The organism is Mucilaginibacter sp., assembly GCF_025362475.1.
In the GTDB taxonomy this organism is placed as follows: Bacteria; Bacteroidota; Bacteroidia; order Sphingobacteriales; family Sphingobacteriaceae; genus Mucilaginibacter.
Window position 1 is genome coordinate 1 of record NZ_JANYGH010000058.1, and the last position, 57,671, is coordinate 57,671.

Annotated in this window: 40 protein-coding genes (1 of these 40 running past the window's edge); 19 read left to right on the forward strand and 21 right to left on the reverse strand. The window is 41.8% G+C overall.

Annotation, left to right across the window (positions count from 1 at the left end; all coding sequences use genetic code 11):
* Window positions 1-349 precede the first annotated feature (349 nt).
* Window positions 350-2,719, forward strand: coding sequence for a glycoside hydrolase family 127 protein (locus Q0R88_RS18835; protein ID WP_295719119.1), 2,370 nt, complete (start codon window positions 350-352; stop codon window positions 2,717-2,719).
* 22 nt (window positions 2,720-2,741) lie between these two features.
* Window positions 2,742-5,144, forward strand: coding sequence for a beta-L-arabinofuranosidase domain-containing protein (locus Q0R88_RS18840; RefSeq protein WP_295719122.1), 2,403 nt, complete (start codon window positions 2,742-2,744; stop codon window positions 5,142-5,144).
* Between the two features lie 106 nt (window positions 5,145-5,250).
* On the opposite strand, the gene Q0R88_RS18845 is transcribed toward Q0R88_RS18840, so the two are convergent.
* Window positions 5,251-6,669, reverse strand: a complete 1,419-nt coding sequence (locus tag Q0R88_RS18845) for a DUF6055 domain-containing protein (RefSeq protein ID WP_295719124.1) — start codon at window positions 6,667-6,669, stop codon at window positions 5,251-5,253.
* A gap of 327 nt (window positions 6,670-6,996) precedes the next feature.
* Between Q0R88_RS18845 and Q0R88_RS18850 the strand changes: the two genes are divergently transcribed.
* Window positions 6,997-10,020: a SusC/RagA family TonB-linked outer membrane protein gene (locus Q0R88_RS18850; RefSeq protein WP_295719125.1), complete on the forward strand. Its 3,024-nt coding sequence runs from the start codon at window positions 6,997-6,999 to the stop codon at window positions 10,018-10,020.
* A 30-nt stretch (window positions 10,021-10,050) separates the two neighbouring features.
* Window positions 10,051-11,433: a SusD/RagB family nutrient-binding outer membrane lipoprotein gene (locus Q0R88_RS18855; RefSeq protein WP_295719127.1), complete on the forward strand. Its 1,383-nt coding sequence runs from the start codon at window positions 10,051-10,053 to the stop codon at window positions 11,431-11,433.
* A gap of 139 nt (window positions 11,434-11,572) precedes the next feature.
* Here Q0R88_RS18855 and Q0R88_RS18860 read toward each other — a convergent pair whose 3' ends face one another.
* From Q0R88_RS18860 to Q0R88_RS18885, 6 genes are all read right to left on the reverse strand, one after another.
* Window positions 11,573-12,181 carry a hypothetical protein gene (locus tag Q0R88_RS18860; protein WP_295719128.1) on the reverse strand — a complete coding sequence of 203 codons (609 nt, stop codon included), beginning with the start codon at window positions 12,179-12,181 and terminating at the stop codon, window positions 11,573-11,575.
* 319 nt (window positions 12,182-12,500) lie between these two features.
* The gene (locus tag Q0R88_RS18865) at window positions 12,501-13,193 is read right to left on the reverse strand and encodes a DUF1080 domain-containing protein (RefSeq protein WP_295719129.1); all 693 of its coding nucleotides are present in this window, start codon (window positions 13,191-13,193) and stop codon (window positions 12,501-12,503) included.
* Window positions 13,194-13,198: 5 nt separating this feature from the next.
* On the reverse strand, window positions 13,199-14,083 hold the full coding sequence (locus Q0R88_RS18870; RefSeq protein ID WP_295719131.1) for a TIM barrel protein: 885 nt from the start codon (window positions 14,081-14,083) through the stop codon (window positions 13,199-13,201).
* A 39-nt stretch (window positions 14,084-14,122) separates the two neighbouring features.
* Window positions 14,123-14,575 carry a VOC family protein gene (locus Q0R88_RS18875; RefSeq protein ID WP_295719132.1) on the reverse strand — a complete coding sequence of 151 codons (453 nt, stop codon included), beginning with the start codon at window positions 14,573-14,575 and terminating at the stop codon, window positions 14,123-14,125.
* A 118-nt stretch (window positions 14,576-14,693) separates the two neighbouring features.
* Complete coding sequence (locus Q0R88_RS18880; RefSeq protein ID WP_295719135.1) at window positions 14,694-15,554, reverse strand: TIM barrel protein; 861 nt, start codon at window positions 15,552-15,554, stop codon at window positions 14,694-14,696.
* A 10-nt stretch (window positions 15,555-15,564) separates the two neighbouring features.
* Complete coding sequence (locus tag Q0R88_RS18885; protein WP_295719137.1) at window positions 15,565-17,091, reverse strand: hypothetical protein; 1,527 nt, start codon at window positions 17,089-17,091, stop codon at window positions 15,565-15,567.
* Between the two features lie 260 nt (window positions 17,092-17,351).
* Here Q0R88_RS18885 and Q0R88_RS18890 point away from each other — a divergent pair, with 260 nt between their 5' ends.
* A complete protein-coding gene (locus Q0R88_RS18890; protein ID WP_295719139.1) occupies window positions 17,352-20,261 on the forward strand; it encodes a triple tyrosine motif-containing protein in 2,910 nt (969 codons plus the stop codon).
* Between the two features lie 140 nt (window positions 20,262-20,401).
* The gene (locus tag Q0R88_RS18895) at window positions 20,402-21,535 is read left to right on the forward strand and encodes a redoxin family protein (protein WP_295719142.1); all 1,134 of its coding nucleotides are present in this window, start codon (window positions 20,402-20,404) and stop codon (window positions 21,533-21,535) included.
* Window positions 21,536-21,613: 78 nt separating this feature from the next.
* Here the strand turns inward: Q0R88_RS18895 and Q0R88_RS18900 are convergent, their stop codons facing one another.
* The 12 genes from Q0R88_RS18900 to Q0R88_RS18955 form a co-directional block, all read right to left on the reverse strand.
* Window positions 21,614-22,783, reverse strand: coding sequence for a RagB/SusD family nutrient uptake outer membrane protein (locus tag Q0R88_RS18900; RefSeq protein WP_295719816.1), 1,170 nt, complete (start codon window positions 22,781-22,783; stop codon window positions 21,614-21,616).
* A gap of 36 nt (window positions 22,784-22,819) precedes the next feature.
* Window positions 22,820-23,437, reverse strand: a complete 618-nt coding sequence (locus tag Q0R88_RS18905; RefSeq protein ID WP_295719144.1) for a RagB/SusD family nutrient uptake outer membrane protein — start codon at window positions 23,435-23,437, stop codon at window positions 22,820-22,822.
* Window positions 23,438-23,466: 29 nt separating this feature from the next.
* Window positions 23,467-26,691 carry a TonB-dependent receptor gene (locus tag Q0R88_RS18910; RefSeq protein ID WP_295719146.1) on the reverse strand — a complete coding sequence of 1,075 codons (3,225 nt, stop codon included), beginning with the start codon at window positions 26,689-26,691 and terminating at the stop codon, window positions 23,467-23,469.
* A 51-nt stretch (window positions 26,692-26,742) separates the two neighbouring features.
* Window positions 26,743-27,456, reverse strand: a complete 714-nt coding sequence (locus tag Q0R88_RS18915) for a hypothetical protein (RefSeq protein WP_295719148.1) — start codon at window positions 27,454-27,456, stop codon at window positions 26,743-26,745.
* A 309-nt stretch (window positions 27,457-27,765) separates the two neighbouring features.
* Window positions 27,766-28,620 carry an ROK family protein gene (locus tag Q0R88_RS18920; RefSeq protein WP_295719150.1) on the reverse strand — a complete coding sequence of 285 codons (855 nt, stop codon included), beginning with the start codon at window positions 28,618-28,620 and terminating at the stop codon, window positions 27,766-27,768.
* A gap of 2 nt (window positions 28,621-28,622) precedes the next feature.
* Window positions 28,623-29,870, reverse strand: a complete 1,248-nt coding sequence (locus Q0R88_RS18925; RefSeq protein ID WP_295719152.1) for an MFS transporter — start codon at window positions 29,868-29,870, stop codon at window positions 28,623-28,625.
* Between the two features lie 123 nt (window positions 29,871-29,993).
* On the reverse strand, window positions 29,994-30,719 hold the full coding sequence (locus tag Q0R88_RS18930) for a glucosamine-6-phosphate deaminase (protein WP_295719155.1): 726 nt from the start codon (window positions 30,717-30,719) through the stop codon (window positions 29,994-29,996).
* A gap of 121 nt (window positions 30,720-30,840) precedes the next feature.
* Window positions 30,841-33,678 (reverse strand): sugar-binding domain-containing protein, encoded by a 2,838-nt coding sequence (locus Q0R88_RS18935; protein ID WP_295719157.1) that lies wholly within the window; start codon window positions 33,676-33,678, stop codon window positions 30,841-30,843.
* A 309-nt stretch (window positions 33,679-33,987) separates the two neighbouring features.
* Window positions 33,988-34,221 (reverse strand): hypothetical protein, encoded by a 234-nt coding sequence (locus tag Q0R88_RS18940; protein WP_295719159.1) that lies wholly within the window; start codon window positions 34,219-34,221, stop codon window positions 33,988-33,990.
* 519 nt (window positions 34,222-34,740) lie between these two features.
* A complete protein-coding gene (locus Q0R88_RS18945) occupies window positions 34,741-35,721 on the reverse strand; it encodes an aldo/keto reductase (RefSeq protein ID WP_295719161.1) in 981 nt (326 codons plus the stop codon).
* Between the two features lie 209 nt (window positions 35,722-35,930).
* Complete coding sequence (locus tag Q0R88_RS18950) at window positions 35,931-37,871, reverse strand: tetratricopeptide repeat protein (RefSeq protein ID WP_295719164.1); 1,941 nt, start codon at window positions 37,869-37,871, stop codon at window positions 35,931-35,933.
* Window positions 37,872-38,046: 175 nt separating this feature from the next.
* Entirely contained in the window at window positions 38,047-40,026 is a 1,980-nt protein-coding gene (locus Q0R88_RS18955; RefSeq protein ID WP_295719165.1) for an FUSC family membrane protein, read from the reverse strand.
* A gap of 1,268 nt (window positions 40,027-41,294) precedes the next feature.
* Between Q0R88_RS18955 and Q0R88_RS18960 the strand changes: the two genes are divergently transcribed.
* Window positions 41,295-41,573, forward strand: coding sequence for a hypothetical protein (locus Q0R88_RS18960; RefSeq protein ID WP_295719167.1), 279 nt, complete (start codon window positions 41,295-41,297; stop codon window positions 41,571-41,573).
* 18 nt (window positions 41,574-41,591) lie between these two features.
* Here Q0R88_RS18960 and Q0R88_RS18965 read toward each other — a convergent pair whose 3' ends face one another.
* Window positions 41,592-42,014 (reverse strand): hypothetical protein, encoded by a 423-nt coding sequence (locus Q0R88_RS18965; RefSeq protein ID WP_295719169.1) that lies wholly within the window; start codon window positions 42,012-42,014, stop codon window positions 41,592-41,594.
* Window positions 42,015-42,122: 108 nt separating this feature from the next.
* Complete coding sequence (locus tag Q0R88_RS18970) at window positions 42,123-42,659, reverse strand: UpxY family transcription antiterminator (RefSeq protein ID WP_295719171.1); 537 nt, start codon at window positions 42,657-42,659, stop codon at window positions 42,123-42,125.
* A gap of 957 nt (window positions 42,660-43,616) precedes the next feature.
* Between Q0R88_RS18970 and Q0R88_RS18975 the strand changes: the two genes are divergently transcribed.
* From Q0R88_RS18975 to Q0R88_RS19030, 12 genes are all read left to right on the forward strand, one after another.
* A complete protein-coding gene (locus tag Q0R88_RS18975; protein ID WP_295719173.1) occupies window positions 43,617-44,321 on the forward strand; it encodes a polysaccharide biosynthesis/export family protein in 705 nt (234 codons plus the stop codon).
* 3 nt (window positions 44,322-44,324) lie between these two features.
* Window positions 44,325-46,655 (forward strand): polysaccharide biosynthesis tyrosine autokinase, encoded by a 2,331-nt coding sequence (locus tag Q0R88_RS18980; RefSeq protein ID WP_295719175.1) that lies wholly within the window; start codon window positions 44,325-44,327, stop codon window positions 46,653-46,655.
* A gap of 97 nt (window positions 46,656-46,752) precedes the next feature.
* A complete protein-coding gene (locus tag Q0R88_RS18985) occupies window positions 46,753-48,069 on the forward strand; it encodes a polysaccharide biosynthesis protein (RefSeq protein WP_295719176.1) in 1,317 nt (438 codons plus the stop codon).
* Complete coding sequence (locus Q0R88_RS18990; protein ID WP_295719179.1) at window positions 48,032-49,045, forward strand: glycosyltransferase family 2 protein; 1,014 nt, start codon at window positions 48,032-48,034, stop codon at window positions 49,043-49,045. The genes Q0R88_RS18985 and Q0R88_RS18990 overlap by 38 nt, the downstream gene beginning before the upstream one ends.
* A 36-nt stretch (window positions 49,046-49,081) precedes the next feature.
* Window positions 49,082-50,215, forward strand: coding sequence for a hypothetical protein (locus Q0R88_RS18995; RefSeq protein WP_295719181.1), 1,134 nt, complete (start codon window positions 49,082-49,084; stop codon window positions 50,213-50,215).
* Between the two features lie 98 nt (window positions 50,216-50,313).
* A complete protein-coding gene (locus Q0R88_RS19000; protein ID WP_295719184.1) occupies window positions 50,314-51,426 on the forward strand; it encodes a glycosyltransferase in 1,113 nt (370 codons plus the stop codon).
* A gap of 165 nt (window positions 51,427-51,591) precedes the next feature.
* The gene (locus Q0R88_RS19005) at window positions 51,592-52,761 is read left to right on the forward strand and encodes an acyltransferase (protein WP_295719187.1); all 1,170 of its coding nucleotides are present in this window, start codon (window positions 51,592-51,594) and stop codon (window positions 52,759-52,761) included.
* Window positions 52,762-52,789: 28 nt separating this feature from the next.
* Window positions 52,790-53,899, forward strand: a complete 1,110-nt coding sequence (locus Q0R88_RS19010) for a hypothetical protein (RefSeq protein ID WP_295719189.1) — start codon at window positions 52,790-52,792, stop codon at window positions 53,897-53,899.
* Window positions 53,900-53,942: 43 nt separating this feature from the next.
* The gene (locus tag Q0R88_RS19015) at window positions 53,943-55,196 is read left to right on the forward strand and encodes a glycosyltransferase (RefSeq protein WP_295719191.1); all 1,254 of its coding nucleotides are present in this window, start codon (window positions 53,943-53,945) and stop codon (window positions 55,194-55,196) included.
* 22 nt (window positions 55,197-55,218) lie between these two features.
* Window positions 55,219-56,610: a hypothetical protein gene (locus Q0R88_RS19020; RefSeq protein ID WP_295719194.1), complete on the forward strand. Its 1,392-nt coding sequence runs from the start codon at window positions 55,219-55,221 to the stop codon at window positions 56,608-56,610.
* A gap of 61 nt (window positions 56,611-56,671) precedes the next feature.
* Window positions 56,672-57,268 (forward strand): SIS domain-containing protein, encoded by a 597-nt coding sequence (locus tag Q0R88_RS19025; RefSeq protein WP_295719195.1) that lies wholly within the window; start codon window positions 56,672-56,674, stop codon window positions 57,266-57,268.
* 2 nt (window positions 57,269-57,270) lie between these two features.
* Window positions 57,271-57,671, forward strand: the start of a protein-coding gene (locus tag Q0R88_RS19030; protein ID WP_295719197.1) for a bifunctional ADP-heptose synthase. 607 nt of this gene lie beyond the right edge of the window; only the first 401 of its 1,008 coding nucleotides appear in the window; it begins with the start codon at window positions 57,271-57,273; the stop codon falls past the right edge of the window.

The following is a 57,671-nucleotide window of genomic DNA, read 5'->3' on the forward strand; positions in this document are numbered from 1 at the left end:
ACCGGCTTCAAGCTGTGCATTTAAGTTGATGTCAAAAGCATCAAAATCAATTTCGTCACTATCGGTGAACTTGGTTGTTACCGCAGGGAATACGCCTTTCCAGTCAAAAGTTATCATTCTTAAATATTTTTATCAAAAGTATCAGCGTTTTACAGGGTATTTATTTATTAATTTAACACAACATTACCATATATTAACATAATACATCAGCCGGGTAATGATTTAATTTAAGGCTGTAAAATAAACAAGCTAAAATCCTGCTATTTATAGCAAATAATGATTAAAAATAGCTCGTTCCTCCGTAGTAATTTAGATTTTTCAAAAAATGATCTAACAAACCGATAATGCTATGGTAAATAAAAAATGGTTTATGTTAAATGTGGTTGTTGTGTCGGGCTTTTTTACCGCCAACATAACTTATGCACAATCATACGTACCCGAGTGGAACGAGACCCGTTTAAAAGTAAAACCTCAAACCGAGATCAAGGCCTACACCTTTGATTTAAAAGATGTACAATTACTAAACAGCCCTTTTAAACAGGCTATGCAAGTTGATGCAGCATACCTGTTATCCGTTGAGCCGGACAGGTTATTATCTGGCTTCCGCGCTCACTCTGGGTTGAAACCAAAAGGAAAAATGTATGAAGGCTGGGAGTCATCCGGGTTAGCGGGCCATACGCTTGGTCACTACCTATCGGCCATATCCATGCACTATGCATCAACCCGCCAACCGGAATTTTTAAAACGGGTAAACTATATAGTTAAAGAATTAGGAGAATGCCAGGTTGCACGTAAAACAGGTTATGTAGGCGCTATACCAAAAGAAGATACCGTTTGGGCCGAAGTGGCAAAAGGCGATATCCGTTCACGCGGTTTCGACTTGAACGGAGGCTGGTCGCCATGGTACACTGTACATAAGGTAATGGCGGGCTTATTAGATGCCTATTTATATTGTAACAATACCCAGGCGCTAAAAATATGCAAAGGCATGGCCGACTGGACTGGCGAAACCATCAAAAATCTTGATGATGAAAAGCTACAGAAAATGTTGCTTTGTGAGTATGGAGGCATGGCAGAAACCCTGGTTAATTTATATTCCATCACCGGCGACAAAAAATATCTTGACCTTTCTTATAAATTTTATGATAAACGCATCCTGGATCCGCTTGCTGAAAAAAAGGATATTTTGCCTGGCAAACATTCCAACACGCAGATTCCTAAAATAATTGCCAGCGCCAGGCGTTACGAGCTAAACGGCGATAAAAAAGACAAGGCTATTGCCGATTTCTTTTGGGAAACCATTGTAAATAATCACTCTTATGCCACCGGCGGTAACAGCAATTACGAGTATTTAAGCGAGCCCAACAAACTAAACGATAAGCTTACAGAAAATACGACTGAAACCTGTAATACCTATAATATGCTTAAACTCACCCGGCATTTATTTGCGCTTGAGCCATCGGCAAAGTTAATGGACTATTACGAAAAGGCTTTATATAACCACATCCTGGCATCGCAAAACCATGAAACAGGTATGATGTGTTACTTTGTACCCCTGAGGATGGGCGGAAAAAAGGATTATAGCAGCCCCTTTGACACCTTTACCTGCTGCGTAGGCTCGGGCATGGAAAACCATGTTAAGTATAACGAAAGCATATATTTCAGAGGTGCAGATGGCAGCTTATATGTTAATTTGTTTATCCCATCGGTACTAAGCTGGAAAGATAAAGGTTTATCAGTAAAACAGGAAAGCAACCTGCCCGAAAGTGACAGAACCACACTTACCGTGACAACCGTAAAACCTGTTCAGATGGCAATCCGGGTACGTAAACCCAAATGGGCCGGCAATACCAGTATCAGCATAAACGGTAAAAAACAACAGCTTACTGCAGATGCACAGGGTTACCTGGTTTTAAACCGCAAATGGAAAAACAATGATAAAATTGAATTTACCATGCCGGAGAATGTTTACACTGAAGCCATGCCGGATAACGCCAACAGGCGCGCGGTATTTTACGGACCAGTTTTATTGGCAGGCATTTTAGGCAATACCGAACCCGACCCGCTTAAAGGTGTACCTGTATTTGTAACCAGCGAAACCGACCCCAACAAGTGGCTGCAGATGGTTGATAAAAAGCAATTAAGCTTCAATGCCTCCAACATTGCCCAACCAACCGAGGTTAAGCTGATCCCTTTTAATCAAACCAAAAACGAATACTATTCTGTTTATTGGGATGTGTTTACGCCAGAATCATGGGCTGTACAGCAAAAGGCGTACGATGAGCAAAGGAAGAAACAACAGGAACTGGAAGCGCGCACCACAGATATTTTGCGCATAGGCGAAATGCAACCCGAACGCGACCACAATTTTGGCGGAGAAAACGCGATCACAGGGGAAGATCATCAGAAAAAATGGAGATCTACCGAAAACGGGGGTTACCTGCAATATGAAATGAAGGTTGATGCCAACAGTCAAAACACGCTCATTAATACCTACTGGGGTATGGATAACCGGGGCCGTACGTTTGATATTATGATAGACGGCATCAAGCTATCTACCGAAGATTTGAACCAATATAAGGAAAGCCGCTTTTATGATATCAGCTATGTTATCCCTATAGAACTAACTAAAGGTAAACAAAAGGTAACCGTTAAATTATTACCCAAAAAAGACAACAGTGCGGGCCCGGTTTATGGCAGCCGCATGGTAAAAAACTAAATAAAACAATTCAAGAAACTATATGATGATAAGAAAAGGAAAAGCAGCTTGTTTGCTATTATCGATGATAGGAATAAGCAGCGTGGTGTTTGGGCAGCAAAAGGATTACCCTATACAACCTGTAGCATTCACCAGCGTACATGTGAACGATAAATTTTGGGAACCCAAAATGGAGGTTAACGCCAATGTAACCATCCCCTACGTGCTTGCGCAATGCAAAAAAAATGGCCGCATGGATAACTTTTTACGTGCAGGCAAGCAGCTGGATGGCGATAAGCTAAGCGAGTTTCCGTTTGATGATACGGATGTTTATAAGGCAATTGAAGGTGCTTCTTATTCCATGCAAAATAAAAAGAACCCAACGCTTGACAGGTATATAGATACACTTATTAATATTATTGGCGCTGCGCAGGAGCCTGATGGCTACCTATACACCTTCCGTACGGTGCATGCTAAAAAACCGCACGAATGGATTGGTGATAAGCGGTGGGTAAATGAAGAGATTTTAAGTCACGAGTTGTATGATTGCGGGCATTTATACGAAGCCGCCGTTGCCCATTATCAGGCCACAGGCAAACGCACCCTGCTTAACATCGCCATAAAAAACGCCGATCTGCTGGTAAAAACCTTTGGGCCAGGCAAGATCGAAGAATATCCTGGTCACCAGATAGTGGAGATTGGTTTATCAAAAATGTACAGGGTTACGGGCAACAAGCAATATCTTGATCTGGCTAAATTCTTTTTAGATGTACGCGGACCAAAAGGAGATGCTTATAACCAGGCCAATAAAAAAGTGGTTGATCAGCATGAAGCCGAAGGCCACGCTGTGCGTGCCGCCTACATGTATACCGGCATGGCTGATATTGCCGCGTTAACCGGCGACACCAAATATTTAAACGCCATTGATGATATCTGGGGCGATGTGGTTAACAAAAAGTTATATATCACCGGTGGCATAGGCGCTACCGGTGCGGGCGAGGCTTTTGGTGATGCTTACCAGCTACCCAATATGTCGGCTTATGCAGAAACCTGCGCGGCCATTGGCAATGTTTACTGGAACAACCGCATGTTTTTACTGCATGGCGATTCAAAATACATTGACGTACTGGAAAGAACACTTTATAATGGTCTGCTATCGGGCGTATCATTAAGCGGTGATCGTTTCTTTTACCCCAACCCCTTAGCTTCCACGTTTCAGCACCAACGCAGTGCCTGGATCAGCTGTGCCTGCTGCATCAGTAACATGACAAGGTTTTTACCATCGTTACCAGGTTACGTTTACGCCAAAAACAAAAATGATCTTTACGTAAACCTGTTTATGAGCAACTCCAGCAATATTAAACTTACTTCGGGCAACGTAAACATTGTTCAACAAACAGATTATCCGTGGAAAGGGCAGGTTGATATTACTGTTAATCCAGTAAAAACAACAGCCTTTACCCTAAGGATACGTATACCGGGCTGGGCCAAACTGCAACCCGTTCCAGGCAACCTGTATTCATTTATGAATAAGACTCCGCTGCCTGTTGTTATCTATGTAAACGGCAAAGCAACCTCGTTTGTAACCGAAAAAGGTTATGCTGTTTTAAACCGTAACTGGAAAAAAGGCGATAAAATTTCCCTGGCATTACCTTTAGAAACTGAAAAGGTGTTGGCTAACGAGAAAGTAAAAGACGACAGAGGGCGTTTTGCATTCGAGCGCGGACCGATAGTATATTGCCTTGAAGGACCAGATAACCGCGATAGCCTTGTTCAGAACATATTAATTGATAAAAATGCCATTGCCGAAGCAAATTACAAAGCCGATTTGTTAAATGGTGTGGACGTTATTAGTATTGGCGGAAAAAGTACCAAAAGACAGTTAAACAGCGATAGCCTGATAGAAACAGACCAAAAAGTAAAAGCCATCCCCTATTATGCCTGGGCCAACCGCGGGCCAAGTGAAATGACGGTATGGATACCTTATGAAGCATCGGCCGCAAGCCCGAAACCGGCACCAACCATCGCCAGCACAAGTACAGTATCCTCGTCATTAAAAAACAAAAGAATGTACATGGCTATTAAAGACCAGTACGAACCAACCAGTTCTGGCGATACCAACTATCCTTACCTGCACTGGTGGCCGGCCCATAACACCAGCGAATACGTGCAGTATGACTTTAATACCGAACATACCGTTAGTGAATCGAAAGTATACTGGTATGACGATGGACCATGGGGAGGCTGCCGTATACCAGTTTCTTACCAGCTATTTTATAAAAAAGACGGAGAATGGGTACCTGTAAAAAATACAACTCCCTATACCGTAAGTAAGGATAGTTACAATAAGGTAACGTTTGAACCGGTTAACACCACTGCTTTAAAAATGGTGATCCAGCTCCCGGCCGACAATTCTACCGGCATTCATGAATGGACGGTAAAATAAAAACATAACACCCTGCCAATAAAAAGGCCTGAATCGCGGTTTAATCCCCGCAGTTCAGGCCTTTTTTATGTCTTGCCATTTCTGGACAAGAATATCGCGATTTCAATTATTTAATAACAGAACTATGCAGTGTAGTACCTGATAGTTTGATCTGGTACGGCCATTCTTCGTCATTATTTACATTCCCATCGCTCACGTGTTCCCAATGCTGGGTTGGTGAGCCGCTTACTACCAGCCATAAATAAGCGGTATTTGCCGGTACGGTAAAATTGGCGGTACCATTTGCATTTGAATAAACATTGCCATAAACCCTGCTGCCATCCTCTTTTACAGCCAAAAAGCCATATCGCCAGCCGGCCTTGTTAATATTTATTGCGCGATAGCCGGCTGTGCCGGCAATTCCTTTAAAATTCAGGGTAACCTTTGTCCCCGCAGCCGGTACATTTAGTTTAATACCATTATAGCCATAATTTTGAGGGCAATTACTTTCGGCAATACGGTACCAACCATCACCGATACTGTTTAAGGTACTCACGTGCTGATTGGCATAAGGTTTTGCGGCCCCGGCTATACGTGCCATATCCCAGGTTATAAATTTCCTGTAAGCATCAAACATCTCGTCGTTAAACTTAGCCTGGCTCAACCCTGTTAACCGTTTATAGGCCATCACCGGATCTTCTCCCTTCAATGCGCTGCGCCAAAGTTTACCTACAAAATCGCGGCCCCGTTTACCCGACCAATATTCTAATACATAGGGCGAATGATATTGATTATCCTCATGTAAAAATGCCAGGTGTGTTTGCTTCATAAAACTCACCAGGTGGTAATTTTCAAACGTCATCCAGCTGGGGTAATTCTGAAACAGCATATATTGAGAGGTCATTTCAAATATGCCTTGCCCATGGCTGCCGGCAGGTGCCGAAGTAAACCCCCATGCGCCATCGGCGTGTACCATGTATTGAAATGAATGGCCAAGTTCATGCGCCAACGCCCCATACGGATTAGCACTTATCCTTACAGCGGGTGTCCACAAAGCGCCAATCTTGTCTTCAAGGCCGCCCCCGTATGCAGTGCCGTCGGTGTTGCTATAAAAAACGTAGGTGAGTATTTTATAGCCGTCGGTTAATGAGTTGCCTTTTGTAACAAACTTTAGGGTATCTCTGTAACAGGTATAAAAGCGCTCCAGTTCACTTACTGCTGTCATAGGGTTAAATCGCCTGGCAGGTTCAGAATAAGTTATTGGCGTGTTGCCGTACTCCTTTGCCCAAAACATGGCTATATCTGCCGATTCAACCTTCCTTTGGTTACTGAAGGCGCTGTTATTATTGGAATAATCATTACTGTCGGGCACCATCCATACGCTGCGGGGGTAATAGATTGTTTTTGCCAATGTATCTGATTGATTTTTACCGGGCGATATTACTTTGAATGGACTTACTTCATTTTTTATAGCTGGATATTGGCAGGCAAATAAGCCGGTTGCAGAAAAAAGAGAAAGGAATGCAGGCAGATAACGTGGTATCATACGAACTTTTTTATGGGTAAATAAATGGGATAGGGAATTATGTAAGTTACCTTACCGATAATCAAAATTAAGGATGATAAGCGGCAGGGAATTCAGGATATTGATAACTTGTTCTTATATATTAACGACGTTGACACATAAATCAGCATCCCTTCAGGGGTTTAAAAGCTCAACTCAACGCAGGATGCTATCTTCTGCCATGGCGATTTTAAAGCCGGTATACTAAAAGTTAAGATATAGTTAGCTTCGGTTAATTTATAAACAAAACAGATTACGGCCGCTAATAACTTTACAATTTGGAATTCAGAAACCTTCAATTGTAAAATTATGTATATCAAACCATTACTAAAAAAATTGCTACTAACACACGTATTTGTGTGTTGTTCAATACTTACAATTCTCGCTCAGACTATCCTGAAGGGACACGTAAGTTCAGAAAAAGGGGAAGCCATTCCGGGCGCCCTGGTTAAAATAAAGGAGAGCGCCGGCGGGACAATTACCGACGGGAGCGGTAACTTTTCAATAAGTTATACCAAGCCAGGCACCTTAACGGTCAACGCCTTGGGTTACAAAACCGTCGAAGTCCCGATTTCTTCACAGACTACTATCGACATCAAACTTTCTGAAAATGTAACTCTACTTAGCGACGTTGTGGTAACGGCAATTGGCGTTAAACGCGAAAAACGCATGCTTACCTACAGCACACAAGAAATAAAAAGCGAAGAGCTCAGCCGTGCTAAAGAGCCCAACCTTATCAATGCGATGGATGGCAAGCTATCGGGCGTACAAATTACATCTTCATCTGGTACAGCCGGTGCATCTACACGTATTGTGGTACGCGGTGCGGTATCTGTAAATGGCAATAATGAAGCCTTATTTGTTGTTGACGGCGTGCCGATAGATAACACGGAAACCGGCAATATAGGCGGCGGCGCGGCCGGTGCCGGAAGCAGCCGTATTGTTGATATCGATCCTAATAATATAGAAAGCATCAACGTTTTAAAAGGCGCGGCAGCCACCGCCCTGTATGGTTCAAGAGGGGCATCAGGCGCTGTACTCATTACCACCAAAAGCGGTGCACTTAATAAAAAGGCGGCGATAACCTTTACGTCCGACTATTCCTTTGAAAAAGGCCTATTCCCCGAAAAACAAAATATTTACGGGCAGGGCACGGGAGGCATTTTTTACAACGGCGAAACCCAGAAAACCAGCGCATCCTGGGGGCCTAAAATGGATACCCTTAAGATCAATGGTGTAAAAGCGCCAACCTATGATCCCTTTTCTTTCTTCAGAACCGGGCATACAACCACCAATACCTTAAGCATTGGCGGCGGCAATGACAATTCTACTTACTTTATCTCCTATTCTTATTTAAATCAACAGGGTATTTCACCTAATAACGATTTCAAAAGACATTCATTTTTCACTAAATACACCACCAATATTGCAAAAAACTTTTCGACAAGTTTCCAGCTGGGTTATTCAAATTCGGCCCAGGAACGTTTGCCGGAAGGTGCAAGTAACGGACCTTTGTTTGTTGTTTTAGTTCAGCCCATATCATGGAACCCTTACCCGGTACTTAACCCGGATGGTTCACAACGGCTTTACAGATTCTCCAGAAACGCGCCTTTATGGACATTGGATAACATCAGCAATACAGCCACAGTAAACAGGTTTTTACCGGTAACAACTTTTAATTATAACGCTACCAAATGGTTAACCATAACCGAAAGGCTTGGCGCTGATATTTATACCGAGCAGGATAAATACACCGAAAACCCAAGCGCGGCCATCGGATTAAAGGGCCAGATAAAAGACCAGGTTGTTAATTACAGACAATTCAATCATGACCTGATAGCCAATGCAAGCCAAAAAGTAGGAAAGTTTGATCTGAACCTGTTATTGGGAAATAACTATAATTCCATTTACTCGCAAAGCACCAATTTAACTGGTACCGGTTTGGCTGTACAGGACTTTTATAACGTATCTGCCGGTTCAACCTTAACTGGTTCTGAAGGCCACAGCTCTCAACGTAAAATTGGCTTTTACTCCCAGGCAAATATTGAATACGATAAATTCCTGATCTTATCGCTCACCGGCCGTTATGACGGCAGCTCGGTACTTTACCAGAAAAAGCAGTTTTATCCTTACGGATCAGTTGCAGGGGGCTTTATATTCACTCATTTTTTACCTGAACAGGTAACGCAGGTATTGAATTTTGGTAAAGTTCGCCTATCCTATGCAACCGTGGGTAATGACGCGGTGGGACCGTATGCTTTGAATACGCCATACGTGCTTGCCGGTAGAAATACAAATGCCGGTTATTTTCCATTTCCATTCCAGAGCCAGCCAGGATTTTTACAAAGCTCCACCCTTGGAAACCCTTACCTGCAAAACGAAAAGTTGAAAGAATTTGAAACCGGGTTAGAATTAAAATTCCTGAATAACAGGATAAGCTTTGAAGGTTCTTATTTCAACCGGAAATCCTTAAATGGCATTATCCCGGGCATCCAGATTTCAAATGCGACAGGTTACGGCGGTACAACCGTTAATTCGGCAAGTATCAGGAATAAAGGATTTGAGTTGCTGTTAAATGCCAGCCCTGTTCAATCAAAAGATTTTAGCTGGGATGTAACCCTCAACTTTACCAGGATACGCAACAAAGTATTGGCTATCAACGATGAAAAAAAGATCACTCAGTTAGGACGTATCATTGTTGGGCAGCCATATAATATTTTTTATGGAACACGCTACAAACGCAACGCCAGCGGACAAATGCTTATTGACGACACCGGTTTACCTGTAGTTGATTCTGAGCAGGGAGTGGTTGGTGACGCCAACCCGGACTGGACAGGCGGAATAAGCAACTCATTCCGTTACAAGCAATTTAGCCTTAGCTTCTTTTTCGATGTGAAAATGCATGGCGACGTGCAAAATGATGTGGAAAGTGTTGCCTTCTTTTACGGAACCGCTAAGGTTACAGAAAACCGTGAGCCCTTTGTAGTAAGCGGTGTTAACGCAACTACCGGTGCACCCAATACCGTTAAAGTTAAAGCGCAAACCTATTACCAAAGCAGGCAGTACGAATCATCTATACAGGATGGTACTTATATAAAACTTAGGAATGTAAGTTTTGCTTACCAGCTTTCTCCTTCTGTGATACAAAAAACTCCATTTAAAAATGCTTCGTTAACAGTAACCGGCCGTAACCTCTGGATTTATAGCCCACACTTTACCGGCGCCGATCCTGAAGTTAGCTCCTATGGCAGCGCTAATGGCGTACAAGGCATATATGCTTTCTCAACACCAACTGCAAGGTCATTTAACCTGTCATTAAAGTTAGGTTTTTAACCCATGTTTAACCGATTTAAAAATTATCAAATGAAAAAAATAACGATATATCTGCTTGTTCTGATAGCTTTAACAAGCAGTTGTAAAAAGGTGCTGGATGTAAATAAAGACCCAAACAATCCCATCGATGTTCAGGAATCACTGTTGCTGGCTCCTGTTGAATTAAACGTATCTGACCAGGTATACGCCGGAAATGCCAGCATCATTGCACAAAATTTCATGCAAACCATAACGGCCAACCAACCTAATCCTGGTATATGGAACTACCAGTTATTCAATATTGATTTGGATGGCGATTGGTTTAATTATTATGTAAACATTCTTAATAATCTTAAAATTCTTGATACCAAAGCCACTGCCGATGGGCAAGCTAATTATTCCGCTATCGCTAAAATCTTATCGGCTTACACATTAGGAACAGCCACAGATATCTGGGGCGATATCCCCTATTCACAAGCTTTTAAGGGTAACGACAAACTTACTCCCGTGTATGATAAACAGGAAGACATTTACAAAGCGGTTCAAACACTTTTAGATAACGGTATTGCAGATATTGAAAAAAACAGCACTACCAAACCAGCAGGCGACGATTACTTTTATAACGGCGATATGGGTAAGTGGAAAAGACTTGCCTATACCTTAAAGGCGCGCTATTATATGCACCTGACCAAAGCCCCGGGTTATACCGCCGCAACACAAGCAGACCTTGCCTTAGCCGCACTTACTAAGGGGATGGGAAGCAGCGACGATGATTTGAAGTTTGCATATTCAGGTGCTGCAGGCAGCGAGAACACCATCAGCCTTAACTTTTCGCCGGTTACAACTTATGTGCTGAACAACACCTATGTTGAAGGGTTTAAAAGCCGTATTGATCCGCGATTGAGTAAAATTGTAAAACCAGCCGAATCGACCAAATTATATCATGGACGAACAGTTGGTGAAGTCACCGGCGATCTATCGACCTATTCATACCCGGCCGATTTTTATGCCGGAGCAAACTCTCCTAATTACATCTTCAATTATGAAGAAGCATTATTCCTGAAAGCCGAGGCTACATTCATCAAATCCGGAGCAGCAGCAGCGCAGCCCATATATCAGGACGCGGTTAAACTAAATATGGACAAACTTTCGGTAACTACCAGCGACGCCAACGCTTACGTGCTGCAAAGAGGCACACTTACTGCGGGTAATGCAATTCAACTGATAATGGAAGAAAAAAGCGTTGCTAATTTTTTCAATATCGAAAATTTCAGCGATTGGAGACGGACGGGTTACCCTGCAATTACCAAATCAAACGGTGCGTTATCAGATATTCCACGGAGACTGCTATATCCGCAAAGCGAGATTTTAACCAACGCACAACCCCAGCAAAGTGCTAAACTTACCGATAGGGTTTGGTGGGATGCACTATAACATTACTTAACTTTTTACTTTATAAAAATCCTCCTGGCATCTAGGGGGATTTTTTGTTTTTAAAAACTCCATCTGGCTACAAGTCATCTTTAGAACATTAGATCACTATTCTTTCGGCCCGTTATCCAATCTTGCTGTGTTAAATAATACCCGATAATATTTTCCGCAATTCATACTGCCGGTCTGATGGCTTGGGTAAATTATTGTAAAATACTTTCAATTTCTCTTTTTCCGTTTCTTCCAGGTCTTTCAAAGGGAACTTTTCAGCCAGGCGCGCTAAAGCCTGAATTGCCCAGTATTGTCCAAATGCGGTTTCTTCTTTGGTTAGGGCGTCAATCAATGGTTTTAAACCCTGCAGATCAGCTTTGGCAAACAAATAAGCGACAGCCGCCAGGCGCCTGCCATGGTCGTTGGTCTGCAAACCACCCGTCCAGTCGAAATCTTTTATATCCGCCATGAGCTTGATCATGTTATTGCTGATCGACGTCATCTTTCTTGTCCGCATCTCACCGGCGGCCATCTTGGTGCGCGTGTCGTCATAGTCGGTAATCAATTGTTCCAGATTTTGAAGTGCGGCGGCCTCATCTGGACTGAGAACGGATTTATCAAATGTACTGACCAAAGATAAGCTGGCCTTTGTATCTGCACTTTGGGCAACCGCTTTCACGTTTTCAATGTCTTTCTTGATGTCCTGTAATTCCAGTTTGCCAATACCGGGAAGTTCAATACTTTTTATGAGGGGAGCCATCCAGGGTATCAATACTAAAATTAATAAGCCCAGCGTAATTCCGTCAATTTTAAGATTGGGCCAACAAATATGGCCTACCAAAAAACAATGGCAACAACGGAAACTATGATCTGAAGTATTCTGTTTTCTTTCATCACCGTATACGTTTAAATGGTTTTTGAAACAGGAAGAAAAGAGGTCACAATTCGTGATTATGGTTCACTCTAATTTATAAAATATTGATAATTTTTTATAAATTTTTATTTGCCCTTTGCACGCTATAGGGATATAAATTTGCTCCTGTTTGAACCAAAACGCTATAAAAGCAGATGGGGAACTTTCACAAACGCTTTATTTTAATATTCTTCAGCCAAACCTTTTGCCCATGGTGCTGAAACATAATGTGTCCGCTGGTTGATTTAGCAAAATCAGGGTTGGTTTTATATTTACTACTGCTGATCAAATCATTCAAGGCTTCCGAACCAAGTTCATATTCAACTACTTTCTGGCCATTGATCCATTGCTCAACATGGCCATGATCAACAAGTAACCTCGCAGTATTGAACTCTCCAACCGGCTTAAGATGCTTATTTTGCGGCGCTATCAAATCATATAGTGATCCTGCAGAGCGCCTTGGTTCATGATCATTAAAATCAATATCGTCCAACAGCTGCATTTCAAAATTATCCAGCCAGTTGGGGCTGTTACCGTTGCCCGATTCGTGGTTCGAGTTTTCGAGTACGTTATAAAAAATACCGCTGTTGCCCGCCTTGGATACCGCCCATTCCAGTGTCAGGTCGAAATTGGTAAAGGTTTCCTTTGTCAGGAAATCAACATTGGGCACACCGGTTTGTGCCACCAAAGCTCCATCTTCAATTTTCCATGCCTCAAATGGAAAAGACTCCATCTTGTAACCGCGCAGTTCAGTTACCGATTTACCGTTAAACAGGTAATGCCATTGATTAGTTTGCTGTGCATAGCTCATCTCCATTGTACCGGACAATAGCATGAGTAAAAAAAATGCTTTTTTCATATCGTTTAAACCAGGTTCCGTTTAATATAAGTTATACTTTGGGTAACGCTGTTGTAAGGGTCGCCCGGGCATTTATCCTGTTCCACAAAAAAGTATTTTAAGCCGGCTTTACCGGCATGTGTAAATATCTTTTTAAAATCGATAATGCCGTTGCCAACTTCCGTAAACATTCTGTTTGCCGTGTTATCCATATCCTTAATATGCCATAAAGGAAAACGGCCGGGATGCTCATTGATGAGCGCTATGGGATCCTGATTGGCTTTAGTTACCCAGTATAGATCCATCTCCATTTTTACCAGTTGTTTATCGGTGTTTGCCAGCAAAATTTCATAAGGATATTTACCATTCTCCTGGATAAACTCAAAATCGTGATTATGATAGCAAAGCTGGATACCTGCTTTTTTACAGGTTTCGCCCGCCTTGTTAAAATCATCGGCTATTTTTTTATAATGATCTAATGTTCCGCGTTCTGGCACCGAAAGAAAAGCGCAAACCATGTACCTGACACCTGCGTAGGCTGCATCGTCCACTGCCCTGCCCCAATCGTTCAGGAGAGTGCCTTTGGGCGATGATCCGTTTACCTGTTCCTCGCCCAAACGATAATGGCAGCTTGGCATCACCAGTCCGTTTTGTTTCAACAGTGCGGCAAATGCAGCGGGATCCATTCCATAAAATTTTTCGCTGCCGGTATAAGTAGCGCCCTCAACGGTGGTGTAACCAATTTGAGCTACCCTGGCTAACGTTGCCGCTGCATCCTTCTGCATGTAATCACGTACGGTGTATAACTGCAGGCCAATATATTTTTTATCGTAAGCAAATAATTTAGGGCTTAGCAGTAAGCCTGCTGAAAGCGCTGCCGAAGTTTTGATAAATGAACGCCTGTTGATCATGTTTTTATAAATTTAGGTGTATTGAATTAATTGGTTTTATTAAAATTTATCATCGTTTACTTCTATCCAAAAATTATCCGGATCCTGTAAATAAACTTGCTTAATACCATCAGGCCTCAGTTGCGGCAATTTGGAATCACCTTTCCAGTTGCCATACTTTACTTGCAGCTCGTCAAGATGTTGGGTAAATACGGCAATGTTGGGTACCGAATAAGCGTAATGTGTATTGATGTCATGTTCAAAAACTTCGGCCGCCCCCTGTATAACGTGCAACTGGCTGTGTGCCCCGGTTCTGAACCATATATGTTTTCCATCATGAAATGGCTCGGGGATTTCCTGTAATTGCATCACATTGCGATAAAATGCGGCGCTTTTGGCAAGATCTTTAACATACAGCGCGTTATGATTAGCACGGGGGTTGTCTTGAGCAAACGCCCGGCTTCCCATTATTAACAGTATCAATAGTGTAAAGGAGTTTATCTTTTTTATCATGGTTTATTTTACGTTGGTTTGTTTAAAAGCACCCCGTTTTGGGGTGCTTTTCCAATTAGTCAACTAAATCTCAATCAGGGAACTAAAAGTTTCATTAAACAAGGTTGTGTTATCCTTTCTAATTAAAATATTTTAACTTTTTAAGGTAATCAAAATCATACCTGCTGCTTTCCAGGGCCGAACTGGGGTATTCTTCCTGTTCAACAAAAAAGTGTTTCAATCCTGATTTGCTAACGTTATCAAACAAACCGTTGATATCTACATTTCCCTTTCCAAACTCGGCACTTTGTTTAGTTTTGGCATCCATATCTTTTAAATGCCACAAGGGGAAACGTCCAGGGTATTTGTCAAAATAATATTGAGGATTGGCCCCTGCTGCGATTACCCAGCCAAGATCAAGCTCCATTTTTACCAGGCTGGGGTCGGTATGGTCAAGCAATACATCGTACAAAGTTTGTTGGCCATCCTTTTCAAACTCCGACGAGTGGTTGTGATAACCAAACGTAATGCCTGACTTTTTACATACCTCGGCGGCCTTTAAAAATACATCCCCGCTGCGCTGATAATTAGCAACCGTTTGCCCATTTACCGGTAAAACCGAACAGATTAAATAAGGCTGACCAGCCTCTGCAGCTTCATCCACAGATTGCTGCCAATCGGCATCAATGCGTACATGCCCGCTGATCAGGCTTATACCCAAATCAGCAGTAATGCTTTTTATTTCTTTAGGTTTTAAACCGTAATAATTCCCTTTTTCGCTTTTGGCCGATTCTATTTCCCTGTAACCCATTTTTGCAAGTAGTTTTAAAGTACCGGCTGCATCTGCCATCATTTCCTTTCGCACGGTATAAAGCTGGATACCCACTTTACGGGCGGGCCTGGCAGCCGCTTTAAGTAAGTGTGGTATTAAAAATATACCGGCAGCAGCAGCGCCCGAGGTTTTAAGGAAATTACGCCTGTTATAGTTATTTAACATCATCAGTTGATCTTTATTTAACAGTTTCGTTAGTATTACTGATAAAGGCGATGTGCTTACCATCTGGCGACCATGAAGGCGTATTGATAGAACCCTGGCCACCATACACATAGGCGAGCACCTTTGGTTTGCCGCCTGCAACCGGCATCAGCCTGATATAAATATGCTTATACGGTGGGTGGATACCCGGTTCAACTTCGTCTTTAAGGAATGAGATGAATACCATCCATTTACCATCGGGCGAGATATGCGCAAACCAATTATTAAAATCATCTGTGGTTACCTGCTCCTGCCCGCTTCCATCAGGCTTCATCCTCCAGATCTGCATTAAGCCCGATCGTACGGAGTTGAAGTATATGTATTTTCCATCGGGAGTATATTCCGGGCCGTCATCAAGGCCTTTGGTGGTAGTAAGGCGTATCTCTTTCCCCCCGTTAACCGGCACCTTGTATACGTCAAACTCGCCATCACGTTCGCCGCAAAAAACAAGGCTTTTACCATCGGGCGACCAGCCATGCAAATAAGAAGGGCCTTTAGGTGTAATTTGCTTAGGTGTGCCACCGGTAACCGGAACAGTATAAACAATGGAACCGCCCAGTTCCTTTACATTGCTGCTCAACCCTATCATCTTTCCATCAAAAGATAGCACATGGTCGTTATTGTTATTTTTAATATTGCCGGTGTTTAATAAAACCGGGGTACGCGATGCCAGGTCAAAATTGTACAACAGCCCTTTACTATCGTTAAAAATAAGACTTTTATTATCGGGAAGCCAGTTTGGCGCTTGTATTGAGTAAGGTACCGAATAGATAACTTCGCGGTTACCTGTAGCAACTTCCATCAATTCAAGATTGCTACCCAGCGTCATTTGTGTTCGCTGATCGGCTATACCCGCAAAAGGCACAGTGATGTTCACATCCCTGAAAACGCCGGTTTCGGCAACATCCGGATTGTGAGAACCCACAAACAGGCCCACATACACTTCATCACCCAGGTCAAGATTCGTTACCTGTTCAGTAACAAAAGGCTCGCCGTATTTGGCCACACGCATGGTGTAGGTATTTCCTTTTCTTTCCAGCTGGATGATATTGGCATGTGTTATTTTTGATCTTATCTCTTCCGTAGTAGCGCCGGTGGTTCTCCTGAACTGTAATGAAGTAAGCCCGTCGCCATGTTCAACAGCGTTAACCTGGGCCGAATTTCCATCTAACGATTTACGTACCATCCAGCCTACCTTTCGGTGATCTTCAACACCGTTCCAGCCTACAAATTCGGCACGGGTATATAGTATAAAGTCGCCCTTTATTTTTTTATACACGTAATGAAACTCATCATGATCAAACCAGATGTTATAGCCGGCGCCTGATATAATGTATTGCCGGCTTTGGGACAGGTAAGCGCCAGAGCCAGGTTTTGTATTGGCTCCCACATCAAGCTGCCCGTCAAAAATACCTATTGATTGTTGCTGGGCCATGGCAAACAAGCCCGCTGATAAAAGGAAAATTGTAATAATAATTTTGCGTAAGTTGGTTTTTCTCATTGTATATATTGTTTCATGTTTTAAAAACTTTATTTACCTTCCACGATAAATGCTTAAGGTGAATCAGCCCGGCAAGCCAATTTTTTTAATTTATCATTCAGGCTTTATTTATCGTTTGGTTATGGGTCAAAATTAATTTTTTGCAGCACCTGCGGTATAATTTCGGGTTACTTCATTACTACATCATAGGACTATTTATATGCTAAATCCTTATTTAAAGGCATATTTTTTACATTATTTAAGAAACTATTGGTTCTCGTATGAAAAAAAAGTGGCTATTGTTTTTTTTATTACTAAAGTTCAGCCTGGCCTACAGCCAAAACCCGATAGGGCTGCCTAATATTATTTCTTATTACCGGAGTGATTACAATGGAGGATTACAAAACCGGGGCATTGTGCAGGATAAAAGCGGCATCATATATTTTGCCAACAGCGAGGGTTTATTAAGTTTTGACGGTACTTACTGGAAACTTAACCCATTGCCCAACAAAACCATTATCAGATCTATAGCCCTTGGAGCAGACGGAAAGATTTACGCCGGCGGACAAAATGAGATGGGCTATTTTTTGCCCGATAAAGATGGCAACCTGGTATTTACTTCATTGAAGAAGCTGCTGCCCGAAAAAATTACATCATTTAAGGATATCTGGGATATTGTATCCTTTGATGATAAAATATTTTTCCGTTCGCAAAATAATATCTTTCAGTTCGATGGCAAATCGATCATCGCATACCAACCTGTTTCACAATGGCAATTTTTAGGGGCCTGCAATAAACAGCTCATTGCCCAGGATGCACAAAAAGGCTTGTTTCAATTTTCAAACGGCGAGTGGACGCCGCTGGCGGTAAATAAATTGCTGCCGCAGGATTTGGCTGTTACAGGCTTGCTGCATTTAAGCAAAGACAGTATTTTAATTACCACGCTAAAAAAGGGCCTGTTTGTTTTGGCTCATCAAACGGTGAGCGATTTTAAATTTAAGGATGCCAACCCCTTCCTTAATCAACAGATCATGTGCGCTATGATGATGGATGACGGGCATATTGCCGTTGGCACGCACATGGGCGGCTTGTACATTATTGATAAACAGGGACGCATCCTTCAAAACTTTACCCGTAAAGAGGGCCTGCAAAATAATACCGTATTAAGTTTCTTTTTAGATAAAGACCGCAACCTGTGGATGGGACTTGATGACGGGATTGATTTTAATGCTTATAACAGTGCTATTAAACATATCTATCCCGAAAAACTAAATGAGGGAGCCGGGTACAGTTCAATATTGTTTGACCATACTTTATATGTGGGCACCTCAAACTGGTTATACGCGTTACCTGTTAACGGCAATACCGATCTGAGTAATATTAACGGCACTTTTAAAACAGTTGCCGGAACGAAGGCCTCAGCATGGGGCCTGTTTAAGGTTAATGATAATTTGCTATTGGCGCATCATGAAGGTGCTTTTCAAATAAAGGATAAAAAGGCCTATGCTATAAACACCCGTTTCGGTTACTGGAATTTTACCCCGTATGATAAGGTATTGCCATCATCCACCATTGTTGCCGGTAGTTATAACGGGCTCGAATTGATCAGGTACAGTAATAACTCGTTTGTGCAGGACAAGCTGATAATTTTTAACGAATCATCCCGTTTTGTTATCGTACAAAATCATACCGCATGGATGGCGCATACCTATAAAGGAATTTATAAAATAGACCTCAGCCAGCCCGGTCAACCCAACGCTAAATTATACAGCCATAAAAACGGTCTGCCTTCCGATTTAAAAAACCGCCTTTTTCACATCAAAAACCGCATGGTTGTAGCAACCGAAAAAGGCATCTACGAATACAACGCCGGCACTGATAAGTTTGAGCCATCAGCTTATTTTGAACCCATTTTTAAAACTAAGGCATTATGTTATTTAAAGGAAGATACCGGCGGCAACATTTGGTTTATGGAGGAAAAGAAACTGGGCGTAATAGATTTTTCGACTCCCAAACCCCGTTTAATCTACTTCCCTGAACTTAACGGCAAACTGGTAAGCGATTTTGAGAACATTTATCCTTTAAATGAAGAGAATATATTCGTCGGCGCCGAAAAAGGTTTTTATCATATCAATTATAAAAAGTACAAGAGCAATAAAAGCCCCATCAGGGTATTGCTCCGGCAGGTAAAAGCATCGGGCGATGTTGACAGTGTTTTGAACGGTGGATATAATATAGCAGCATTTAATACTTTGAGCGAAAAAGAGATCAACAGAAAACTGCGCAGCAAGCAAAACTCCCTGCATTTTGAATATTCCTCCCCTTCGTTTCAAAAACAATCAAATATTGAATACAGCTGTTTATTAAAGAACTTTGATCATGAATGGTCGGCCTGGTCCAGGCGAACAGAAAGAGATTATACCAACCTGCCCGAGGGCACTTTTACATTTCAAATAAAGGCAAGGAGTAACCTGGGCGATGAATCGACCATTACAAGTTATACATTTACCATATTACCACCATGGTACCGTACCGTATGGGCCTATGGCGTATATGCTATAATGTTCATTATGTTTAATTATTTGTTTTACAAATGGCTTAAAAGAAAATTCGTTCGCCAGAAACAAAAGTATGAAGAAGAGCAAAAACGACTGAAATACCTGCACCAGCTTGAAATGGAAAAATCTGAAAAAGAAATCATCGCCCTCAAGAATGAAAAGCTGGAATCAGAAATATTAGGTAAAAACTCCGAGCTGGCATCTGTAGCTATGCACTTATTACAAAAAGGTGAATTGTTAGGCAAAATAAGGGAAGAGCTGGTTCACCTGCGCAAATCAAGCGATGATATGCCATCCGAAGAATTAAAGAAGATGATCAGGATCTTGAACCAGGAAAGTAAAATGGATAAAGAATGGGATCAGTTTGCCGAGTATTTTGACAATACGCACAGCGATTTTTTAAAGGCTGTAAAAGAAGTTCATCCCTCCTTAAGTGCATATGAGCTTAAACTTTGCGCCTATTTAAGGATGAACTTATCCAGTAAGGAAATAGCGCAGCTCATGAACATATCTGTACGCGGGGTTGAAATAAGCCGGTACCGGCTGCGTAAAAAATTACAGGTGCCTACCGAAATAAATCTTGGCAGCTATTTTTCCGGGTTATCTTCTTTAAAAAAGAGTTCGGTCAGTTAGCATTAGCCTGTATTTTACTACGTCACCTATACTTCATTTGCATACAATAAGATGTGCAGTTTTTAGAATCTGCTGTTTCCTGTTAATTTTACTTAACCAATTAACAGGAAACCTTTTATCTCTCTAAACTGTAAACCATTATGATGAAGTTAAGCTATCTCTCTGTTGCATTTTTACTGCTCGCCGGCGCCGTGATCAGTGCATTTAAATCTCCATCCGGCGATCACCCCACACTGGCTATAGGGGCAGCAGCGCCGGCTTTTAGTTTGCCTGGAGTTGATGGCAAAACCTATACCCTTAACTCGTTTAAAAATGCGTCTGTTTTGGTGGTGATTTTTACCTGCAATCACTGCCCTACCGCGCAGGCCTATGAAGACAGGATCATTCAGCTCACCAAAGACTACAGCACTAAAGGTGTTGCCGTAATTGCCATTATGCCAAACGACCCTAACGCTATTAGCCTTGACGAACTTGGTTATACGGATATGAGCGATTCGTTTGCCGAAATGAAAAAACGAGCCGCAGATAAACATTATAATTTCCCTTATTTATACGACGGCGCCACCCAGGCGGTGACCAGGGCCTATGGCCCTGTGGCAACACCCCATGTGTTTATTTTTAATAAAGCAAGAAAGCTGTGCTTTTCGGGCAGGATAGACGATGTGGAGAAGCCTGCCAAAACACCCAATATCCAGGATACCCGTAATGCCATCAACCAGCTTTTAAACAATAAATCACCTGGCGTAGCTACCACCAAGGTTTTTGGCTGCTCCATCAAATGGGCTGAAAAGGAAAACTGGCAGCAGCGGGCTAAAGACGAATGGGCTAAAGAGCCGGTGAAAATTGATACTATTGGTACTGCCGGCATTAAAGAGTTGATAAGCAACAAAACTGATAAATTAAGACTCATCAATGTATGGGCAACATGGTGCGGCCCTTGTACTACCGAGTTTCCAGAATTTATCACCATAAACAGGATGTATCGTAAACGTGATTTTGAGCTGATAACCATCAGCGCCGACGATCCGGCTAAAATGAATAAAGCACTGAAGTTTCTGCAATTATCTCAGGCCTCGTCCACCAATTTTATATTTAATAAGGATGATAAATATAAACTCATTGAGGCGATTGACTCCAAATGGCAGGGAGCCTTACCCTATACTATGCTTGTGGAGCCCAATGGTAAAATAGTGTATGCCAAAGAAGGCATAATCGATCCCTCGGCCTTGAAAAAACTTATCGTTGATAATCAATATATAGGCCGGTATTACTAACTCGCGGCTGTTTTATTTAAAACAAGAAGAGGCCGCCCCCAGGCAGCCTCTTCTTGTTTTGTATCGTTTACTAACTTGTTAATTATAACCCGGATTTTGTTTCAGATTAACCTCCCCCGTTGAGTTTTCAACGTCGATTTGCTTTTGCGGTATGGGGAAATACTCGTTCACCCCTTTATGGAACTGCGCCATAGGATTGGTGTAATAAAAAGAGTTCCTGTTTTTTTCTACTTGCTGGTAGGTATTTAAAATTTGAGCCATTGTTCCGGTACCGTTATCCCAGCGTTGCAGATCAAAAAAGCGGTGACCTTCCATCGCCAGTTCAAGGCGGCGTTCAAACTGTACCGCTTTTCGGGCATAAGCCTGCCCCTGCGCGGCGAAAGTACCCGCAGGATACGGCGACACCTTATACTTATCTGCCGGTTTGGTTTGGGATGAATACCTGGAGTTGCCGGCATTATAGCTTCCGCTGGAGTACACCCAGCCTGTCGCGTCGGCGGCCCTGTTCCTGATCTGGTTTACATACACTTCGGCCTGGCTAAGGCTTCCGGTTTCCACCTCACATTCAGCATCCCAGAGTATAATATCTGCAAATCTTATAAAATTAACATTGTTGGCATCTATACTGGTAGCGCCCCAAAAAGCAGTTTCTGTTGAGGAATAAGTACCGGCCTGGCTTTTGGCGTATACGTTTTTCTTAGGGCTAAACACGCCATTTGTGGCCGGGTCACGGATCCATTGTTTGCTATCCGGGCCCCAATCAAAATAGGGTACGCCGGGCCTGCCCATTGTCCAGTCTATCCTGGGGTCAAGATTGCCGGTGTATAAATTGCTGGAGTCACTTACCACGGTACCATTATTCCAGGTATCTAACAGCGGCAAGCCGTTAGCATCCGTTTTAAACGCGTTAGCCAGGTTAAATGAAGGGTTATTGAAACCGCAGCATCCACCCGGAGCGCCGGGCCCGTTCGGAAAATTCAATACGTCGCCGTAATTACCGTTCAATTGTGAACCATCATTAACCGAGGCCTGGTAAGCAAAAACAGATTCGGCGCTGTTTTTGGTCGCTGCATTAAAGTTATCCTCAAAATTTACCAGCGTGTATTTTTGACCACCAGCTGTTTGGCCGCTGCCAATAAGCTGATCAAGGATGGGTTTGGCATCGGCATATTTATGCTCAAACATATAAACCTTTGCCAAAAAAGCCTTAGCCGCCGATTTATTGGCCCGCCCTCTTTGCGGTTGCACCTCAGGCAAATTGTCAATGGCAAATTTTAGGTCGCCTTAAATATAGGGCCATATATCAATAAATTTACCTGTTTTATCTACATTGGGCACATTCAGGTTGTTGTTGGCCACAGAAACACTTTCATCAACATACGGAAAATTGTTAAAAACTATTTTACCACCAAAGTGGTAAAATGCCCTTAAAAAACGCGCCTCCCCTGCTATTACTTTACCGTCAGCATCAGAAATATCCTTCACATTGGGCAAAACACGCAATACTTCATTGCTGCGTTGTACACCATCAAAAAGCATTTGCCATTTTTGCTGTACATAGCTGGTATTGGCTGATGATACCGACCAGGTTTGCAATAAAACCAGGTCCGGCTGATCTGTAGGCGTTGAGCCTTTGTAAGAATCATCGGCACAAACGCTGCCGTAAACCCAGTTTGAGCCGGCACTGCCATAGGCGAAACCGGTGGAATTAGCCAGGCCTATCTCGCCGTCTAAAACAGAATAAGCGCCAATCAGCAATCCCTGAACCCCAGTTAAACTGGTTACGTTCGCCGAGCTTAATGAACCCAAAGGCTGCTTATCAAGGAAACTTTTTTTACAACCATAAATAATGATCAGACCGATAAAGCACAATGGTAAAATAATTTTATATTTCGTTTTCATATCCTCTTTTTTTATTGTTATCGCACCGGTTAAAATGACATATTAACACCTGCCGTATATGTTTTTTGATTTGCCGGATAAGCCCCGCCGTCAATCCCGAATAATGTACTGGATGTGTTGCTGCCTGGCAGTTCGGGATCAAGCCCTGAATATTTGGTTATCGTGAACAAATTGGTGCCCTGGATAAAAAACCTGAGCTTTTCGATACCTATCCTTTTTAACTTAAGTTTAGGGATCGTATAACCGAGTACCATGGTTTTAAATCTTAGGTATGAGCCGTTTTCGTCATAATAAGATGAAAAGGTGGTATTGCTAAAGTTTGATGAACGTTCAAGCATCGGCACTTTTGCATTAGGTCGGTCAGGTGTCCAGGAGTTATACACCGCATCTTTACTGATGGCGACATCAAACTGCTGCGGAAAATCAGTAGATGAGCGAACAATATTCAATACATCGTTACCAACAGAAGCATACAGGAACAGCATAAGATCGAAATTTTTATACGATGCGCCTATATTAATGCCGCTGGTAAACTTAGGGTTGGGATTACCAAAAAAGGTCCTGTCGCTGGCATCAATCTTACCGTCGCCGTTCACATCCTGGTACCTGAAACGGCCGGGAGCCGCCGCATCCTGTGTAGGAGCCGAACTAACTTCGGCCGCATTTTGAAATATGCCCATTACCTTGTAGCCAAAAAAGGCGCCCACGGGGTGGCCCGGCTGTAATCTGGAATAAGTAGTTGAGCTGCCGCCCGAACCGATATCAAGGTAAGCGGTACCTTTTGGCAGGCTAACCACCTTATTATCATAGGTGGTAAATGTGCTGGTAAGGTCCATTTTAAAATCGTTACCGATGGAGCCATGATAAGTAACCGCCGCATCGATACCTTTATTTTCGATATTCCCGGCATTGATGAACGGAGCCGCCGCCCCTCCTGCCGTTGATGGCAATGCAGCCGGGAATAATAAACCATTGATTGATTTCTTATACACCTCGAAAGACATATCAACCTTGTTTTTGATAATAGTTGCATCAAAGCCTATGTTGGTAATGATATCCTCTTCCCAGCTGGTATTAGGGTTACCAAACTGACTGATATAAAGGCCCTGGGTAGAATGATTACTGCTGCCCGCGATATCATAATAAGACAAAACAGCGCCCTGCCCGTATAAGGTAAATGCGTTTGTAGAATTGATATTGCTGATTGAACCCAGTTTTCCCCAGCCCGCGCGGATCTTCAGGTCATTGATCCAGTCTACCTTTTTCATAAACTGTTCGCCCGAGATACGCCAGCCGCCGGTTACCGAAGGGAAGACCCCGTACCTGTTATTGGTAGCAAATACCGAGGCGCCATCACGGCGTAAGGTTCCGCTTAACAGGTATTTATCGTTATAATTATAATCAAACCGACCGAATAAAGAGTATAAAGCCAGTTGATACGGCGTTTGCTGCCCGGCCGGGTTTATAATATTCGCATTGGTTTGTGTACCCGATTCACCAAAATTCAGGGTCCATAAATTAGGATCGACCGTAAGGTTGTTAGGATTGGTTAAATAGTAATTACCTCTTGAAGTACCAACCGCGTTACCAAGGTTTTTGATAGCCTCGGAGCCAAAGAGCACATTAATGCTGTGTTTGCCAAAAGTATCCTTGTAATTGATGGTGTTTGTCCAGGTCCAGCTGGTGCTATAACCGTAGTTTTCAATGTAACTATTTGGATTGGTACTATTTTCCGCATTTTCATAACCGGTAAATACAAAGGCGTTGTTATAAAAATAATCTACGGTACCGCCAAAGCTGGAACGAACAGTAAATTTCTTTAAAAAGTCAACCTCGGCATAAGCATTGCCCGAGATCTGCCAGTCGTCATTTTTATAATCTTTGGTGCGCTGCTGAATAGCCACCGGGTTGGGTGCATTCCCCAAACTTTGCGAACCACCTCCGGCATAGTTGCCCATAATATCATAAACCGGTATAATGTTAGGGATCCTGTAAGATGCGTTGATAGCATTGGTACTGTTAACGCCCGGCAAATTGGTATAACCCGGATTTTGTTTGTAAAATGCATACAGGTTTTCGCCAATACGGATATGGTCTTTCACTTTATAACTGGTATTTACCCTAAGCGAATAACGTTTTAACATGGTTTCAATTAAAGTACCCTGCTGATCGAGATAACCAAACGAGAACAAATACGTTGACTTATCGGTACCGCCGCTTACGGACAGGCTGTGGCTTTGTAAGGGCGCGGGCTTAAATATTTCATGAAACCAGTCTGTCCCATCCTTATTGGCTTTGGTGATCTGGTTAGAATACAGCGCGTAAGTGTCTGGATTGGTATTCGGGTCACCGTTTTTACCGGCGGTAGGTGTTATATAATCAGGTATAACAGGTTCGGGACCGCTGCCATATTGTTTATGAATAGGCGTTAAACCGTCGTTTTTGTATTCCTGCCAAATGGCATTTGCCGTTTCGGTAGGGTTGGCTAAATTCCATCCTTTGGCGTTAGGGCGCTGAGTACCATAATATGCATCATAGGTAATAACAGGCGAGCCTACCTTCCCTTTTTTAGTGGTGACAATAACAACACCGTTTGAACCACGCACACCGTAAATTGCGGCCGAGCCGGCATCCTTTAACACCTGTATGGACTGGATTTCATTAACGTTAAGATCATGAAGGCTGCCTGGAGTGCCGTCAACAATCACAAGCGGATCTGTACTGCCTACTGATGTAATACCCCTGATCTTGATGTTGCTGGCACTACCAGGTGCCCCAGAACTAACCACAGTAACGCCCGATGCCTGCCCCTGTAACAGGGATTCTGTTGACCCCGAGGGTACGGCCTTCAGGTTAGTTACATTAACAACTGCAACCGCACCGGTGATGTCCTTTTTGCGTTGTGAGTTATAGCCTGTTACAACTACTTCATTTAACGAACGCGATGCAGGGTGAAGGCTGATCACAAGAGTTGCCGCATCGCCAACCGTAATTTCCTGTGTATCGTAACCGATGTAGGACACCACCAATACATCGGTAGGTTTAAGCGTAAGGGTAAAATTACCGTTAACGTCTGTTACAGTACCAAGGCTTGAACCCTTTATCCCTAAAGAAGCACCGATAACCGGCGATTTATCATCAAAGCTTAGTACTTTACCTGTTTTTTTGGTTTGCGCAAAAACAGTAAAACTCAAAAACAATCCGAGGAAAATAAAACACATTTTCCATGCTGAGTAAAATAATTTATCATACATAAAATAAAATCATAATGGTTAATAATTGGTTTTCTGACCCGAGGCGCCAGCTTATTTATGCTTAGCGGCATTATCATCCAGGTGTACATCCCAGGCGGTTGCTTCCTCGGTAATTTCAGGATCATGCGAGCAAATGAAAAGGCCAAGCAAGGCTTCATCCGGCATATTTGGCATTACATGCGACCCTACCGTTTTAAGCGGCTCTCCAACATGGCCAACCTTCATGATCACCCGTTTGCCTATGCGCTGTAACTGCACTACCTCAAACTTCTTTTCGGGAAAAAAGATCTCTTCCTGCGGATCAAGCATATTGGCGCCTGTTTTTGAACGCCATTGCAAAACAGTTAATCCATCGCCATGAGTAACGGCACTCAGGTGTATAGCTTTTTCATCCGTTGAGGCCCTGAGCATCCACCCTACTTTGCGGTGCCCGTTGCCTTTATCGCCTTTAAAAGTAAAATTCGCGGTAGCGGTAAAGTCGCCTTTTATAGGCTTATACACATATTGAAATTCATCGCGGTTAAACCAGATGTTATAACCGCTTCCTTTAAGGTTATAGCTATGTGTAACCTTGTCATATTGTGTATTGCCCGGATTTTTGGGGTTACCGATATCGCGGTGGGTCGTAAATACACCAAGCGTGTCACTTTGGGCGCGGAGCAGAGTACAATGAAGCATAGCTGCTACAAACAGTATGCAGCACAGCCTTAATTTTAATGGTAGATTTTGGCCATAGCAATGGCCGTCAGAAATTTTTTCTTTCATAAAAAATGAGTGTTTAAAGGGTTTGAACTGGCAGGACGGAAGATGATCTTTCGGCCAACACAAACCTGTATAGAAAGAAAAGAAAACCCTGATTTACAGCTGCTTCATCAGTACATCAACGGGCAAATTTTACCATGATGTAGTTTTTAGAGGTACATCATAACTACATCATAGGATGATATTCAACTTCAGAATGACCCGGATGCTTTCCTGATACCAGTGTTTGGCCCAGTTATCGGAGCAGGGTTTGGTTACCGTTATTTTTGATTCGAAATCTTTTTCGCAGAACTGACAAACCTAAACAGAGGATCAATAATTGGTTGCATCATAATATAATGCCGCTGCGCCCAAAATACCGCTATTTTCTAAGGCAGATATTTCTACCCTGATCCGCTCTGCCGATTTGGTATAGGCAAAAGTTTTAATCTGCTGCCACATATTTTCCTGGAAGAAATCATAAGCATGCCGCACTGATCCGCCCAAAATGATCAGTTGTGGGTCATAAGCATACATCACCATTTTAATGGCATGCCCTATATGTGTGCCCAGTTCTGCGTATAAGGTCAACGCCCGGGCATCGTTTTTTTTTGCATCCTCAAAAACCTGCATGCCATCCAACTGGTACACATTTTGAAAGAAAGAGCCGCTGCAATAATACTCCAGTATATTATCCAGATAATTGAATAAGCCGAATTCCCCCGCTCCGCAATTGTACCCGGCATACAGCTTATTATTAATGATTACACCGGCACCCAAACCAGTACCCAGCGTTAAACCGATCATAGAATCAACCCCGTTGCCTTTTCCAAAATGATACTCGCCCACGGCAAAGCAATTGGCATCGTTATTTACAAAAACAGGTACATGATAGCGTGCCTCCATTAATTTTTTCAAAGGCACTTCTATCCACGAGGGAATATACAGCACATCATAAACAATACCCTCCGCTACATCCACTACGCTGGGTACACCGATGCCTATCGCTTTTACCGAATCATCTATCAAAGCATCTACCACCTGGTAAATATCATTTAGCACATCCTCAACAGAACCATCACTATGAATACGTGCCGAAACAATATCAGATATGGCATTTCCTGTTACTACCGCCCCGCGGATGTTTGTAGCGCCAAGATCTATTCCTATAACTTTAATATCCCTCATCTTTATGATTTATCTTTTTTGTCGAACACGGTTTGATTAGTAATTAGTGGTTTTGCCCAAAAACCGATGCTTAAAATATAGCCCATGGTAAGGTATAAGAACAGCATCCCTGTACGCAGGCCCAGGAAATCACCCAACCCACCGATGATCAACGGAACAATGGCGCCGCCAATAATGCCTGTAACCATAATACCTGCAAATGAACCGTGATGTTCATCTATAGAATTAAGTGCCAGCGAAAAAATAACAGGATACATTACTGATGCAAAAAAACCTACCAGCGGAAAAGCAATTAATGAAACCTTAGCCGGGCCAAAAAGAGCGGCGGTGAGGCAAATTAATGCTGCAACCGTAAACCCTATTAACACTTTACGACTATCCAATACTTTCAGCAAAAACAAACCCACAACGCCTCCGGCAGTCATCAATCCCCAAAAATAGGCAACCGTATCGGCCCCTTTGGTTTGCGGATCAAAGCCATGATAGGTTTCTAAAAATTTTGATATCCAGTTGGCTATCCCCTGCTCGGTGCCAACATAGCAGATCATGGCGATAAAAAACAATACAACTACAGGCTTTCTAAAAAGCGTAATATGTGTTTTGATCGGCCCCACCTCTTCATCCGCCTTCAGCGCTACTACGGGGAATTTTGAAAACCTGATGATCACGATCATTAATAAAGAAATCACGGCAAAGATCCAGTAAAGCGAGATCCAGGGCAAATTGGAGGGTACTATGGTATGAAAATAAGCCATAAAGCCAGTGTTGCCCGCATCGTTCAGGTGAAGTGCAAAATAGGAATACACCATCGGACTTAGAAAAGATGCCGCGCCGAATATGAGCTGGGCCAGTACGGAGTTAAATGCATAATGTTCCTCTCCGCCGGATGTACGCAGCAAAGGATTGATCACCACCTGCAACATGGCCATGCCCGAGCCAATCAGGAACAACGAAATAATAGCGCTCAAATAATTGGGCACCATGGCCAGCAGCAGCGAACCTAAAAAGGATACGATAAACCCGGCAATCATTATCTTCTTTTCCTTGTACTTCTCCAGCAACATCCCCGTGGGGATAGAAACCAAACCGTAGGCTATAAAAAAGGCAAATGGCAAGAAAGCTGCCAGCGTTAGGCTCAGGTGAAAACCCTTTATGAAATCGGGATTTAGGGCACCAATAACGTTGGTGAGAAAAGAGATAACAAAAAAGCTGAGCATGATTAATGCTACGATGTAGTAGTTACGTTTCATGAAGCAACTTTTAGTGATGAGAAAAATGAGTCTGAATATCTATACATTATTAATTACCAAATGAAAATTTCAATACGATTGCTCAGAAATGTTAAATTATTTATTTAGAAGATGCAAATGCTATCATGTCAATCTTTGCGCGGCGTCTTTATCCAATAAAACATAAGCTGATGGCAGCGTTTGAAAAATGGACGCCGGTAATTGATTAGTGACCTCACCCTCCAATGCCTGAGCAATAATCTCCGCCTTTTTAACTCCGGCAGCTATGAGCAAAGGTATTTTTGCTTCCTGCAAATATTTAAGGCCAAGCGTTATACCCAGGTGCAGGTGGGTTTGCTTTTTAAAGTATTTTTGCCCCACACTCGCGGTAACCGGCGCCAGCGGCGAATAATGAGCATATAAATCAGAATCTGTACCGGGCTCATTGAGGCCTATGTGGCCATTCATGCCAATGCCTACCATCATGATATCCAGGGGACCTCTTTCTTTTATAAAATCATCCATTGATTTACATGCAGCATCCAGATTTGCTGATTTGGCATCAAAAAGCATCATCTTTTCCGGTTCAATTTGCAGGGGCGCAAAGAAGTTTTCGTAAAGAAAATTGGTGCAGCTTCCGTCGTCATCCCTGCCCATACCTACCCATTCATCCAGCCCTACAAAGTAACATCCGCTAAAATCTACCTTGCCGTTTTGGGCATCGGCTATTAAATATTTAAAAACTCCGGCCGGTGAATCTCCCGAAGGAATACAGATCAGGGAATTGAATTTAAGTTGAATTTGGGCAACAATAATATCAGCAGCAGCTCTGCACATTTTATTGTAATCTGAATAAGTTAATACTTTCATATAACGGAATTAAATTAATTGATGAGCTCAAAATTATTCTGCAATTGCATGTCATCGGATGCGTTTCCAATCATTAATACCCTATTTACGCCTTGCTTAACGCCATTTAAATCAAGGAAGATTATTTAAAAAGCCCCACAAGTTTTTCTGTTTTCACAGATACTGATGGATTAAACCCCGGCGTATTCATATAATCTTCCAGACTATATAGCAACTGTTTAGCTTCGGGACGTTTTTCCTGATCTGTAAGCAAATCAATACCTGAAACCACCAGGCTACCGTTTCCTGCTTTACATTCAAAAATCAAACCCAGGGGTCTTGCGGTAAACCAGTCATCTATAATCCTCACAATGGGTTTGATCTCATTTGAAAGACTATCCAACCGGATTGCGGAGCTATGACTTATGCCATCCCGCCATTCCCAGTTGCTGTAATAATCCGTAGGAAACTTTGCCAATGCCGGGTGTGCGGGATTACACAAAATCCCCAGTGTATGCGGAGGCTGGTTGTTAGTCCATGAGGTGTTCCAGAAAATACTGGAAAATCCCACCACAACATTGCCACCCATATCTGCCTTTATTGCGCCTTTCTTCACGGTAAGCAGAACTTTACCACCTTTATTTAACATGGCCAAAGCCTTTTCATCAAGTTGTTGAGTTACATAAATACTTTTATTAGGTTCGGGACGATGCGAAGGATAAACAAAAATATCCCAGGAGTTAATGTGCCCCCCTGCTGTTACCTGTAGCACTAGCTTTTGAGCTTGATTGATGCCAGATAAGGATTGGCTGATTTGACCCAACTTGAAACCATTTCCTATAGGCACATCAGTTGTTTTCAGCTTTCCACTGTATAACACTTTACTGGCATTGTCTTTCAGTTGCCATGTTGGTGTAATTTGTTTTAACGGAGTACTGCCATAATGCGCGATCTCCACTTCTGCTTCAAGCTTTTCATTATTTTCATAAATCATCTTAGCTGTCCTGATTAACGGCACCGTTGCATTACAAAATCTGCTGTATTCCTTTGCTGTAACATAACCCTTATCATCCCAGAAAGGATCTAAAACACCTACCAGCGCTGTACCCTGGCCAGGAAAATCATGCAGATCAAGTAACTGGAATCCGCCAAATCCCTTGGTTCTTAAAGCAGCCTCTATATCTGCTTTATAACATAGTACCTGTAGTTTACCTGATGCAAACAGAAAGCTATCGGCAAGACTTTCCAGGTGATGTTCTTTTAAGCGATCATAAAATATTTCAAAATTTTTAGGCTTAAGCACACCGTCATATTTTTTTACTTCTTTGAAGTTAGGGTAAACACACCACTGGCCAATTTCATGGCTCACGGTGGGTTGCGGCCATTTGCTGATGATGGATGACCAATCATAATCGGTATTTGGCGGTTTAGAATTGATAATACTTTCGACGCCCGCACCCCAGGCTTGTATACGCGGATCGGGAGAGCTGTTGTAATCACTTTCGGGAATTACCGGCCAGCCGGAAGCCGTGGTATATAACCGCCGGGAATCCTTTTGTTTCCAGTATTTGACAAAACCAGTAAGGTATTCTTTTAGATTTTTACCGCCGGGTTCATTACCATAAGGCATCATGCAAAACGAGGGATGGTTACCAAAAGCATTCACAATGTGGTTGCTTTCCTCATAGATGAACCGATCAATGGGCTTTCCATCTCCAACCGTTGCCCATGCGGAACATTCGATGGATAAATAGAACCCGGCTTCGTCGGCCGCCCGAAAAGCTGCTTCAGGCGGGCACCAGGAGTGAAACCGAATATGATTCAGCCCATATGACCTGCATATTCTAAATATTCTCGCCCAGGCGCCTTTATCAGTAGGCGGGAAACCTGTTTTAGGAAAAATAGCGCATTCCAACGTTCCTCGAAGGAAAACCGGGCGGTCATTTATTGTAAACTGACTTCCTTTGGTAAGGAATTTACGCATGCCGAAAGTAATTTCCTGGCTATCCGTTCCGCTTTCCCCCTTTAAGGTTACCTTCATCTTATAAAGGTTGGGATTAAATTCATCCCATAATAGCGGATGGGCTCCCATAGGGTACGTAAAAAACACAATAGTGGAATCTTTTCCAGCGGCAATTATTTTTTGAAGGACCGGCAGATATTGATGAGCGGCACCCCTATTATCCTGCACACCGAAAATCAGTTTCGACGCGCCGATAGTTCCAGACAAGCTCTTGATGCTCACTTTCGCCACTACTACCTTTTTATCTACATCAGGAAACAATTGAACCGATGAAAGATAAACCGCAGGTTTGGCGTTAAGCGCCATATCACCAACAATGCCATTCCAATTGGTTTGCGTATTATCTGTTACACTGTGTGCATCTGTCCCGGGGTTAATATCTTTAATCCGGTTATCAATCCTTAATGCAATAATATGTTTTCCGGGTTTAAGCAGATGATCCAGCATGTAAATATGCGGCGCCCCTAATGCGTTCTTCATACCGGCTTCTTTACCGTCTATCCACAGGGTTGTTTCCCAGTGGCATCTTTCCAAAAATAATTCTATATGCTGTCCTGCCCATGCCGGTGGAATATTAACTTCTTTTTGATACCAGGCAGGCCCCACATAATATTTATTGGGCTGCAGCCAAAAGGATATCTTCACGTTACCTGGTTGCCGGTATTTGGCATAGCTGGAATCTTTAAACCATTGCATACTCCACATACCACCGGTCCATGGTGTATTCAGGGTTACATCGTTTCCCTTGCCGTTGGTAGCCATAGAACCCGGCAAATGAATAGTTTCAGGTAATTTATTTACAAACCATTTTTCTTTAACTCCCTTGTCCAGAGAATCTATTGCAAATGACCAGGTCCCTGAAAGATCAATTCTTTTATTTTGAATAATTTGTCCGACGCCGGTAAAACTACAGCAAACAAATATGCCTGAAAGAATAACATAAATGACTTTTTTCATATTTAACAATAGGGAATGACGAGAAAATAATTGGCCAGCAAATGTGTTAGTTAAACTGCTATTAAAAAATGAAAATACAACGAAAAAACCGGACTATCTGACCTAATTAATACTTCGTCTGAAAAAACATCTTTTTATTACCCCAGCCGAATCAATTTGTTCTTTACCTATGAGTTACTGGTCAGTTTCAGCGGAATAGCCGCAAAGAAGTGACAGAAAAGAAGACACAATACTTAAATTGAAAATCTATTGAAAAAGCCTCTATCGAGTTTGACAGGGACTTTATTATTTGTTGGCGAATTTGGGTTATTATTTAAGCCTGTAACGCGATGCAAGCGAACGACCAATGGCTTTTAAAAGGGCCTGATTATCGCCAATGGATGATTCTTCGGGAATCCACTCATTGAGTTGATTACGAATCAGGGTAAACTCTTCGCTAAAAAGGCTGATTTTTATTTGTGTGGTTTCCCTATTGATCCCTTTACTTAATACTTTGTAAGTATAATCAATATCTCCAAATGTGATGCGCAAAGGTAAACTCATGTATTGCAAAGATAAAAAGATGGTACAATATCATTCCGGTTAAAATATCCCTGAACCGAAATACTTTTAAAAAGAAAGTCCCCCGATACTCGCTTCCTGGGGCTTCCGGCGTGCAAGGCACTTAACATGGCCCCTGTTGAAATAAAACATAAACTGCGGTTTTCACAACATTTCAACAACTGAACTTACTAATTACAATAGTCAAATACAAGAAATTCAATTGTTTTTTTAATTTATTTCAAAGATTCTGTTTGTCTCCCTGACCCCCCGTCCAGGGTTACGAATGATGTCAGTTAGGTCTGTTCCAGAATACTTGTGTCTGTTTCTCTACTTTCAATCGTTCGGCATAGCCAGGTGTATTTTTAATGGTATAAGATATATGAATATTAAAGTCAAATAACGTTAAGCCAGCTTTCAACCATGCCTGGATTTGCGAAATAGGTTCTTACTCCAAAAGCCGATTGTCATTCTTCATTGTCTCTTTGTTAATCGATGCAATGGCAACGAGGCTTATGATACTTAATTGTTAGTCATTTTTGCATGGTGCTCGCTGTATCTTGCTCCAGTATCCGGGTATTTTTTCAGCAGTTCTTCAATAGTTTGTAAATCATCCGCAGTCAGTTCTACGTCCACCGCAGCGGCGTTTTCCTTCAGATATTTGGTTTTCTTTGTGCCGGGGATAGGTATAATGTGTTCACCCTGGTTCAAAACCCAGGCAAGCGCTATTTGGGCTGAAGTAACATTTTTAGATCCTGCTATTGCAGCAAACCCTTCAGCCAGTTTCTTGTTGTTTTCAGCATATTTCTCCTGGTAGCGGGGCAATGTTCTTCGAAAATCGTTACCTGCAAGTGTACTGATATCGAGTGTATTAGTTACCAGTCCGCGGGCTAATGGACTAAAGGGAATAAAAGATATGCCGAGTTCCCTGGTCAAAGGAAGTATTTCCGCTTCTACTTCTCTTGTTAACAAAGAATATTCACTTTGCAGCGCGGCAATCGGATGTACGGCATGAGCTTTTTTAATTGATGCGGCAGAGGCCTCCGACAAACCAAGATATTTAACCTTTCCCTCTTTAACCAACTCCGCCATAGCTCCCACTGTTTCTTCAATAGGTATAAGGGGATCTACGCGGTGCGCGTAATACAGGTCAATATAATCTACACGCAGCCGCCTCTGGCTTTGTTCCACCGCTGTTTTAATATAAGCAGGAGATGCATCAAATGAGTTAACTTTATTATCATCCCATCTGAACCCAAATTTTGTTGCAATAAAAATTTTATCCCTGTTTGGAACCAAAACTTCAGATACCAGTTTCTCATTTTCCCCTTTGGCATAAATATCAGCTGTGTCCCAAAAGTTAATGCCCAAATCAATGGCCAGGTTCAAGGTAGCCAATGATTCTTTATCATCCGGCTCGCCATAAGCATGGTTCATCCCCATGGTGCCCAATCCTATAGCCGATAGCTTTTCGTTGGTTTTACCCAATTTTCTATATTTCATGACTGCTATTATTAAAACATTAAATATTCTTTTTTTTGATGAAGCAAATTTCAGCAGAACTATTAAGAATCATTGTAGAGAAACGAAGAACTTTTTATGGATTTCAAATATGATTAACGATCGCATCAATTAATCATATCAAAAAGATAAAAAATCAAGATATTGATGTTTGAAACGTTTGGGTCCAGCTTGTCTAAGAGTTCAAGCAGTTACGCCGGTGGCATCGCCACATAAAAGGTGCTACCTTTTCCTTGCTCACTCTCCAGCCAGATACGCCCATGGTTGGCCTTGATAAAATCCTTGGTCAGTAACAGGCCCAGGCCGCTGCCCTGTTCTTTTTGGGTACCGAAGCTCACCTTCAGGTTACTCGTCAGGAAAACAGCCTGCTGATCCGGACTGATACCCACCCCATTGTCTTTAACCGACAGTACCACTTCCTCCGGCGAAGGTAGTCGCGCACCAATGGTAATCGTGCCGCCCTCATAACTGAACTTTATGGCGTTTGACAACAGATTGCGGATGATGAATTCAAAGTGGTCGGCATCCGCGTGCAGTTTCAGCTCATCGGGCAGGTTGGCCATGAGCTGGATATTTTTCTGCGCCGCCTGCTGACTTAGCAAGTGTATACATCGCTCTACGACGGGCTGCACGCTGAAATCCGTCGGGTTCACTTTGATACCCTGCAGCTGTGCTTTGCCCCATTCAAACAGCGCCTGCAATAATTGCAGTGAGGCCGTGGTCTGTTTACGCAACTCGCTGATCATGCCTTTCATTTCCTCCTGCGTAAAATCTTCGGTCTCCATCATTTCAAAAAGCTGCGCCGCGCTGCCCGCCGGCCCTTTCAGGTCATGACCAATCACCGAAAACAGCGTATCCTTCACCCGGTTGGAGTTTCGCAATTCTTCATTCAAGTGCTGCAGTTGTGTATTTAGCCGTTTAACTTTCCGGAGATAAAGCCAGCACAGGATCAGGATCAGCAGTACCGACGCGGCCAATACCACGGCCAGCCACAATTCGGCTTTTTCCACCCGGTTCACCTTTTCAAGGCCTTCCGTTTTTTCGCGCGAACGCTCCAGCACATAGCTACTGTCCAGGGCGGCGATCTCCTTAACCGTATCCGCCCCGAGCAGACTATCCACCAGGTGGTGTTCTTCTGTAAGCGCGGTCATGGCTTCACCATAATTTTTTTGCTGGCGGTAAACGGCGACCAGCGCCTGGTAGATACGGGCTTCCAGTTTCGGCTCGTGCAGGCTTTGAGCGATATTCAATGCTTGCTGCAGATCTTTAATACTTGCGCTGGCATCCTGTTTTTGGAGCACACCCGCAATCCCGATCAGCGCTTCGGCCTGCTCATCCGGCTGACGATATTTCTTCGCTTCGTTGAGCGCTTGTTTATATAATGCGAGTGCCTTTACTTCCTCATGGTCCTGAGTAAAAAGCCGGCCTTCATCATTAAGCAAACGGACTTCGCCGTCCCGCGTCCCCTGCCGGCTGCTCCTGCGGACACCTTCCTGCAGATAGTGCAGCGCGGTAGCGCTATCGCCTTTCTGCTGGTATAGCTTACCGATATTTTCCAATAATACAAAGTAAGCTTCCGGCTCCTGACGGCGATGCTCATACTGAGTTAAGGCACGCAGGTACCAGCTCAGCGCCTTTTCGTGCTCGCCTTTGTCCACCGCGTTATTGCCCAGGTCCACATAGGTTTCGATCAACCCGCTGCTGTCCCGGCTATCCTGGTAATATTTTAAGGCTGCACCGAAGTTTTGCGTATCGCCATCCAGTGCACCCAATTGATCATAGGTATGGGCAACACCGGCCACATCATGCAGCCTGCGGTACAGGCCCAGCGCCTCGTTATAAAAGCTCCGGGCAAGGTCGGTATGATGGTGCAGCGTGTTGATATGCCCCAGAGTCAGCAACAGAGAAGCCTGGCCCTGGCGGTCATTCTGTTTTTCGGCCAGGCGCATACCCGCATGCGCATAATACACAGCAGAATCTGGCTGTGTGGCCGCATAGGACTGGCTGATTTGATTATACAATCGAACCTTTTCACTTTCGCTTGCTGTTTGAAGCTGACCGGGCCTCGCCGCAGGTTGCTGCGCAAATGCAGTGTAGTTCAAGGAGCAAATCAGCATCAAAAAATAGCGCATACATAAATCTTTAAAAACTTTTTACGTAAACGCTGCTGATAAGTTTTTGATTTAGCTGCCACCCGCCCCAGTAGTTTATCCACTTCCCCGTGAAATTCCTTTATAAATTGAGTGTAGTATCCCCCTATAGCCGGGCCGGTAAAACAACAGGCCGGGAGATAGCCGGAATGCTGGCTCAGCCAGCCCGGAGCAGTTCGCATACCAGCGCGTCCAGCAGATCAGCGCCTTTTAATAATAAACGATTGTCCTGGGGCGCTGGTAAAAAAAGATTTTCCCGTCGCCCATAGTCTTCCAGGCGGGCCAATGCCCTTTCTGCTTTTTCAAGGCCCGATGGGCGCGGGGCTAAAAACAGCGAGATAATTACGGCGTTGATGCGGTAATGCAGTACCTGAATGTGTTCCAATCGGGGTAAGTCGGCTTTGCCAGGCTCGACCCGCGCGTGCCGCAAACCTTCCGAAAAGCGTGCCAGCCGCAAATGAGCTTCCTTTCGCGCCAGCCAGACCTCCTGTTGGGGAGCAGACTCTAGAACGGCTTTCAGGAACAGCTGGTTTCCCGCCGCCGCCGCACGCGCCAGATCCTCCAGCTCGGCGTTTATCCAGACCGGAAAAACAAAGATCCCGGCAAAAGCCAGAACGCAGCCCGCCAGTGAATACCAGAGCCGGGCGGTCGCGATCACAGTTGGCTGCCCATGATAAAGACTCAGGCAGATTACCACACAAACCGTAATACCGGTCACGCTACGGGCATAGGCAGACCGGTTCCAGGCAAAAAAGCACAATAATCCCAGCCCTGCGATAACCAGTAAGAGCATAACTGGCTTGATTAGCAGGAGCGCCAGGCCCGCCAGTAAAACACCTACCAAAGTACCCGACAAACGCTCCAGGTTTCGTTGCCAGGTCAGCGCCAGCCGGGGCCGGGCCACGATCACGATCGTTAGCAGCAGCCAGTAACTATAAGGATCCGGGGCAAAAAATAAAGTAGCAAGGTACCCTGCCGCAAACAATAAAGTGAGCCGCAGCGAAAAACGCAGCACCGGTGAACGGAAATTTAAATGCGCCCTGAACTTCGCGGCGTACGTCCCCTCCTCTGGCAAGAAAGCGCCAGGTTCAGGCAGATCTTCCATTACCGCCCCCTCGTTCAAAACGATTTCGGCCAGTAAGCGGCGAATCGCGGCAGTATTGATCAGTATCCCGTTGATAACAGCCGCGTCCTCTTGCTGCAGCCCCGCTGCCATGAGGGATAGCCGGTCGCTCAGTTGCAAGTAAGCGGAATCGTTCAGCGTTGGGTTCAGCGGCCGGGATACCGGCACAACACGGCTGAGCCCGCGCGTTTCTTCTGACAGCAAAGCGATCAATTCCGCTGTCAGCGGCAGCGCTCCGCTCGTTTCCAACCGCTCGCGCACAACTACATAGTCATAATGCATGGCTGTTACCTGTTCATACAAGCCGATCACCCGTATCGCAGTGTTCAGCAACTGCTGCGCACCCGGACGGTCGCTGAGCAATAATTGCCTCACAAGCTCCTGCTTTTCCGAAACCCGCAAATGCAGGGCAATTGTTTGCCGGTAAGCCTCCTCCAGGGGCACAGCGGGGTCATAACAAACGGCTTTAGCCTTTAGGAAATCTGCAGTCGCAGACAAGGCCTCGCGCAGTGCCTGGTGTAATGAGCGGAACGGCCAGATCAATACCTGTACCAGGCTCACGAGATGGAACCAGGCCCCGCCCACCACGATAAAAGCGCTGAACCACAACGGCTCCTGCGGCCGCAGCCCCAACGTAAAAACCATCAGCACAATGCCCATAGTACCGGCCACACCGGTACGGCCACCCAAAGCCGCCATCATCGACAGCAGGAAAGTCAGCGTGATCAATACCAGCCCAGCCAGCAACGCCGAGTGTAGGCTTGCCGAAAAGATCAATGACACCGCGAAAAAGATCAGCAAACTTTGCAGAGCTGTCAGCGCTTTGCCGCGCCGGTTGCCCGGTAAATCCGTCAGGCTGATCAGCAATGCGCCAACACCCATACCGATACCTGCCTGCCGGTGGCTATGGTAAAACACCACAATCGGCAACAGCACAATCAGCGTATTGCGCAGCGCATCGGCCACGTTTTCGGCCAGGCGGAAATGAAAAGGAAGAGTTTTGATTTGGAACACCCTGCAAACTTAAAGAATAGCTATGCCTAAAAACAAGTACACCGAGCCTAAAATAAATCAGTTCCTAATCTATACCGCTTTAGTATTGATGTATGTTTTATATCGCTCTGTGTATAAAACATAAATTTTCTGCAGTTTACCCCAGTCTTCGCTTTCCAGGATATCTTTTGGAAACAGGTGGCTGCCTATTCCAACAGCCCTTGCCCCTGCTGCCGGGCAGCCGGTAAAATTTTCAAGATTTATTCAGCCGGTTGGTACCAGGCTAATATGATTTACAGGATATATCCAGGGAGGTATTAGGCCCGTTTCCAATCACCGTGTTTTGAAAGTAGATTTAGGATAGGTAAAAACTTAATAGAATCATGAATTCTGGTGGATGGAAAAGCCAGGGATTATTCCGCAATAAGAACATAAAAAGATGGCAATTATTCCTGCTCAATCTAAATAAAAATAACTTTTTTAAAAAAAACCGCTATGCCGCGTCGAAACTTTATGCAGGCAAATAATACGGAGTTATCAACCTTTTATCATTTGAACAAAATGATGACTTATTCCCAATTTCGCGGATCCGTACGTGCAAAAAAACTACATTTAGATTTATACTTACTCTGTCCATCTTATTTTAAATCTCTATTAACCATTGATAAACAATATGGCATAATTTTAGTAATATTGTACATAAGCCTGAATAAAACCACCTATATAAGAAATTATTAACTGAAGATATTCTTTCAAGATTGCCTTGGTATGTGTTTCCATTTTGATTTAGTGCATATTATTATATAATATTAATTTTAATAATAAATCAAGTAAAAACAAGTCAATTTTGAATTAAACGGGGCTTTTATCTCCGAAAATATTAATTAAACTATTACACTGAGCATCAATAAATTTAACAAGATTATTACATTTTTACATGGTGCTTAATAGCAACATAAAAATTAATGGTAAATCAAAAATAAATACTGTTGATTTTACGCAACATATTGTGCAAATACTTACACAATAGGGAATTGTATTCTTTTTTCAATTCTGGTATTTATCTATAACAGAGGAGTTAAAAGGGTGTTTTTTTTTCTAAATCATATTCATCTGAGCAGAATACATAAGTTTAGCAAATTGAAATCTAAAACAAAAAAAATGAAACTTTATCAATTTCTATATCGTAAAATACCCCAAAGTTGCTCAATTGGATTTTCAATTCGAAACAGCGTAATAGCAGGTAAAAAATAATTTTTGAGCGATTTGTAAGTTTGGCATCCAAAAAAATGATAGTTGAAAGAAAAAGAAGTTTGGAAGAAAATCAAACCGTTAATGTCAACGGTGTTGATTTTGGTATTAGTTTAAAAGAACTGAAAGAATTCCTGGAGCATTGTTCTTCTTTTATGGACATTACTAAGGATGGATTTGAAACAATGATTAATTCTATTTCAGACTCTGTTGTAGACAATGAAAATCCTGAAATAACAATTGAAGAGTTAAGACCTCAACTAAAATTCATGCGAGAGCTCAATCTATTTCTTAAAACAATATACGTTGTAAATTAATATTTACCTATACTATTTTTATTTAGATTTTAAATTTGTATCCGGTAAAACCATACGAAGAATATTTTCCTTTTCAGTTTTATGCTCTTCTGCATTCCTAATTAAAAGTTCATTATAGTTTTCTAAAAGCTCCAGATATTTATCCTTCCAGTAGGCAGAGCCTTGTGGCTCGTTAATTACCTCACTGCCTGCATTCACAAATTTTACTTCGGCAGACATCTTTTTAAAATCATCACTTTTGAATAAATGAGGGAATTCCACCGAAAAATCATGCTTTAAACACATGCCTATCTTGTATATAATCTCTGCTTTCAAAAACTGCTGATTAAACCAGTAATAAACAGACCGCCGGTTAACCTTTGTAAACCTTGCCACCTCACTAATACTATACCCCTCCCGCCTTATTACTTTCTCAATTATTTGCCCATGATGTAGTTCCATCGCTAAGTAGTGGTTTTAAATGCCAATATTGTTTATTATTAAATTACACACTGATAAAAAATACAAATTACTTAATATCAATAATTTAAAATTACCTACAAAATACAATCATTCAACTTCTTTTAAAGCTATCTGGTCAAGCCCAACTTTAATTACTAAGGCACACTCCAACGGCTCAATGGTCATCAATACCAGTTTACCCATTATTCTATTCACTATACCTTCTACATTTAAGAGTACGCCGTTTTTTATTTTAACCCTGTCGCCAACACTTAAGTTGTTCAGGTTCACTAACTCAACGTCCGAATATTTCGAGAGAATTAACTCAATTCTTTCTATCTCTGAGTCACTTATAATCACGGGTTTACCGCAATGGTTTACAAAGTTTATAACACCTGCAACGCCTCTTACTTTGGTAAATTCAAGAGGGTTTATTTTAACAAATAAATAGGAAGAAAAAAGGGGGGTTTCAACCGTTTTCACGCGATCTGCCCATTTATTCTGAGATTTCACCACCGGGCAAAAAGAGGTAACATTTTGCTCTTTTAGGTTTTTATCTATCTTCTTCTCAAACCTGGATCGGGTATACACCACCATCCATTGTTTTTTTGAGGAATCTTTTAATTTTATTGGTTCTTTTTCCACGGCTAGGTTATTTATAATATCAATATAAATTATCGTACCAATTAAATTTTATTGCTCAACTTATTTATAACTTATAGGAATAAAATTTAAAAACAAACTAAATCCGTAATATTATATTAAAAACACAAAAATAACCAAAATTCAGCTTATTTATAATTAAAATACTATTATATTGTTCAAATCATCCATAACAATATATAAACATATTTAAAATCATTCATTTTTAACTTAGCCGATAGCAATATTGCACGCTATCATCAAATATTATTCGTAGTTGTAGATTTAAGCATATCGGCATTCATGATATATAAACCCGAAATTGATGTATACGATCAATTAATACATGAATAGTGCTCTCCCTTTTTTGAAGTCTGTTAAATCACTTGATATAACCTCTCTAGCTACTGTTGATACCAATGCTTCGTTTTTTTTACCAGGCGTAAAAATAACTGTATGCACATTAAAGGGAAAAGCCTATCATCCGGCGATTTACAATTAAAACCCCCATCTAAGCTTAAAACAAAGCATTTTAAAATCAAAAGAGAGATTTTACCTTATAAAATTCAGGTTACTAAACCTGAATTTCGCACATCATCACAACCGTATATGAATCTGTGATACAAATTTTCACACTTTGTATCAGTTTGAACATTCAATTATCAAAAGCGCAATAATTGACATACTTTTATAAAAATTAATAACAAAATACTTAGTTCTATTACCATTAAACAACACTAAGTATACTTTAATTACAAAAAAAGCAATCACTGTAAGTGAAATGGCGAAGCTTTATAACAGCCTTAAAACCTTCAATTAAATCTCCAATTTTCAGTTTAACCCTTCCCCAATTCTAATACGGATAATTAGTTCCAATTATCTGGGGATATTTATATACATGATAACCCATATTTTGATATGAAAATATATTTCAAAGTCCAATCGCCAATAATTTTAATTATGGTATTTATTATCCTATCGTCCTGTAACTCCTATAAAAACATCCCCTACTTCCAGGATTTAAAAAGGTCAAGCAATTTAAACGACAACATCGATAACTTTTCACCGCTTACTATACAGACCGAAGATATTTTAGGCATAAGCGTTAGCAGCTTAAATCCAGAAGCCTGGAAAGACGAAAGCAATAAGGAAACCGGTTACCTTGTTGATTTGGATGGTAATATCCAGTTACCGCTTGTTGGTAGCATCAAGGTAGCCGGCTTTACAACAAATGTGATAAGGCAGCAAATACAAAAAAAACTTACTACCTATTTAAAGGAACCATCAGTAAACGTACGGTTATTAAATTTCAAAATATCGGTAATAGGTGATGTTGCAAGGCCGGATGTTTTCAAAATTCAAAATGAGCGCGTAACAATAACTGAAGCGCTTGGCTTAGCCGGAGATCTTAATATTACGGGTTTACGCAACAACGTACTCCTCATACGTGAACTTAACGGCAAGCGCGAATATGTAAACATTGATCTTACCTCGGCCAGCCTGTTTAAATCACCATACTATTATCTAAAAAACAATGATGTGATTTACGTTCAGCCAGACAAGACCAAATCTAACTCGGGTGACAGAAGTTACCGCACTGTGAGTTTAATACTTTCTGCCCTTTCGGTGTTAACAATTGTGCTTACAAGCGTAATAAAAAATTAAGGTATGAAAAACGAGAACCTGTTCCTCACCACGGCCTTTGAAAACAATGAAGAAACCACATCAAAAGATGTACGTGGACTACTTGCCAAGTATTTAAATAGCTGGCCATTTTTTGTTGTTAGTTTAGCAATTGCTTTGGGCATTGCTTATTACTGCGTTAAAAACACAAAGCCAGTATATGATATCAGGGCAAAACTTGCTGTAAAGGATGAAAAAAAGGCCGATAACGCAAAAGAAGCCCTTGCCGAAATTGATATAGCGGGACAATCAAAAGATATTGAAAGTGAACTTGAGATGATCAAATCAAGGCCACTTATCCGCCAGGTTGTTAATGATCTTCAGTTATGGGTAAACTATAAGGAAACAGCGGCTTACAGCAGTAAAGATATTTATGCCACTACACCTATCACCTTTAACCTGATCAAACCTTCAGGCCGCTTAAAAGATCAATCATTTGCAGTTTATATTAAAGATGCCAATACATTTTATTTAAAAACAGAAAACAGCGAATCACCAGCATACTCATTTAATACGCCGTTAAACAACAGCCTTGGCAAATGGACACTTACTAAAACAAGTAATTTCAATAATTATATAGGCAAAACAATTAATATAAACATTCAAAATCCAGAAGATATTGTAACGCTATATCAGAGTACTGTTTTAGTCACCTTAAATAAAGATGCACCGATTATTGAAATGGAATTAGAAGATGAAGTTCCTGAAAGAGGAAAAGAATTTTTAACCCAGCTTATCAAAGCGTATAAAATCTCAAGCATCGAAGATAAAAACAAGGTTACACAAAGCACGCTCAGATTTATTGATGATAGGCTATCATCATTAACCGGCGAGTTGAATAATGTTGAAAAGGATGTTGAGGGTTTTAAAAGTAGCATTGGTTTAACGGATATATCTTCAAAATCTAAATTTTACCTGGATAATGTTCAAACAAACGATACGCGTTTAAATGATGTTAATGTTCAGCTTAATGTTATTGAAGGGATTGAACGTTATGTAAATTCAAATAGTAATGCCGAAAATGTGCCTGCAACACTTGGTATTTCAGACCCTGGATTGATAAGCCTTGTTGATCAATTATCAAAGTTACAGTTACAACGCGATAGGTTATTAGCCACCACACCCGAGCAAAACCCAATATTTGAGCCATTAAACAGACAAATAAGGGCTACAAAAATTGCGGTTAAGGAAACTATAAACGGAATAAAATCCTCTCTTGTTTCGGTACAGCGGGAATTAAAAAATAATAATTCGGGATTCGAAGCCTCTATCAAAAATATTCCGGGGCAGGAAAGACAGTACATAAGCATTAAACGTCAGCAAAGCATAAAAGAAAATCTGTACGTTTATTTATTGCAGAAAAAAGAGGAAGTTTCATTAAGCTACGCATCCACGCTTACCGGCATTCACACCATTGAGGATCCCTACTACGTATCGCCAAAATCAAAAAAACAAGTTCCTTATGTACTTGCTTTTCTGTTGGGCTTGGGTATCCCGGCTTCCTGCATATACGGGCGCGATCTCATAAAAAACAAAGTAGTTACCCGTGCCGAAATTGAGAAAATAACCAATGCTTCCGTTATTTGTGAGTTAAACCAGGAAAGAGGCAAAAATACAATTTTGGTACTTGAAAAAAATGCTTTTGCCATCGGCGAGCAATTCAGGTCACTACGTACCAACCTCCAAATGTTACATCCAGGCACCCAAATTGGGCGGGTTACCATGTTTACATCAAGCGTGGCCGGCGAAGGCAAAAGTTTTGTAACCAGTAATATGGGTGCAGCCCTTGCCGCCACAAGCCGTAAGGTAATAATTCTGGAACTTGATATGCGCCGGCCTAAAATATCCAGCATTTTTAATCTCCATGCTGATTATCCTGGCTTAAGCAATTATTTAAACAATGAAGTGTCACTGGATGAAATTACCCAGCCCTCTGGCATCTACCCCAACCTAACTATTATTGGTGCCGGTACTATACCTGAAAATCCTTCAGAATTGCTTGACAGCTTTGTTCTTGATCAATTGATAAACAAGCTTCGTACCGATTATGACGACATTTTGATTGATACCCCTCCACTGCATTTAGTTACTGATGCTATGCTGCTATCAAGGGTATGTGATGTTACGCTTTACCTTGTAAAACAAGGGTATACTGATAAATCTGAGTTAAAGTTCATCAAACAAATAGTTAAAGAAAACAAGCTTCCAAACTTAAATATAGTGTTCAACGGTATCCAAAGAGCCAAATACGGCTATGGTTACAAGTACGACAATAGCTATTATTCAAACAGAAAGTTAAAAAAGCAAAGAGCTTAGTAATCATAGCTTTTAAGTAAGCAGGGCTTTACCAAGTTCTGCTTTATCAAATCTCAATCCCAACTTAAAATATCCAAATTCACTTTGGATAAATATCATGAAAACTATTACTCAAAATATACCGGCTACATCCAAATACACAAAGGCGCTTGAATGGGGAAAGTTGATCACCATAACAGGTTCGGCCCAGTTAATTGTGCAATTGATTGGATTTTTAAGCGCCATTATAGTTATCAGGTTATTGCCCACAAAAGAATATGCGCTATACACATTAGCTAACACCATGTTGGGCACCATGATACTTTTGGCAGATGGGGGTATTTCAACCGGTGTTATGTCTCAGGGTGGCAAAATCTGGAAAGATCGCGAAAAACTTGGTTTGGTTATAGCTACCGGTTTAGATCTCAGAAAAAAGTTTGCCATTGGCAGTCTTATCGTAGCCATACCAATCTTGCTGTATCTGCTACTGCATCATGGCGCAAGTTGGTTAATGGCTATATTAATCACCCTATCTCTTATACCTGCATTTTTCACATCGTTGTCTGGTACTTTGCTGGAGGTGGCGCCAAAACTAAAACAGGATATTGCACCGCTTCAAAAAATACAGGTTGGTACAAACGCGTTAAGATTAGTACTTATTGGCCTCACTATATTTACCTTTCCCTGGGCATATTTAGCTGTACTTGCCTCGGGTTTACCGCAAATTTGGGCAAACCTGCAGTTAAGAAAAACATCATTTAATTACGCCAATTTTAAACAACAGCCAGATCCTGCTATCAGGAAAGATATATTGGAATTTGTTAAACGCATTTTACCGGGTGCTATATATTACTGTGCTTCCGGGCAAATCACTATCTGGCTCATCTCAATTTTCGGGTCAACCACCTCAGTTGCGCAGGTAGGTGCTTTGGGAAGGTTAGTTATGGTATTAGGCATTTTTAATGTTCTTTTTTCTACACTCATATCTCCCCGCTTTGCGCGCTTACCCAATAACAGGAAAGTATTGCTAAGTAATTACCTTAAAATACAGGTAATATTGTTTGCACTCATGGCCATATTAATTATTATGGTTTGGCAATTCTCTACTCAAATATTATGGGTATTAGGGCCAGCATATATAAATCTTAAAAAAGAGGTTGTATTAAACATAGGCGGTAGTTGCCTTGGCTTAATCGCCGGGTCATCCTTTTCCCTTTATACTCATCGTGGCTGGGCTATAAAACCTATCATTCTTATTCCACTTAGCATATCTGCCATAGCTGTATCCGCATCGTTAATTGACATTTCAACGCTGCACGGAATTTTGCTACTAAATATTTATGTAGCCTCGTTTGAGGTGATTATGCACATGGCTTATAGCATCATAATGATTAAAAATGTTAAAATATCAAATGAAGGAGATGTCGCTACTTAGCCAATTGCCACAAATTACATCCAAAAAAGGATGGCCATGGGATGAAGAGGTAGTTTTAAATAATTACGATTCAAAACAGCATTGGCCCAAAATATCCATAGTTACCCCAAGCTATAACCAGGGTAATTACATTGAAGAAACCATCCGCTCCATCCTGTTACAAAACTATCCCAACCTGGAATATATCATCATCGATGGCGGCAGTACTGATGATACGGTACAGATCATTAAAAAATATGAACGCTGGATAACTTTTTGGGTAAGCGAAAAAGATAAAGGCCAGGCCAACGCTATTAATAAGGGAATTGAAAAATGTACCGGTGATATTTTTAACTGGATAAACAGTGATGATTACCTATCGCCAAAAGCATTGGTAAACATTGCCGGTGCTTTTGTAAAAGGTCGTACAGTGGCAGGTAGCGTATTTAATTTTTACGATGACAATCCTGACTTTAAGGATATTATAAAAAATAAAGATCTGTCAATAGACAAGTTTTTATCGCTAAAAGACACATTTCACCAACCGGGGATATGGTGCGATCTGGATAATATAAAAGCTACGGGTAAATTCTCCGAAAGTTCATCCTACTATTTCGACAGGATATTTTTCTCAAGTTACTTCTTGCAGTTTAATGAAGTAATGTACATCGATGATATACTGGTTCACTTCAGATATCATGAAAATTCAAAAACACTGGTAATCAGGGATAGTAAGGCAGATGAACTTATAGATCACTATATGTTACTGCTTAAAAACCCGATGTTTAAAACTAACCGGAAACAACTGTTAAGAGGCCTAAACTATCAATTGCTTCCAGAAAAACATATCAGTAACTGGGAATATGAAAACGCACATAAAAAGTTAAAAAGCAGGCTATCAAGTTACTTCGCATTAATGATAAAAAACCCCGGGCTTTTAATATCCCGTCATTTTTTCACCAAGTTTAAAAGGAGTGTGCTTTACAATTTAACTTAATGTGGATAGCCTTTCTGGAAACAAGCAACAAACTAAATGAAAATCACTTTTATATGTAGCTCTTTGCAAATCGGCAGTGATGGTGTTGGCGATTATGTACGCCGGCTGGCATGTGAACTTATCAAGACCGGGCACCAGGTAAATGCTATTGCATTGAAGGATAGTTATACCAGTGTTATTGAAACAGATGTACAAGTATTTGACAATATAGAACTCCAGGTATTTCGCCTGCCTGCATCGTTAAATACTGTTGATCGTTACAACTATTTAAGCAAGCAGGTAAATCTTTTTAAGCCCGATGTTATAAGCTTACAATATGTTGGTTTTGGATTTCATAAATACGGGCTTCCGTTAGATATTTTACTTAACCTTCGCAAAGCGATTGGCAGTACCCGGTTACAAATAATGCTTCATGAGCTTTGGTGTGGCATGGCAGTAAACGCGGGTTTTAAAGAAAAAGTGCTTGGCAACTTACAAAAACTGTTTTTGAAAACACTCATTACTGTTTTAAATCCCGAAACAATTTTTACAAGTATAAAGCCTTATCTACTTTTCTTAAAAACAATAGGGATCAACGCAACGGTGGTTCCAATATTTGGAAACATCCCCACAAATGAGTTTGGCAGTGATAGTGATTGGGAAAACCTGACTAAGTCTGCTAATCTTTCCAATTTAATATCCCCCCCTCAAAAATGGCTTGTATTAGGCTTTTTTGGCACAACTTATAACTGCCCCGGTTTAGATAAGTTGCTGAACACAGCAAGCATAGCAGCGCAATCTGCAGGTTTAAATCTCGGCATTTTGGCAATCGGTCATAGTCGGGGCCAAAATGTAGGCGATATGGCACAAAATATGCGTAACGTAACTTATTGGCAAACAGGCGCCCTATCGCCTGGCATGATTAATCATTGCATGCAGCTTGTAGATATAGGCGTAGTAACAAGTCCGGTTGATGGCATAGATAAAAGCGGATCGGCAATAACCTGGATGGAAAGGGGAATTCCGGTTATAATTTCAGCAAACGATAAAACCTACATTGAACACGAAATGCCAAAACTTGGTATTTACCAGGCATCTTCGCCCGGTGCTGTTGTAAATGCTTACAAAGCAAAAAAAGTTTTAAAGCCTAAATCTAACCTCAAAGCTGCGGTCATCGCGTACGCAAAATAAGGCTCCAAATACAATCAAAAATAGCTTCCTGATTAACGTGCTACCTGGGTAAGCCATGTGCAAAATTTGTCAACCTAATTGCTCAAACACTATTCGATATGACTCCCTACAGAAAAAAGATATTACTAATTGGCCATACAGATGGTCTGGGAGGTGCCCAAACCGCCTATCACGAGTTATTTGATTTTATTAAACAAGAAGGATATGATGTTAAGATTATTAATTTAACAGATAGAACCATTAAAGAGCAGCCTTTTGGACAGGATATTTTGATAGGATGTATTGAGCACAAGGTTTCTGGAGCATTTCAAAAAATCAAAAAATACCTGTCATTAATTTCTGCGGGTTTATCTGCTAAGTTCTTCCATCCCGATATTTTTGTAAGCATTGGATTATCAAACTCAGCCAATTTTATATCCGGTTTTTTACCCGGCAATTGTTTCAAAATAGCCCAGGATTTTATAGCCAACAGATCAAAGGAAGAAATGATCTGGAACGAGAGCCGTAAAAAATTCAACGGCATTGCCGTTCAGGCACCTTCAATGCTTAATTACTGGAAAGCCACTCTTGATAATCCTACCGATGTAAACTGGCTCCCATGCTTTCCGCAACCACCTGTTGAGGGTGTTTTAAAAACAATGAATAGCAAACCCAAAGGGCAAATTAAACTGGCTTATTTTGGCAGACTGGCTGGTAATAAAGGATTGCCATTATTGTTTAATGCACTTGCCACGTTACCAAACTCAAGCAATTTAGCCCTCGATTTATGGGGAAAAGGCGAAAAAGAAGCTGATTTAAAACAACTTGCAAAAGAACTTGATATTGAAGAAAAGGTAAAGTTTTTAGGTGGTTACCCCGGTGAACGGGAAGGCGCCGAATTGATGGCATCATATGATGCACTGGTTTTAACATCAACAGAAATGGAAGGCCTGCCACTTATTTTGTTAGAATCAATGGCTTACGGTTTACCATTTATGGCCACCAATATTGGCGCCATTGCTGATTGTTGCATAGGCAATTCAGAAGCTATTTTGGTTCAGCCAACTCAGGATAACATAACCATAGGTTTGGCTTTACTGGTAAGTAACATACAAAACAATCTATTTGACCCCAAGAGATTGAGGCAATATTACGAGCAAAATTTCTCGCCTGGCGTAATGGCTTCCCGTTGGAAAGAATGCCTTGATAATCCCCAAATATTTTTTTCATGAATCAAACCAAAACCATATTGATAACCGGATACTCCTTAAACAATGGCTTAAAGCAAGTAGTTAATTGGGCAAAAATCAATGCCTGATCTTCGCGGTTATTATTACATGTTGTGTTTAATAGATAAATAAACGTTTTACCCCTCACGTTACCCATAGCAACATCTCATGAAACACAACCCCCAGCTTGATGCGTTACGCGCTTTGGCTGCCTTAGCAATAATTGCCTTTCATTACCTGCTTTTTCCTGCAGGGTGGATAGGCGTTCAATTCTTCTTTGTGTTATCGGGATTTTTAATTTCCGGTATAATTTTAAAAGGTAAAAAACAATACGCGCACACAGGAATGACCGCTTTTTTTAAAGATTTTTATAAACGCCGCGTATTGCGTTTATTTCCTCTTTATTACGGTTACGTTTTAATACTCGGCATATCCTATTTGTTTTTAAAAAAGCCCGAGGCACTGAATATTGAATGGCCATGGCTGCTTACTTATACACTCAATTTTAGATGGTTATTTAACGGCTACACATTTCATATGGTTTATGGCCATTTATGGAGTTTATCGCTTGAATGGCAATTTTACCTGGTATGGCCGCTTTTTTTATGGTTGTTACCTAAAAAAAGCGCGACAATGGTATTTTGCTGGTTAATTCCGTTAGCAATGGTTATCAGAATATTAGCATACGTTATTTGCAACCATATTCAATACCTCGTGGGTTTTAATGGAAATGCCAAAGCAGAAGCTCTGGCACCCTATGTATTGCCTTTTTCACATCTTGACGCCTTTGTTTTAGGCGCCCTATTGTGTAATGAAAAAGTCAGAAAAGTATTGAGTAAGCCACTCTGGGTATATTCAAGCATGGCGCTCACTGTAACAGCAGGCCTACTGCTTGTTATTACCATACCCGCGTATTCATTGGCATCATTGGGCTGGCCAAGTAATTTACCATCTGCCTATCAATGGATATGGGGTTATTCGTTACTCAACTTCACAAGTGCCACCATTATTGCGGCAATTATTGAGCGAAAAAATGCCAGTTTATTTTCATTTACACGTTTACGTCTCTTACAATACCTGGGTAAAATTTCTTACGGCATATATGTTTACCATCCCCTGTTGGTGTTTGCAATGTTTGCCATCCGGGACAAAGTAAGCCCGTTCCCCGGTAAAAGTTTATTGGAATTGCTATTGATAATGATATTGACATCTATAGTTGCCCATTTTTCATACCACTTATGGGAGAAACACTTTATCAAAAAGAAGAAAATAAAAACAGCAATAACTAAACCATTGCCTGAACCCGAAGTAGAATCTGAAATACTTTATACCAATTAAGCTCAAAGAAATTAATTTATAATTTTAAATGAACAATAGCATAAACAGGCAGTTAATTATAATTGCTCCCACTTGCCCACCGGGAGTTTGCGGAGTAAGCGACCATGCTTATAAAACAGCTTTGGCTTTAAACAAATATTATACTTCGGTAAAAACAGGAGTTGAATATTTCCCGGAAGAAATTGTTGACGAGCCTTTATCATTAACAACTGCTTACTGGTGGTTATTGGTTGAACAATGCATAAAAGACAAAGCCCCTGTTGATTTGCTGCTTAATTATACGCCAACAAGTTATTCAAAACTGGGCTTACCATTTAACTTGCTAACTGCGTTGAGAAAATTCAAAAACGAGTCTGAAAAGAATCACGTATTCGTATTTTTTCATGAAACATGGGATGGCAGCAAAAATCTTAAACCCCATCACCGTTTACGTAATGTTTTTATAAAATATACCATACGATTAATATGCAAATTATCTGATGGCATCACGGTAGTTACTAATGAACAAAAGCAAAAGATTGAATCTATAACAGTTAGCCAAAAAGTTAGGCTAAGTATGGTAGGCGCAAATATTTTACCTTTTGATAAAGAGTATGGCTTAAAAAGCACAAGAAAACCTGGCGACTGGATAATTTTTGGTTTAGCACATACCCGTTTATGGACATTACAACAACACCTCCCTTTAATTAAAGAACTTTATGAAAAAGGTGTGATCAAAAAGATATATGCTATAGGCCCTAAAAACAATCATTTCGCTACCCAGGAACTGGATCTTTCTGTTTCCACTTTCGGGGATGGTTTTTTAATACAGATGGGCGCGCTCAAACACGATGAAGTTTCAACCATGATGCTAAACGCAGAGGCAGCTTTGGTAGGTCAAAATGCAGATAGCTTACGTAAATCAGGCACATTTGCAGCTCTATCAGCACATGCCGTACCCGTAATTTGCGAAGCACCATTATTGTTAGATGAACCGCCGGGCTATGCCATATTTCGCCCTCATGAACTGATAAACAATCTTAACATCATCTCAACCACCGAGGGCGAAAAACGCCGGCTGCTATTACACCAGTGGTTTTGGCTAACCAGAAGTTGGGAAGCTATTGCTCTTGACATGCATACCTGGATAAAGAGTTGATCATTATTTACAATTTTATACGGTGTTATTTTCAAAAAGTTTCATGAAAATAGTTTTATCTCATCCTACCGGTAATCGTAATGTACGTGCTGTTATGGCAAGCCTGGCTAAGGCCGATATGCTTGCTCAATTTAACACAACATTAGCTGCCGCACCCAATTCATTATGGCTTAAACTTTTACCTGCCGGCACCCGCAGCGAATGGCTGAGAAGATCATTCCCGCTACCAACGGCCTGCATACATACCAGGCCTGCACTTGAACTTGCCCGTATGGCCTTGCCCAAATTAGGATTTGGCAAATGTGTTGAGCATGAAAAAGGCTGGGCATCTGTTGATGCAGTTTACCGTGATCTGGATAAGGCTTGTGCAAGACAACTATTAAGCCTGGCAAAAAAGGGCAAAGCAGATGCCGTGTATGCCTACGAAGATGGCGCGCTGGCAACATTCAAACAAGCAAAAAAGCTGGGACTTAAGTGTATTTATGACTTGCCAATTGCCTATTGGGAAACAGTACAAAAACTATTAAGTTATGAAGCGGACCGCCTGCCACAATGGGCAGTTACACTGGGGGGAGGCATCCTTGACTCGGAGGCTAAGCTTGAGCGTAAAACACAGGAGCTTGAACTTGCCGACGTTGTGGTTGGGCCGGGAAGTTTTGTTATGGACTCAATACCCTATTGGTCGAACAAAAAAACAGTAATGTCTCCCTTTGGATCACCGGCATTGGATATCATGAATAAACAACCGGTACTAAGCATAACTAAAAAGAGCAACGCTCCTTTACGCATTTTATTTGCAGGTTCAATGGGGCAGCGCAAAGGCCTTGGCGATTTGTTTAAGGCAATAAAAAAGCTGAATAACAAAAATATCGAACTGGTTGTAATGGGTTCGTTATTAGCCCCAATGGAATTTTACCGCAATGAACTGCCTGATTTTACGTATGAACCGGGCAGATCACATTCCCAGGTATTGGAGCTGATGCGATCATGTGATGTATTTTGCCTGCCATCAATTGTGGAGGGCCGGGCACTGGTTATGCAGGAAGCAATGAGCCAGGGATTACCCCTTATAATTACGCCAAACACGGGCGGTGCCGATTTAATTGAAGAAGGTGTAACAGGCTTTCTGATTCCCACACGTTCGCCCGAAATTATTGCCGAAAAAATTTCATGGTTTTTAGATAACCGCGATCTGATACCCCAAATGGGCGAAATGGCCCGCGAAAAAGCGGCCTCCTACACATGGGAAAACTATGGAAACCTGATAGTTTCTTCTATCACAGAATATTTAAGCTAACACAACCCATTAATATTTAATTATGGCCACAATTGAAATTCCTGCCGCAATGAAATTGGGGGGCAACAATCGTTCAAAAAGGTTTCATTTAGCAAAACCCATTATACGTAAAGATCCCAACCTGTTACTTAAACAGGGAATCTGGGCCTACTTTTTACTCTTAATTTTTGAAGGCGCGTTACGTAAATGGGTATTGCCGGGTTTATCAACACCTTTACTTGTAGTTCGTGACCCGTTAGCACTTTGGCTGGTTTTACTTGCATGGAAACGCAATCTTCTCCCAGTTAATTTATATGTAAACGGCATGATTGTTATTGGTGCATTGGGCATAATTACAGCACTGGCATTTGGCCACGGCAACTTTGCGGTTGCCATTTACGGAGCCCGCATTTTAATGTTCCACTTCCCTTTAATGTTTGTTATAGGCAGGGTGTTTGATAGGAACGATGTCATAAAAATAGGCAAAGCAACCATATGGATAACCATTCCAATGGCTATATTAATTGCCATGCAGTTTTATAGTCCGCAAACTGCATGGGTAAATAGAGGTGTTGGCGGCGATATGAAAGGCGGCGGTTTTGACGGAGCAATGGGATTCTTTCGTCCACCTGCAACCTTTTCCTTCACCAACGGAACTGCTTTATTTTTTGGTTTTTCTGCCGCTTACGTATTTTATTTTTGGCTCACTCCTAAAAGCATCAACCGCCTTGTACTTATAGGCGCTACGCTCGGCGTATTAATAGCTATCCCCCTATCAATTAGCCGGAGTTTATTATCGCTGGTGCTGGCATGTTTGTTATTTTCATTAATAGCCATATCCCGTAACCCAAAATACCTTGGCAAAATGGTTTTGGCTGTGGTAGTGCTCATTATAACTTTTGCTGTGTTAAGTCAATTAAGCTTTTTTGCTACCCCCATGGAGGTATTCACACATAGGTTTACCAGTGCCAATGAAACGGAGGGCGGTGTATCGGGTGTGTTTGTTGACCGTTTTTTAGGCGGGATGGTTGGCGCAATAATTGAATCGGCCGATAAACCTTTTTTTGGATACGGATTGGGGATGGGCACCAGTGTAGGCAGCATGCTTATCGCCGGCGATCATACTGTATATCTTATATCCGAAGGAGAATGGGGCCGTTTGATAGGCGAAATGGGGATTATCATGGGCTTTTCGATAATTATAATCCGGATATCATTTGTATACAATTTGGCCATAGATAGTTTCCGCAAAATTGCTTCAAACGACTTTTTACCATGGATGATATGCAGCATTGGCATTTTGGCCATTATGCAGGGTCAATGGGCACAGCCAACATCCCTGGGCTTTGATGTTATACTCGGTGGTATTACACTGGCAGCTTTACGCACGCCCAACCGCAAACTATGGCTGGTGAAAACTATGGAAACACAGTAACACGCTCAGCAACTCCATAAAATCTACAGCATAATCCACTCAAAATTTATACCCCTATTATATGTTATTAAAAAATATGATCGCATCGTCCTACACAGAATCCGTAAACGAATTGATTGATGTATTATATTCAAGCAAAATACTTGAAGACAGTATAAACGCAGCCGGTTTAGCTATCAAAAACGCCATTTTAAACGGCGGTAAGTTAATCACCTGCGGCAATGGCGGCAGTGCTGCAGATGCACTCCATCTATCTGAAGAACTTGTAGGACGATACAAGGCCGAACGCCGCAGCTTGCCTTCTATATGCCTTAATGCCGATGTTACCGCGATAACCTGTATAGGTAACGATTATGGGTTTGACAAAATTTATTCAAGGCAATTACAAGGACTTGGCAAACCGGGCGATGTCATTGTTGGCTTTAGCACCAGCGGCAATAGCGCGAATATCATCGAGGCTTTTAACCAGGCTCATAAGCAAGGTATAACAACAATTTACCTTGGTGGTAAAAATGGAGGTGCTATAAAAGGTACTTGTAACCATGAAATTATAATTCCCAGCAATACTACCGCACGCATCCAGGAACTGCACACCGTAATCCTGCATCAATGGCTTGAAGAACTTGACATCACAGATTGGAACACTTTAACCCCATGATCATGAATTTATCCTTATTACTTAAACAACTTGGCAATGTTAAAATATTGGTATTAGGTGATCTTATGCTAGATCACTATGTGTGGGGTAACGTCCACCGGATCTCACCGGAAGCGCCTGTTCCAATTGTGCAGGTAACAAAAGATACCTACACGGCGGGTGGTGCTGCCAATGTTGCCCTTAACCTTACAAACCTGGGTGTAAAAACCAATGTAATGGGCCATTGCACACAGGATGATGCCGGCAAGCGACTGTTAGACATATTATTAAGCAAAAACGTTAAATATGTACAGCCTGAGTTACTTTTCCAGGCTCCAACAATTATCAAAACACGCGTTGTTGTACATTCACAGCAGCTTTGCCGCATAGATCGTGAAGATACGCGCGAATGCTACAGCATTGA

Coding starts and splice junctions, on each gene's coding strand:
- Q0R88_RS18835 (WP_295719119.1), top strand. CDS start 350: ATGGTAAATAAAAAATGGTTTATGTTAAATGTGGTTGTTGTGTCGGGC.
- Q0R88_RS18840 (WP_295719122.1), top strand. CDS start 2,742: ATGATGATAAGAAAAGGAAAAGCAGCTTGTTTGCTATTATCGATGATA.
- Q0R88_RS18845 (WP_295719124.1), bottom strand. CDS start 6,669: ATGATACCACGTTATCTGCCTGCATTCCTTTCTCTTTTTTCTGCAACC.
- Q0R88_RS18850 (WP_295719125.1), top strand. CDS start 6,997: ATGTATATCAAACCATTACTAAAAAAATTGCTACTAACACACGTATTT.
- Q0R88_RS18855 (WP_295719127.1), top strand. CDS start 10,051: ATGAAAAAAATAACGATATATCTGCTTGTTCTGATAGCTTTAACAAGC.
- Q0R88_RS18860 (WP_295719128.1), bottom strand. CDS start 12,181: ATGGCTCCCCTCATAAAAAGTATTGAACTTCCCGGTATTGGCAAACTG.
- Q0R88_RS18865 (WP_295719129.1), bottom strand. CDS start 13,193: ATGAAAAAAGCATTTTTTTTACTCATGCTATTGTCCGGTACAATGGAG.
- Q0R88_RS18870 (WP_295719131.1), bottom strand. CDS start 14,083: ATGATCAACAGGCGTTCATTTATCAAAACTTCGGCAGCGCTTTCAGCA.
- Q0R88_RS18875 (WP_295719132.1), bottom strand. CDS start 14,575: ATGATAAAAAAGATAAACTCCTTTACACTATTGATACTGTTAATAATG.
- Q0R88_RS18880 (WP_295719135.1), bottom strand. CDS start 15,554: ATGATGTTAAATAACTATAACAGGCGTAATTTCCTTAAAACCTCGGGC.
- Q0R88_RS18885 (WP_295719137.1), bottom strand. CDS start 17,091: ATGAGAAAAACCAACTTACGCAAAATTATTATTACAATTTTCCTTTTA.
- Q0R88_RS18890 (WP_295719139.1), top strand. CDS start 17,352: ATGAAAAAAAAGTGGCTATTGTTTTTTTTATTACTAAAGTTCAGCCTG.
- Q0R88_RS18895 (WP_295719142.1), top strand. CDS start 20,402: ATGATGAAGTTAAGCTATCTCTCTGTTGCATTTTTACTGCTCGCCGGC.
- Q0R88_RS18905 (WP_295719144.1), bottom strand. CDS start 23,437: ATGAAAACGAAATATAAAATTATTTTACCATTGTGCTTTATCGGTCTG.
- Q0R88_RS18910 (WP_295719146.1), bottom strand. CDS start 26,691: ATGTATGATAAATTATTTTACTCAGCATGGAAAATGTGTTTTATTTTC.
- Q0R88_RS18915 (WP_295719148.1), bottom strand. CDS start 27,456: ATGAAAGAAAAAATTTCTGACGGCCATTGCTATGGCCAAAATCTACCA.
- Q0R88_RS18920 (WP_295719150.1), bottom strand. CDS start 28,620: ATGAGGGATATTAAAGTTATAGGAATAGATCTTGGCGCTACAAACATC.
- Q0R88_RS18925 (WP_295719152.1), bottom strand. CDS start 29,870: ATGAAACGTAACTACTACATCGTAGCATTAATCATGCTCAGCTTTTTT.
- Q0R88_RS18930 (WP_295719155.1), bottom strand. CDS start 30,719: ATGAAAGTATTAACTTATTCAGATTACAATAAAATGTGCAGAGCTGCT.
- Q0R88_RS18935 (WP_295719157.1), bottom strand. CDS start 33,678: ATGAAAAAAGTCATTTATGTTATTCTTTCAGGCATATTTGTTTGCTGT.
- Q0R88_RS18940 (WP_295719159.1), bottom strand. CDS start 34,221: ATGAGTTTACCTTTGCGCATCACATTTGGAGATATTGATTATACTTAC.
- Q0R88_RS18945 (WP_295719161.1), bottom strand. CDS start 35,721: ATGAAATATAGAAAATTGGGTAAAACCAACGAAAAGCTATCGGCTATA.
- Q0R88_RS18950 (WP_295719164.1), bottom strand. CDS start 37,871: ATGCGCTATTTTTTGATGCTGATTTGCTCCTTGAACTACACTGCATTT.
- Q0R88_RS18960 (WP_295719167.1), top strand. CDS start 41,295: ATGATAGTTGAAAGAAAAAGAAGTTTGGAAGAAAATCAAACCGTTAAT.
- Q0R88_RS18965 (WP_295719169.1), bottom strand. CDS start 42,014: ATGGAACTACATCATGGGCAAATAATTGAGAAAGTAATAAGGCGGGAG.
- Q0R88_RS18975 (WP_295719173.1), top strand. CDS start 43,617: ATGGTATTTATTATCCTATCGTCCTGTAACTCCTATAAAAACATCCCC.
- Q0R88_RS18980 (WP_295719175.1), top strand. CDS start 44,325: ATGAAAAACGAGAACCTGTTCCTCACCACGGCCTTTGAAAACAATGAA.
- Q0R88_RS18985 (WP_295719176.1), top strand. CDS start 46,753: ATGAAAACTATTACTCAAAATATACCGGCTACATCCAAATACACAAAG.
- Q0R88_RS18990 (WP_295719179.1), top strand. CDS start 48,032: ATGTTAAAATATCAAATGAAGGAGATGTCGCTACTTAGCCAATTGCCA.
- Q0R88_RS18995 (WP_295719181.1), top strand. CDS start 49,082: ATGAAAATCACTTTTATATGTAGCTCTTTGCAAATCGGCAGTGATGGT.
- Q0R88_RS19000 (WP_295719184.1), top strand. CDS start 50,314: ATGACTCCCTACAGAAAAAAGATATTACTAATTGGCCATACAGATGGT.
- Q0R88_RS19005 (WP_295719187.1), top strand. CDS start 51,592: ATGAAACACAACCCCCAGCTTGATGCGTTACGCGCTTTGGCTGCCTTA.
- Q0R88_RS19010 (WP_295719189.1), top strand. CDS start 52,790: ATGAACAATAGCATAAACAGGCAGTTAATTATAATTGCTCCCACTTGC.
- Q0R88_RS19015 (WP_295719191.1), top strand. CDS start 53,943: ATGAAAATAGTTTTATCTCATCCTACCGGTAATCGTAATGTACGTGCT.
- Q0R88_RS19020 (WP_295719194.1), top strand. CDS start 55,219: ATGGCCACAATTGAAATTCCTGCCGCAATGAAATTGGGGGGCAACAAT.
- Q0R88_RS19025 (WP_295719195.1), top strand. CDS start 56,672: ATGTTATTAAAAAATATGATCGCATCGTCCTACACAGAATCCGTAAAC.